We start from the raw sequence: 56,148 nt of genomic DNA, 5'->3' as shown, positions 1-56,148 counted from the left end.
ACGCCTTCGCTCCCCTACGTCACCTCACCGTCGGCGACTTTCGTAACTGGCTCTTATCCGATCACGCAACTAGTGACGTATTAACAGAAGTAAAAGCGGGAATTACCCCCGAAATGGCCGCCGCCGTCAGCAAGCTGATGCGCAATCAGGATTTGATTCTGGTGGCTAAAAAGTGCCGGGTCACCACCGCTTTTCGCAATACGATTGGCCTGCCGGGGCGGCTCTCGACACGCCTTCAGCCCAACCATCCCACCGATGATGTAACCGGTATTGCGGCCAGTATTTTAGATGGCCTGCTCTATGGCAGCGGCGATGCAGTCATTGGCATCAACCCCGCGACAGATAACGTCGCTCAGAGCGTCAAGCTGATGCGCTTGATGGATGAAGTGATCCAGAAGTATCAAATCCCCACCCAGTCCTGCGTGCTGACCCACATAACGAACACCTTGGAGGCGATCGAGCAGGGCGCCCCGGTGGATCTGGTCTTCCAGTCGATCGGCGGCACCGAAGCCACCAACCGCAGTTTTGGCTTTGACTTGAGTACTCTCGCCGAAGCCGAAGCAGCGGCGCAGTCGCTCAATCGCGGTACGGTGGGCCGCAACGTGATGTATTTCGAAACCGGCCAGGGCAGCTCGCTCTCCGCCGATGCCCACCACGGGCTCGACCAGCAAACCTGCGAAGCCCGCGCTTACGCGGTAGCGCGGAAGTTCAAGCCGCTGCTGGTCAATACCGTGGTGGGCTTTATCGGCCCCGAGTACCTGTTCGACGGCAAGGAAATCACCCGTGCGGGCCTTGAAGACCACTTCTGCGGCAAGCTGTTAGGCGTACCCATGGGCTGCGATGTCTGCTACACCAATCACGCCGAGGCGGATCAAAATGATATGGATAACCTGCTCACGCTGCTCGGCGTGGCAGGCTGCAATTTCATCATGGGCATTCCCGGTTCTGACGACATCATGCTCAATTATCAGACAACTTCGTTTCACGACGCGCTCTATGCGCGGCGGGTGCTGGGGCTAAAAGCGGCGCCCGAATTTGAACGCTGGCTCGAAGAGATGCAGATTTTCCAGGATGTCAGCACCCACCGGCTCAATGACCAGCTTCCGGCCGCCTTTGCCAACAGCCTGCGCCATCTGCCCAAGGAGCCGCGCCATGGCACATAAACCCTCATCCCCCATCGTAGTGGAAAACCCTTGGGAGCGGCTAAATGCCTTTACCGATGCGCGCATTGGTCTGGGGCGCGCTGGGGTTAGCCTGCCGACCAGCAAACTGCTGGCGTTTCAGTTAGCCCATGCCCAAGCCCAGGATGCGGTTCACTGTCCGCTGGATGTGGAAACGCTCTCCAACGAGCTGACCCAAGCCCTCAATTTGACTGAGGCGCCGCTTCGCCTACACAGCCACGCTCAAGACCGCGCCATGTATCTGCAACGACCCGACTATGGCCGTCGCCTTAACGACGAGACCCGAGAGCAGTTGCAGCAAGCGGCTACTTCTCAGCAACGCTATGACCTTGCGGTGGTTGTGGTCGATGGGCTTTCCGCGCTGGCCGTGCAGCAAAACAGCGCGCCCTTTCTTAGCACGCTTTATCAGATGTTGAGCAGTGACGCCGCCGATTGGCAGCTAGCGCCGTTAACGATTGTTGAGCAGGGGCGGGTGGCCATTGGCGATGAGATTGGAGGGCTGCTCAATGCTGACGCCGTGCTGGTGATGATCGGCGAACGACCAGGGCTAAGCTCGCCAGATAGCTTAGGGCTGTATATGACCTGGGCACCGGAACCGGGGCTTAAGGATGACCGGCGCAACTGCATTTCCAACGTGCGCCCGGCGGGTTTGCAAATAGAGGAGGCCGCTAGACGCTTTTTTCTACTCTTAAAAGAGGCCCGCCAGCTCAAATTGTCTGGCGTTAAGTTGAAAGACCGCAGCGAAGACAATGTGTTGGAAGGCGAATCAGCATCAGGCTCGACGCGTAACTTCCTGGTGGCGGATTAGCTTCGCCCCAAAAACGACACCTATAACAACGATCAAACAACAACAGTCACATAACAAAATGGAACAGCGTTAGTAAACAACAGCACGCCGCTGACGACGATTTCGTTCCACACTGAAAGGGCAAAACGATGACACAACCATCGATTGATCAGGCGTATTTGGCAAAACGCCAACTACGCAAAGGCACCGCTGGCTGGATACTGCTAGCAGGGCTTGGGGTTTCCTACGTCATTTCCGGTGACTTCGCCGGGTGGAACTTTGGCATCGCTGAAGCGGGCTGGGGTGGCTTTGCGATTGCCGCCTGTTTGATGGCGCTGATGTACTTGGCTTTGGTGCTGTCGCTCGCGGAAATGTCAGCGGCACTTCCCGCAGCAGGCGGTGGCTATAGCTTTGCCCGCCAGGCAATGGGGCCTGCCGGTGGTTACTTAACCGGGTTGGCGGTATTGATCGAGTACGCCTTGGCCCCAGCGGCGATTGTGATCTTTATCGGTGCCGCGGTAGAGGCGTTAATCGGTATTGACGGCCCGCTGGTGTACCTGATTTTCTACGCCGTGTTTATTGGCATTCATTTGGCAGGCGTGGGGGAAGCGCTCAAGGTCATGATGGTGATTAGTGGCCTAGCGGTGTTCGCCATTCTGGCGACCGCTGTCGCGCTGATAGGCAGTTTCGATGCTGCCAACCTGTTTGATATTGCGCCCACTGATGCGGCGGGCGCCAGCACCTTTATGCCGTTTGGCTGGTACGGCGTTTGGGCGGCGCTGCCGTTTGGTATGTGGCTGTTCCTGGCAGTGGAAGGTGTACCGCTGGCGGCGGAAGAGGCTAAAGACCCCGCCCGAGATATGCCCAAAGGCATTATCGCGGCGATGCTGTTTCTGCTCTTCACTGCACTGTTAGTCGTGGTGCTGCTGGCCGGTGCGGCGGGTGCCGAAATGATTGGCCAAAGCGGCGTGCCATTAGTAGATGCGTTGAACGAGGCGGGCAACCCGACCCTGGCCACGCTGGTTAACGTGCTGGGCTTGGCTGGGCTAATTGCCTCGTTCTTTTCGATTATTTACGGCTACAGCCGATTGGTATTTGCGCTCTCACGGGCGGGCTATTTGCCTAAGCGCTTATCGCTGACTAGCGGGCGTAAGGTGCCTTATTTGGCGTTGATCGTACCGGGCGTATTTGGCTTTTTAGTCTCACTCAGCGGTGAAGGCGACTTAATGCTGGGGATGGCCGTGGTCGGAGCAACCATTTCCTACGCACTGATGGCACTGAGCCACATTATGCTGCGTGTGCAGCAGCCTGATCTGCCTCGCCCGTATAAAACCCCTGGCGGTGTTGTCACATCAGGCATTGCGCTGGTGCTTTCCCTGGTCGCGCTCACCGGGGTATACGCCTTCGACCCACGTGCCTTTAACTACACCATTGTGCTGTTCATTGTTGGCGCAGCCTACTTCTTCCTCTATAGCAAGAATCATCTCGTTGCGAAAACCGCCGAGGAGGAGTTTGCGCTAGTGGTCGCATCACCTGAAGAGCTGGATAGCCAGGATTCAGAACCAGCGGTCACGACGGCGAAGCTATAATTTGCAAGGTTAATCACCTAGGCTGAACGAGCCTCTTTGCCCTGCGGCAAAGAGGCTTTTTTAGCTAATGAGAAGGAGTAATCATGGCGTTGACATTTGATAACCCAAACGAGCAGCAGCGCTGGTACGCGGTTGACGATGGCGTAATGGGCGGTGTTTCTCAGAGCACATTTAGCGTTACTGACAACGAAGGGCGCTTTCATGGCGAGGTGTCACTGGAAAACGGCGGGGGCTTTGCCTCGGTTCGCCGCGAGCCCAACGGTTTTGAACCAACCCTGGCGGATGCCTGGGGAATAGCGCTGACAGTGCGGGGCGATGGGCGTACCTATCAGTTGCGCCTGAAAAGCACCTCCCTTGGCAATGCCTCAGCGTACCGAGTGAAATTTACGCCTGCTCAGGATAGCTGGGAAACGCTGCACTTCCCCTGGAGCGTCTTTGAGGCGGTGCGGCGTGGCACGCTGCTCAACGATGCCCCCGCAGTCACGCCCAGCGAGATTCACCAGCTCGGCTTTTTAATTGCGGATCGAACGGCAGGGCCTTTCCGTTTGCAGGTCAGCCGCATTGAATCTGTTCGTTAACGGAGCACGGGTATCCACCAAGGTCGTCTCGCATGTAGTTTACCGTTAGGCAACGCTACTAGCGTAAATCCACAGGAGTACGGCCCGTGAAGCACGCACCTGCATACCGCTTAGCGACGACGATTTTGCATGGCTTCGATGAGTACCGTGCGCGTTTTAAAGAGATTACTGCCGATGCCAGCCGTCGTTTCCGTGACGCGGCGTGGCGCGAAACGCAGCAAGCCTCCGCGGAGCGGATCAATCTATATAAGGAGAAAATCGACGTTACCCTGGGGCGCTTAAAGCGCACTTTCGATCCCGAAGTGGTATCCCACTGCGAGTGCTGGCGAGAGGCGCGCAACCACTACGCTGAGCTGATCAGCCTCCGACTCGATTATGAACTCGCTGAAACCTTTTTTAACTCGCTGTTCTGTGCGATTTTCCATCATCGCCATATTCGCAACGACTGGATGTTTGTGTATAGCTCCCGGGAGGATGCCGCCCACCGCTCGGGAATTGACTTATGCCGTCGCAAACAGGTTAACGGCGACTGGCAAGCTGCGCTCAAATGGGCGCTTATCGATGCTCCCTTCGAAAATCGCTTTGCGGAGATAGACCAGGATACCCACCTCGGCGCCACCTTCTTACAGCAGCACTTACCCTCGGCGATGTTGGACGACGATGATACTGAAATCGAGCTGCTGAATAGCGTCTTTTATCGCAATAAAGGGGCTTATCTGGTGGGACGGATTATCGGCGGCGGTGAGCAGGTGCCACTGGTGCTACCGGTACTCCACGGCGAGGGTTTTGGTGAGCAGGCAGGAGGCGATGCCAGCCTGAGCCTGGATACGGTATTGATCGAAACTGACGAGGTGTCGATTATCTTCTCCTTCACCCGCGCTTACTTTCAGGTGGAGGTGGCGGTACCCAGGGAGTTTGTCGATTATCTTCAGCAGTTGATGCCGCATAAGCCAGAAGGTGAGCTCTATGCCTCAATCGGCTTCTTCAAACATGGTAAAACCGAACTTTTCCGGGCGCTGAATCGTCAGGTCGCCAAGCGGGAGGATCAGTTTATTATTGCCCCTGGCGTGCGTGGCATGGTGATGGCGGTGTTTGTGCTGCCCAGTTTTCGAACCGTGTTTAAGATCATTAAAGATAAATTCGACCCGGCCAAAGACGTGACCCACGCCGTGGTGCGCGAAAAGTATCGGCTAGTAAAGCGCCATGACCGAGTAGGGCGTATGGCCGATACGCAAGAGTTCTCCAATTTTATTGTCCGTCAGGATCATTTTGCGCCGGAGTGTCTGGAGCACTTACTGGAAGTGGCGCCCTCAACCGTTGTGTTGAAAGGCGATAAGGTGATTATCAAACATTGCTATACCGAGCGCATGATGACACCGCTGAACATCTATCTGGAGCAGTGCAGCGACCAAGAGAAGGAGATGGTGCTTAAGGATTACGGCAATGCCATTAAGCAAATGGCTGCGGCGAATATTTTTCCCGGCGATATGCTGCTGAAAAATTTTGGCGTGACACGCCATGGAAGGGTGATTTTCTACGACTACGATGAAGTCTGCTACCTCACCGAGTGTCGTTTTCGGCATATGCCCAAATCCCAGGGCAATGACTTCCAGGGGGGGGATACGTTGTCCATCGGTCCTAACGATATTTTTCCAGAGGAGTTTGGCCCTTTCATGTTCGCTAATAAGGCGCTGCGCGATATGTTCATGGCGCAGCACCCCGAGCTATTTGATCCGGAATACTGGCTGGAACTGCAGCAGGCCATCATCGATGGGCGCGTCATCGATGTTTATCCTTACCGTAACAAGCAGCGTTTTGCGGGCAGCATCGGGCAGCTAGTATATTAGTGTTTGACTTAAGAAAAAGTGGAACATAAACGACGAGGTAAACATGGCAGCAAGCCCGCATTTGGTGGTATTAACCGGCTCGGGGATTAGCGCCGAGAGCGGGATTAAAACCTTTCGCGCCAGCGACGGCCTGTGGGAAAACCACCCGGTCGAGGATGTGGCTACCCCCCAGGCGTGGCAGCGCAATCCGCAGCAGGTGTTGGATTTCTATAATCAGCGCCGCGAGCAGATCCGTCGTGCCAAGCCCAACGCCGCCCATAAAGCGCTGGCTGCTCTGGAGCAAGGCGGCTTTAGCGTCAGTATCATTACCCAGAATATCGATGACCTGCACGAGCGAGCAGGCTCCCGACACGTGCTGCACCTGCACGGTGAGATTTTAAAAGCACGCTCTTCCATCGATGAGCGTATGCGCTACCCGCTGCCCAAAGGGGGGATTGAGCTGGGGAATGTCTGCGATAAAGGCAGCCAGCTGCGTCCCGATGTGGTCTGGTTTGGAGAGTCGGTGCCGCTGTTTGAAGATGCCTGTGAACTTGTTAGCCAGGCTGATTTTCTGCTGGTCGTGGGCACGTCGCTGGCGGTCATGCCTGCCGCTTCGCTGCTCTCTTACATTGACTACGACACACCCTGCGCGCTGGTCGACCCTGAGGCGGATATGCTCAGCCCGCCGGGTGTGCTGGCAATCAATACCACCGCTGGAGAAGGCGTTCCGGCGTTGGTAAATCGCTGGAAGCAGCAGGGTAATTTGCTGTTGTCTTAAAAATTCGAGACCGGCTCGGCACAGCCTTCTGCGAGGGCGCTTCAATCAGGGCGGTGGCGCCGAGCACGCAAATATAAAGGGAAAAAAGCACGTGAAGAGCGCAATCTGTAGCATTGTTATCGTGATGGCTTGGACGGGCGGTGTTGCCGCGCAGGATATGACTTATTCGAACGAGGCAACGCAGTCCTGCCTTGCTGACGCATCGGGTGACGCTCGGCTGGCCTGCGTTGGTGAATCCGCTAATGCCTGCATGGCTGACACAGAGGGCGGTTCCACGACCGTCGTTATGGGGGGGTGTCTAGATCGGGAACGGCAGTTTTGGGACGACAGGTTAAACACCGCTTACAGCGACCTGATGGCGATGTACGCCTCAGCTGACGCTGAGGCAGAGGATGACAGTTGGAACACACCGGCACAGGCGCCAACGCTGAAGGCTATGCAACGGGCCTGGATCGGCTACCGCGATGCCCGCTGCGATTTCGAGCGGGCGAAATGGGGTGGCGGCACCGGCGGTAGCCCTGCAACCGCGCAATGTCTGATGCGGGTCACGGCAGAACAGACACTGGTGCTGATCGACGGTCAGGACGGACTGCAGTGATACGCGCCGCGAACGAGGCCCGCCGTGTGTGCTGGCAATCAATGCCACTGGCGGAGAAGACGTTCCGGCGCTAGTGAATCGTTGGAAGCAGCAGGGTAATTTGCTGCTTTCCTGAGCCATTACGACACAAGAAACCATGCTTTCATCACGCTGGTAATCTGAGTGATTTCCGCTTCCGAGGTGATGTAGGCGGGCATGGTGTAGAGCCAGCGGTCAATGGGGCGCAGCCATACGCCGCGCTCTCGGGCGAAGTCGCCTACGCCTTTTAGCGCCTCGGCGGAGTGCGCTTCGATCACGGCGGTGGCGCCAAGGACTCGAACGTCAGCCACGGCCGGATGTGCATTCAGCGCTTGGTCTTCAAGTAGCTCACGCTGCAACTGCTGGCTGATCTTGGCAATTTTGCCCAGGTAATTCTCTTCCTCGAAGACGCGCAGGCTTTCCAGCGCCACGCGGCAGGCCAGCGGGTTGCCCATAAAGGTAGGCCCGTGCATAAAGGCGTGCAGGGGAGTGTCGCCGATAAAGGCGTCGTGGACGCGATCTGTGGCTATGGTTGCAGCGTGGCCCAAATAACCGCCGGTCAAACCTTTGGAGAGCACCATAATATCCGGCGTGACGCCCGCATGGTCGGCGGCAAACAGTTTACCGGTGCGGCCAAAGCCGGTGGCGACTTCGTCAAAAATCAACAGCACCCCAAACTCATCGCACAGTTCCCTGGCGCCAGTGACATAGTCCGGCGAGGTCATATTAAGCCCGCCAGCAGCTTGTAAAAGCGGCTCCATTAGTAGGGCGGCGATCTCCTCATGGTGGCGCTCAAGTACGCTACGTAGGGCGCTAAGGTCGTGTTCGACCTGTTCCACGGTGGCGTCAAAAGGGGCCGTGGGCGCCGGGGCGAAATGGTGCTGGGGCAGTAGGCTGGCGAACAGACTGTGCATGCCTTCTTCTGGGTCGCACACCGCCATACAGCCGGTGGTGTCACCGTGGTACGCCTTCATCAGCGAGAGCATCTTTTGCTTGCCGGGGTGGCCAGTGAGTATCTGGTATTGGAGGGCCATTTTCATCGCCACTTCCATGCCCACCGAGCCGCTGTCCGAGTAGAAAACATGATTCAGCCCGTCTGGGGTAATGCGCACCAGCTCACGAGCTAATTGATTGGCGGGCTCATGTGTCAAGCCGCCAAGCATCACATGGCACAGCTCGCCAGCCTGCTCGCGAATGGCCGCTACAAGGCGTGGGTGCCCATAGCCGTGAATCATGCACCACCAGGAGCAGGTGGCATCCAGCAGGCGCTCGCCGCTCTCAAGCACGAAGTGAGCGCCATCACCGCCAACCACCTTGGGCGCGGGTGTCTGGGTTTTTAGGTGGGCATAGGGGTGCCAAACGGGCGTTTTCATAACGGCTCCAGGGAGAGATAGGGGGCGGCAGTCGCGGCGTCGGGGGCATCAAGATGGGGAATAATGCCTAAACAGGGGGCCGCGAGTTTGGCGTTTAGATGAGCAATATTGGCCCTAAAGCGGGCTGTGTCAGCCGCAAAGGCGGGGTCAACCACGCTGCCTGCCCACCCTGCCACTACCAAGCCGTCGGCGCGAATGGCTTCCGCTGTTAAGCGAGCATGATTCAAGCAGCCCAGCTTTAGGCCGACCACCAGAATCACCGGCAGCTCAAGCGCCATCGCCAGGTCGGCGAAATCTTCCTGTGCGTTTAACGGTACGCGCCAGCCACCGGCGCCTTCAATCAGGCTCACGTCTCTGGGCAATTGGCTAAGCGTTTCGCGCAGCAAGTTAGTAATAGCGCTAACCTCGAGTGGCTTGCCTGCCTCTAGCGCGGCGAGATGAGGCGCAATGGCGGGGGCAAAGGCGATAGGATTCACCGTGGCGTAGTCGACCGGCGGCACGCTTTGATGCTGAAGGGCGAGGGCATCGCTGTTTTGCAGGCCTTCAGGCGTCGTTTGGCTGCCTGAGGCGATGGGTTTTAAGCCCAGCGTGCTCAACTGCTGTTGGCGGGCGGCATATAGCAATCCGCTGGTCACCAGGGTTTTACCCGCATCGGTATCGGTGCCAGTCACAAACCAGACATTCATAGCGATTTTTCCAAGTGCAGCGTTAAGCAGTGGTAACTCACGGGTAGCCCTTCCGGCCGGCGGAGTTGTTCAAAGCGCGCTTGTGCGGCGGCGATGTCATTTCGGCTAAGGCTGGCTTGTGGCCGGGCAATCTGGGCGCCAACGCCTTTAATAGATGCCATCACCGCCTTCAAGTCAGGGTAATAAAAGCGCTCAACGGTGGCCGCCTGGCGGATGATGGTTAAGCCGCTTTCACCGATGGCCCTCTCGACTCTGGCGCGATCAGGCGTTTGCAGCAGCGCCTCGGGGCGCTGCCAGGCACAGGCGATCTCCTCCAGGGTGCCGGGTAGCAGCGTTGTGATATGCGCCTGCCCGCCGGGCGTGAGCACCCGGTAAAGCTCCTCCATCACCGCGCCAATATCGCGGCACCACTGGACCGCCAAGTTGGAAAACACTAGATCAATGGCATGCTTACCAAACGGCAGTGTCGCAGCGTCACCCGGTTGCCAGTGGATACTTTCACCATAACGCTGGCGGGCCTGTTCCAGCATGCCGGGGGCTAAATCTAACCCCGTTATACGAGCATTCGGGTAAAGTTCGGCCAACCGTTGCGTCCAGAAGCCGGTGCCGCAACCCATATCCAGCACGTTAAATGCGCGGGAAGGTAATGACCCCCACAGCATCTCGCCTATTTGGCGTTGTGCCGTGGCGAGCACATCATAGCGGGGGGCAGCCCGGGAGAAGGCGTGGGCGACCCGTGCTTGCCAGTTAACCTCGCTGTTCAGCGTTAGATCGCTCATAAAACCGCCGTGCTGACGTTAGCCATCTGGGTGGCATGACGGATAATCGACGCTGCGAGAGGCTGGGGCTGCGAGAGCATCGGGCAGTGGCCGACACCACTTAAGGTCTCGCTAATGCGGCGCTGGGCGGGGCTGATGAGTGGATCATGGTCGCCGACAAGACGTACAACCGGGCAAGGGGCAGCCGCTAAGCGCGGGCGATTATCAATCGACGCCAACCATTGCAGACCGGTAGCCAAGGTGGTGCTGTCGGCGGGCGGTGTATCGCCCAGCAACTCCTGCAGTTGCCGGTAAGCCTGCCGGGGGCTGGGCTCCCCTTGTGCCTGCCAGCACAAAAAGTGTTGCCATGCTGCGGTGGGGTCGCGCTTAAAAGCGCGCTGAAAAGCCTTTAGCTCGGCGGTGGTAACGCCATCATCGGCGCAGAAAGTGGCGCCTGCGCCTAATAATATAAGCCCCTTCGGGGCGGGGAGGTAGTCGAGCAGGGCGGTCGCCAGTAGGCCGCCCATGGACCAGCCTACCCACACTGTATCGTGGGACAATACAGTGGCCATCGACTCCGCTAACTGCGCCATGGTTGCATTAGCGGGTAGCGCGGGAGTATCGCGGTCACCGCCACTATAACCCGGCCAATCGAGAGGCAAAGCTTCAGTTTCATGCGGCCAGTAGGCTTCAAGTGACTGCCAAATACGGCAGTCAATGCCCCAGCCTGAGAGCAGCACTAGGCGTGGGTAAGGCACATGGCCTCCTCACGCTGACATGTAGTTAGCGCTGCTAATAACTGATCGATATGGTCACGGGTATGACCCGCATTGAGCGTAATACGCAAGCGTGCTTCACCGCTGGGTACCGTAGGTGGACGAATCGCGCCTACGTGTATGCCCCGCTGCTGCAGTTGTGCTGCCCAGCGTAGGGTGCGTACTTCATCACCCAAAATCAGTGGCTGAATGGGGGTGACCGAATCGCTGAGCGGGAGCCCCAAGAGAAGCGCTTCGCGGCGAAAGTAAGCAATATTGGCGTTGAGCTGGGCGCGGAGTTCCGGTTCACTCTGAACGATCTCCAGCGCTTTTAAAGTAGCGGCGGCAATCGCCGGTGGCTGGGCGGTGGTATAGATATAGCTGCGTGAAAACTGAATCAAGTGCTCGATTAGCTCGGCATCTCCGGCTACAAAAGCCCCGGCGGTACCTAATGCTTTGCCCAGGGTTCCGACTAAAATCGGCACTTCGGTGCTGCTCCAGGTGCTGGCCACGCAGCCGCTGCCATTGTCGCCAAGCACGCCCACCCCGTGGGCGTCGTCGATCATTAGCCAGGCGTTGTGCTGCTGACTGGCTTCGACAAGCGTGGCAATGTCGGCGATATCGCCATCCATACTGAAAACGCCATCGCTAACCACGAGCTTATGAGTGCACTCACTTCGCGCCAGCAGGCTTTCCAGATCAATGGCATCGCGGTGATGGAAACGCCGCGAGCGGGCATCGCTCAACGCAGCACCATCAATTAGCGACGCGTGGTTGAGGCGATCTTGGAAAATAGCAGTATGGCGATCTGCCAGCGCTTGCAGCACGCCGAGATTGGCCATATAGCCGGTAGAAAACAACAATGCACGTTCGCGGCCTGTCCAGCGCGCTAAGCCTTCTTCCAGGGCGTCGTGAACTGTCAGATGACCGCTGACCAAATGCGAAGCGCCTGCACCTGCGCCGTAACGGCGAGCGCCCGCTGCCTGGGCTTCACAAACGCGAGGGTCTTGGGCAAGACCCAGGTAGTCGTTACCGGCAAAGCCCAAAGTGCTATTTTCCACGCCCTGCCGAGTTCGCCAACGATTTGCCTGCTGGCGATCAGCGCGGGCGTCGGCCAGACGCTGTTGCCACGCTTTAGACACTGGCGTCTACCGCCAGCTCCGCAACCCGTTCGGCGTGCACCTGCTGCTGTGCCTGTTGGGCAAGGCGGGCCGCTTGGGTAGCTTCGCTTTCGCAGGTTTCGCGCTTTTCAGGGTGCAGGCCCAGCTTGGCAAATAGAGCTCGGTCGCGATCCACCTGAGGATTGCCAGTGGTCAGCAGTTTGTCGCCGTAGAAGATCGAATTAGCGCCGGCCAAAAACGCCAGCGCCTGGGTCGATTCGTTCATTTGCTCACGGCCAGCGGAGAGCCGCACGTGGCTTTGTGGCATCATGATGCGGGTGACCGCAATAGCGCGGATAAACTCAATGGGATCTAGATCTTCGACATTTTCCAGCGGCGTGCCGGGCACTTTCACCAGCATATTGATGGGTACGGATTCAGGGTGCGGGGTGAGCTTAGCCAGCTGTTGCAGCAGCGCGCTACGATCTTTGGCATCTTCGCCCATGCCCAGAATGCCGCCGGAGCACACTTTCATACCCGCATCGCGCACGTTGGAGAGGGTTTCAAGCCGGTCGCTGTAGGTGCGGGTGGTGATGATTTCACCGTAGAACTCCGGCGAGGTATCCAGGTTGTGGTTGTAGTAATCGAGCCCCGCCGTGGCCAGTCGGCTGGCCTGTTCGCCGTCGACCATCCCCAGCGTCATACAGGTTTCCAGACCTACCGCTTTCACTTGACGAACCATCTCTTCGACCAGCAGTAAATCCTTATCCCGCGGGCTGCGCCACGCCGCGCCCATGCAAAAACGGCTGGCGCCTGCCTCTTTCGCTGCCTTGGCTTGTTCGACCACTTTTTCAATTTCCAGCAGCTTCTCTTTCTCTAGCTGGGTGTTGTAGTGGCCGGACTGCGGACAGTATTTGCAGTCTTCCGGGCAGGCGCCGGTCTTGATCGACAGCAGGGTAGAGACCTGCACCGCGTTAGCATCAAAGTGGGCACGGTGAACCTGCTGCGCTTGAAACAGCAGATCATTGAACGGCAGCGCAAAAAGCGCGTTGATCTCGTCCAGCGTCCAGTCGTGGCGTTGTTCATGAAGGAAATGTTCATGAAGAAGCTGTTCGTGATGCACGGTCATGGTGTAAACCTTTTTAACTTTAATAGTTGACGAGACTTTAGCGGCGTTGCGCTTTGGGTGTCAACGTTGGTGGTTTTTTAGGTTTACGGTGGTGGTGGAAACATTCGTCAAAAGACGGCGTGCTCATTTATACTCGGCGCCCTTTTTCCACATTCTGGAGCGCGGATGTCTGATTTTGATAGCTCTGTTTTAGATGGCTTAGTTAATCATGATTCAGCCACCGAACATCCGCGTCCGCCGCGGCGCGAGTTTAAAGCGCGGGGCAGTTTTGTAACGCGCTGCGATAACTGTCAGTTACCCGTGCTGAACTGTCTGTGCCCCTATCAGGTGAAGGCAGAGAGTTATGCCCACGTGTGGTTGTTGACCCACCCGATAGAGCACTTTAAGCCGACCAATACCGGGCGCTTGATTCGCGATGTGATCACGACGACCCAGGTGTTTACTTGGTACCGCACGGCGCCGGATGCACAGTTGGCAGCGTTGTTGAAAGACCCGCGTTACGCGCCCTTTGTGATCTTTCCGGATGATCAGCCCGATTACGCGGATCGGGTGGTGGGTATCGAAGCGGTTCACTCGGCGAAAGAGCAGGCGCGCATTCCGGTGTTTATCATTCTGGATGGCACTTGGCGCCAGGCGCGGCGTATGTTCCGTAAAAGCGCCTATCTGGATGCGTTGCCTGTGCTGCCATTGCGAACCGAGCGCGAGACGCGCTACCGGCTGCGCAAACCGGCGTCAAAAGCACACCTTTGTACTGCGGAAGTGGCTATCGAGCTGCTGCGCCAGGGCGGGGATACGGTTGCTGCGGACGTGCTGGATGACTACTTTGAGGTGTTTAACGATAGTTACGCGGCGAGCCGATTGCATCATAAAATCGACCCGCCTACTGCAGCGATGCGGCGCCTAGCCGCCAAACAGAGCGCCGGCAATTCTGAACCCGGCCACCCAGGTACCCACCGCGGAGCCTAGCGTGGCGAGAATAAACACCAGCAGAGTGCGCGATACGCGATTTTGCCACCAGCCTTTCAACTGCGTGACATCGTGGCGTAGCGATGAAAAATCGCGCACTTTGGGTTTGCGCATATAGAGCTCAACCCCAGCGGCCACAAAGCCTGCGCCGATGGTGGGGTTCAGCGAGGTCAGCGGGGCGGCAAAGAAGGTGGCGATCACGGTCACCGGATGAGCCATGGCGATAATCGTTGCACCACCCGAGAGAATGCCGTTAATCAAGAACCACTCAAGCACCAGTTGCCAGCCAAGGTCTGTATTGCGTGAAAAACCAATCGCAAAGCCGGTAAGCACCAAGGCGGTAATCAGCCACGGCAGCGCTTTCCAAAGCTTGGATGGCGGCGGGGTGGCCTCAAGCAATTCGCGCTCTACCTTTGGTTCGGCGGGCAGAGGGGTTTCAAGGTGCTCACCGGTGCCTTTAAGGTGGCCTGCGCCGATGACTACTAGCACGTGCTTGTAACGTCCTGGCGGCGCCTCTTCTGCCAAGCGTAGCGCCATGTAGCGGTCGCGCTCGCGAATCAGCGGGGTGTACAGCGCTTCGGATTCGGCGGCAAACTCGCTGAAGGTGGCTTCCAGCATATCGCCTTCTTTGAGTTTTTCGATATCTTCTTTAGAGACATCCTGGCGGGAGAGCACGCTGCCGATAAGGCCTGAAAACAGTGAGAAACGCTGCCACCAGGGGACATTGCTGTAAATGCGTTTTAGCGTTATACCCACATCGCGGTCGACCAGCATCAGCGGTAGTTCTAATCGGCTGGCTTCTTCAACGGCGGCGCGCATTTCGGCCCCCGGCTGGATGCCAGACTGGTCGGCAATCCGCTGCTGAAAGGCACCCAGCGCCAGGCTTGCGGCAACCATGCCTGCCTTGCCTTCTCTGAATACTTGAAAAAGATCCTGCTCGCCCATGGCATCCGGGTTGGACATGCTGTGGTGGCGAGCGTCGCAGAGCTCAATCGCCACCGCATCAAAAGCTTCGCTAGCCAACAGCGCACGCACATCGTCAGCGCTTTCCGCCGACACATGAGCCGTGCCCAGCAGGGTGTAGCGGGTTTCGCCAACAGTGAACGTTTTTAACGGCCCACTGGTGGTCGGCAGAGAAGCCGGGATTTCTTCGTGAGATGTAGCTTCGTGGTTCATTAACAGCTCTCAAATCGGTCTATAAGGAGGCAGATGTGACGTGCTTAACGCCGCCAGAAAGCGGGGGTAAACAGCACCAGTACCGTAAAAATTTCCAGGCGACCAAGCAGCATGGCTATCACCAGTATCCATTTCGCCAAGCTGGGCATGTCGCCATAGTTAGTGCTGGCTTCTCCTAGCGCAGGGCCAAGGTTGTTGAGCGCAGATCCCACGGTCGACCAAGCGGTTACCTGATCAACCCCGGTGGCCATGACGCCCACCAGCATTAATAAGAACAGCATCACATAAACCGAAAAGAACCCCCATACCGCCTGGGCAATGCTGTCGGGAACGCTGACCTTGCCGACTTTGACTGCAATCACCGCATTGGGGTGGATCAGCCGCATGATTTCGCGCATGCCCTGTTTGATGATCAAAATAATCCGTATCACCTTCATACCGCCAGCGGTAGAGCCAGAGCAGCCGCCAACGAAGGCTGCTACAAACAGCAGAAAGGGCAGCGCGCCGGGCCACATGGAGAAGTCGGCGACACTAAAACCCGCGGTCGTGGCCACCGAAACGACTTGGAAGACCCCATGCCGTAGACCGCGCAGCGTGTCGTAGGTGTCGGTTAACCACAGGGAGAGCACGGTGATCACGGCCAGGGCGAGCAGAAATAGCATTAAAAAGCGCGCTTCGGGGTCGTGAAAGTAGTGCATCAGGCTTTTTTCACGCCAGGCGATAAAGTGCAGGCTAAAGCTGAACGCTGAAATCAACATAAAGCCTACGCATACCATCTCGATGGTGGCGCTATCGAAATAGCCGATGCTGGCGTCGTAAGTGGAGAAACCACCGATAGCGACAGTCGAAAAGCTATGGCTTAAGGCATCGAACCAGCTCATGCCCGCTAGCATATAGGCGATCATGCAGGCGAGGGTGAGCGTCGCATAGATGTACCACAGCGCTTTAGCGGTTTCGGTAATGCGAGGTGTGAGCTTGGAGTCTTTTAGTGGCCCAGGGATCTCGGTGCGATAGAGCGCCATACCACCCACGCCTAGGGTGGGCAAAATGGCAACGGCCAAAACAACAATACCCATGCCGCCCAGCCACTGGAGCTGCTGGCGGTAGTAAAGAATTGATTCGGGTAAAAAATCGATGCCGGTAATCACCGTGGCGCCGGTAGTGGTCAACCCGGAGAACGACTCGAATACCGCATCGGTAATGCCTAACGAACCTTCGCCAAATAGCATCAGCGGCAGCGAACCAAACAGCGCCAGCACCGTCCAGAACATCGCGGCGATAATAAAGCCGTCGCGGATACGCAGCTCTTTTTGCGAGTGCCGATTGGGCAAGTAAAGCAGTAATCCCGTCACCACCGAAATCGCAATGCCGCTAATAAAGGCACTCCACACGCCGTCGCGAAACCAGAGTGAGATTAGCGTTGGGGGGAGCATGGTAAGGCTGAAGAGCATCAGCAGCAGCCCCAAAATGCGCAAAATAACCCGCAGACTCATGGTTGTCGCATGCTCCTGTTTTTAGCAGCCAATGGCAAGGATTCGAAGGTTATCAAAAGAACGTTAAACCGACTTGGAACAGGCGCTCCACATCGCGAATGCGGCGCTTGTCGATCACGAATAGAATCACGTGGTCGCCGCTCTCCACCATCACCTCGCCGTGGGCGATGATGACTTCCTTGCCGCGCACAATCGCACCGATGGTGGTGCCGTCGGGCAGGTCAATCTCGCGGATCGTGCGGCCGACCACCTTAGACGACTGCTTATCGCCGTGGGCGATGGCTTCAATGGCCTCGGCGGCGCCCCGGCGCAGCGAGTGAACGTTGACAATATCGCCCCGGCGCACGTGGGTCAGCAGGCTGCCGATGGTCGCCTGCTGGGGGGAAATAGCGATATCGATTTCGCCGCCCTGCACTAAATCTACATAGGCGGCGTTGTTAATCAGCGTCAGCACCTTCTTGGCGCCCAAGCGCTTGGCGAGCAGCGACGACATGATATTGACCTCGTCGTCGTTGGTCAGCGCGCAGAAGATATCGCACTCTTCGATATTCTCCTCTTCCAGCAAGCGCTTGCTGGTGGCACTGCCGTGGAGCACCACGGTGCGATCCAGCCGCTCCGATAGCGTGGTGCAGCGCTCCAGGCTGTGCTCGATGATCTTGACCTGATGGCTGTGCTCCAAATGCTCCGCCAGCCGCTCACCGATATTGCCACCCCCGGCGATCACCACCCGGCGAAAATCCCGCTCGACCCGGCGCAGCTCGCTCATCACCGCGCGAATATCCCGGCGGGCAGCGAGGAAGAACACCTCGTCGTCAGCCTCGATGACCGTATCACCACGGGGAATAATCGGTCGGTTGCGGCGATAGATCGCCGCCACGCGGGTGTCCACGTTGGGCATATGGCGGCGCAGAAAAGCCAAATCCTGACCCACCAGCGGGCCACCGTAGAACGCTTTCACCGCGACCAGCTGTACCAGGCCACCGGCAAACTCAAGTACCTGCAGGGCACCGGGGTGCTCGATCAGGCGGCGCACATGGTCGGTGACCACCTGCTCGGGGCTGATCAGCACATCAATGGGGATCGCTTCATGGGCGAACAGGCCTTTGCGGGTTAAGTACGCCGTGGCGCGTACCCGGGCAATTTTGGTCGGGGTGCGAAACAGCGTATGGGCGACCTGGCAGGCGATCATATTGATCTCGTCGCTGTTGGTGACGGCGATCAACATATCGGCGTCTTCGCAGCCTGCCTGGCGCAGCACAATGGGGTAGGAGCCCGCCCCGGTGACGGTGCGGATATCGAGCTTGGTGTGCAGGTCGCGCAGTTTTTTGGCGTCGGTGTCCACAACCGTAATGTCGTTCTCCTCGCGGGCGAGGTGTTCAGCCAGTGTGCCGCCGACCTGGCCGGCGCCGAGAATGATGATTTTCATTGCTGAGCATCGGTTCCATTAAAAGCGCCAGCGCGCGATGTTGTTGAGACCATACCCTGAGACCGGGACGGTCTATCATGCGCTGCAATAAAGACGGCGGCCAGTGTAAACCAGCCGCCGTCGAAAAGCAGGTGAGGATTATTCTAGCGTAAAGCCGACTTTAACCGTGACCTGCCAGTGGGCCACTTGGCCGTCTTCAATGTGGCCACGGGTATCGATTACTTCCAGCCAGCGCATGTGCTTAATAGTCTCCGACGCCTTGGCCAGAGCGTTCTGTACCGCTTCCTCAATGCCCTTCTCGGAAGAGCCGGTCAGTTCCACGTGCTTATAGGTATGATGACTCATAATATCTCCTTCCTTGTCATGAAATCACTGCCCCCGGCGTCAGTGGGCGCCTAGGCAGTGCGCTTTTCTAGTCTGGCATAAAAAAAGCCATCGTGACTGCCCTGGGCCGGAAACAGCTGACGACCTGCTCCGCTGGCAATGCCCCAGGCAACGTCGTTAGGCGTGGTGACATGGGCGTCAGGGGTGCGGGCGAGAAACGCTTCAATCTGCTCGCTGTTCTCTTCCGGCAGTACGGAGCAAGTTGCGTAAAGCAGTGTGCCGCCTTCGCGTAGCATCGGCCAGAGGTTATCTAGCAGCTGGCGTTGAAGCTTGGCCAGCGGGCGAATATCGTCTTTACGGCGCAACTTTTTAATATCCGGGTGGCGGCGGATAACGCCGGTGCCAGAGCAAGGGGCATCGAGTAGAATGGCATCGAACGGCGTGCCGCTCCACCAGTCGCGCTCGGTCGCATCGGCGTGCTCAAGCACCGCCTCAACGCCGAGGCGGCTGAGGGTGTCCTCCACCCGCGCCAGGCGCTGGTTGTCGCTATCGATAGCCGTTAGCGCAATATCAAACTGCTCGAGCAAGTGGGCCGTTTTACCACCTGGGGCGCAGCAGGCATCAAGCACACGGGCACCTGGACGCGGTGCCAGCGCGGGGCCTAGTAGTGCGGCAGAAAGCTGGGCGGCCTCATCCTGAACGCTAACATGGCCTTCTTCAAAGCCGGGCAGCGCGGTGACATCACAGGGCGTTTCCAGGGTGATAGCGTCTGGGGCATGGGGGCATAAGTGGCCGTTCAACCCCTGTTCGGTGAGCATACCTAAATAGGCTTCACGGTCGTTGTAACGCTGATTCACCCTTAACGTCATAGGGCCAGCGTGATTGTTGGCTTCAACAATATCGCGCCACTGCTCTGGCCATGCCTGACGCAAGGCGTTAAGCAGCCAGGGCGGATGCTCCAGCGCTACGCTCTCATCCCGGTCTACCTGGGCCTGGAGCGCCTCGGATTCGCGCTGTAGGCGCCGCAAGCAACCATTTAAGACGCGGGTGGCCCACTCCTTATTCAGTAAGCGCGCAGCGCCTGCTGTTTCACCTACCGCCGCGTGGGCAGGAATGCGCATGTAGAGCAGTTGGTAAATACCCAGTAGCAGCAGCGCCTGAACATCGCTATCGCGTTTTTTAAAAGGCTGCTTAAGCAGCACGCCCGCTAAGGCTTCCAGACGCGGTAAACGGCGGCAGGTGCCAAAACAGAGCTCCTTGAGCAGCCCGCGGTCGCGAGCCACCACGCTGTGCTCATCCAGCCCCGCCAGTGAGCCTTGGTCGCTGAGCATCGGGGCCAGCGCGCGAGCCGCCGCAGCGCGGACTTCCTGGCCACTGCCGCCACTTTGAGGGGAGCGCTTTTGGCTCATGGTGTGTCTCCTTCGCTGGCCTGAGCCGCTGGTTTACCAAGACGAGTGTCAAGATGAGCGCCAAGCCGTGTGCCGGTAGCCAGACGCGCGTGTCGTGCATTCAGTAAGTCACGCACGGCCATGGCTTTTCCGCCGGGCAACTGCGCATTGGTCACGCACAGCACGTCGCGACCGCCGGTGCCGCAGGCAATGCGCAGGTGATCGTCGCCATGCTCAAGTAGCGTGCCGGGGGCGCAGGGAGGATGCTCGCCTTCCTCTACATTGGCCATTAGCAAACGTAGGCGATCATCGCCCAGCGCGCACCAGGCCACTGGCCAGGGGTTAAAGGCGCGAATCTTGCTGGCTAGCTGCTGCGCGGGCTGGTCAAAGTCGAGCTCGGCTTCCGCTTTGCTCAGCTTGGCGGCATAGGTCACGCCCTCTTCGGGCTGAGGCGTCGCATGCGCGGTGCCGCTGGCGAGAGCATCCAGCGTGTTGATCAGCGCATTGGCACCTTGAATGGCGAGACGGTCGTGCAAATCGCCGCCGGTGGTGCGTGTAGTAATCGGCGTGCGCACTTCTGTAAGCATTGCGCCGGTGTCCAGGCCAGCATCCATCTGCATGATGGTCACCCCCGATACGCTATCGCCCGCTTCGATCGCCCGCTGAATAGGGGCAGCGCCGCGCCAACGGGGCAGCAGCGAGGCGTGAACGTTAACGCAGCCTAAACGCGGTATATCCAATACGGCCTGGGGAAGCAGCAGCCCGTAGGCCACAACGACCATAATGTCGGCATTGAGCGCGGCCAGCTCTGCTTGAGCCTCGAGCTGTTTTAGCGTCTGGGGTTGATAGACAGCCAGGCTGTGTTCCAGAGCCAGCTGTTTGACCGGGCTGGGCGTTAGCTTACGGCCTCGACCAGCAGGGCGGTCGGGTTGGGTATACACCCCCACCACTTCGTGCTGGCTTTCCAGTAGCGCGGCAAGGCTAGAGGCGGCGAATTCAGGCGTGCCAGCAAAAACAACGCGCAATCGTGACATATAAAGAGGGCTACCTGGCTTGAATGAGAGAAGTGTTAGGCGTCCTGCATCTGCTTATGGCGTTTCTGCATTTTCTTGCGGATACGGTCACGTTTTAGCGGCGACAAGTAGTCAACAAACAGCACGCCCTCAAGGTGGTCGTACTCGTGCTGAATACAGTGTGCCAGCAGACCCTCTGCCTCTAACTCATAGGTCTCGCCATTACGATCCAGCGCGTTGAGTTGCACCTTGAGGTAGCGCGGCACTTCTGCGTAGTGCTCGGGAATCGACAGGCAGCCCTCCGAAAGCAGCTCTTTCTCGTCGCCAATGGGTGTATAGCGCGGGTTGATGAGCACCAGCGGCTGGGAGTTATCGTCGCTGACGTCCATGACGACTACGCGGCGATGGACATCGATCTGGGTCGCGGCTAGACCGATACCACGGGCGTCATACATGGTCTCCAGCATATCGTCGACGAGCTGGCGTACCTCATCGTCGACGGTTTCCACCGGAGCGGCCTTGGTGCGCAGGCGCTCATCGGGGAATTCAAGAATAGGAAGTTTGGCCATGGCGTTACAATCACCGTTATGCTGAGTCTAAATTAAGTCAAGCTAGGCAGTGACGGGCGTCTTCTAACCTAGGTACTTTATGATGGGTCACTATATCATGCTGTCAACGTTTCTGGGCATGGGCGCCTGATACGCGCAGGGTTTCAGCATCAACACAATCACTGCGTTTATGCAGCGTTTCGACATGGAACTAAGAGTGACGCATTTTATTGGGGAGAGCAGGATGGCGGCAAAACAACACCCCTATCGGGGGGCATTAAGTGGTTTGCTGCTGAGTGCAGTGATGCTGATGAGTATCGATGCCGACGCTTGGGAGCGTGATCAGGCAGTGATTAAACTATCGCCGCAGGTGCGTACATTGCCCCATCGTGAAGCGATCGAGCCCATCGCCCTGGAGGAAGCCCAGGCCTTTTTACGCGAACACCGCGTTGTCGATGATGCCGAGGCGTTGCAGGAACTGGCTTACGTAGTGGCGGGAGATGATCGCCGCTTGATCAGCGGCTCGGGTGACCGGCTATACGTGCGTGGTGATGTGCCACGCCATGGTCAGCTGGGCATCTATCGGCAGTCGGAACCCTACCTGGCGATGGATGGCACGCCGCTGGGCTTAGAGTTGATCAGCGTTGGCATCGCTCGCCACATCAGCAGTGAAGGCGAGATTGCGCAGCTCGAAGTCGTTAGCTCTCATCAGGAAGTGCGAGTTAACGATATTATTTTACCGCTGGAGGAGCGCGAGCTGAGCCGTGAGTTTATGCCCCGCGCGCCGCTCAATGCCGTCGCAGGTCATGTTATTGCTGTGCCAGGTGGCGTGCGCTTTATTGGCCGTTTTCAGATCGTTGCGCTGGATCTCGGCACCCTGGATGGTTTGCAGGCGGGTCATGTGCTGCGAGTCAATCAGCAGGGTGAGCTGATCAACGACCCACGTACCCAGGAGCTAGTACAACTACCCAGCACAGAGGCGGGGAGTGTGATGGTGTTCAAGCCCTATGATCGCGTCAGCTACGCCCTGGTAATGCAGGCATCGCGGGTGCTGGAAGTGGGCGATGAGGTTGCGTCAGCGACGAACTAACGGGCGGCACACAAAGACTTTAAAAGGAGGAAATATGGACGCCCAGGCGTGGTTGGTGGTCAATGCGTTGCCGGGTATGGGCGCGCTGCGAATCGCGCAATTAATCGCTCGTCAGCCGCAGTGGCCGGAAGGCTGGCTGGCAGCACTGCCGAGCCGTGCTGCCAGCGAGTTGCGCCTGTGGCTTGAGCACCCCACCCGCAGCCCGTTGCAAAAAGTAATCGATGAAACCGAGGCGTGGCAGCAAAGCGGCCCAAGTCGCCACGTGCTGCATCGCGACCACCCCGCCTGGCCTGCACTGTTAAATGAGTTGCCCGACCCGCCCGTGGTGCTCTGGGCCCAGGGTGATCTTGGCGCTCTGGAGGGCCCCAAGCTTGCCATGGTAGGCACTCGTCGCCCCACCGGCGAAGGCACCCATAACGCCCAAACCTTCGCGCGCGACCTAGCCCGTCGCGGCTGGTGCGTGGTCAGCGGCATGGCGTTAGGGGTTGACGGCGTTGCCCAACGCGCAGCGCTAAATGCCGGCGGACGCACGATCGCCGTACTCGGCTGTGGTGTAGATGTGATCTATCCCGCCTCCCACCGTGATCTCCACGAGCAGCTTAGCCGCCTGCCCGGCGGCCTGCTGCTATCAGAACATCCACCAGGTACGCTGGCCCGCCCGGCGTTTTTCCCGCGGCGCAACCGGATCGTTACCGGCCTCTCGCTCGGTACCCTAGTGGTCGAAGCCACCGAAAAAAGCGGTTCGCTGGTCAGTGCGCGGCTCACCTTAGAGCAAAATCGCGAACTGTTTGTACTGCCCGGTTCGCTACACAACGTACAGGCCCGCGGCTGCTTGGCACTACTGCGTCAGGGCAGTGCCCACCTTGCCCTTAGCGTCGACGATATCATCGCCGATCTTGGTCACTGGGCGGAGGCGTTTATCCTGTCCGAAGACACCGTGCAGCAAACTTTACCGGCGACGGCGGAGAAACCACCCGCGCAAGAGCTATTGCCCGATTCCTTATTAGCGTCTTTATCCGCTACGCCAACGCCCATTGATCTCTTGGTACACGCCACCGGTGTGACGGTCAGCGACTGCCAGCAGCGCCTACTGATGCTGGAGTTAGAAGGCTGGGTCGCCCAGCAGGCGGGAGGCTGGGTGCGGCTGCCGCGGCCATGATAGGATAAAACCCTTAAAGGCCTGTTAGCCGTGAGGAGAGAGCATGAGTTTGGCGACCGATCTAGCCCCTGCGATTAGCGCGCTGCGTAGTGGGGGAGTGATTGCCTGCCCCACAGAAGCGGTTTGGGGGCTTAGCTGTGACCCCGAAAACGACGCAGCCCTAGCCCATCTAATGCGCATGAAAGAGCGCGATCCTGCCAAGGGCGTCATCCTCGTTGCTGCCAACATTGGCCAGTTCCAACCCTGGCTGAGCCAGCTTCCGCTCGCGATGCACGCTCCCCTGGCGGCAAGCTGGCCGGGCCCCAATACCTGGCTAGTGCCCGACTATGGCCGCAGTCATGGGCTGGTGCGTGGTGCCCATGAGCGCGTGGCGCTGCGGGTGACCGACCACCCGGTGATGAAAGCCCTGTGCGAAGCCTTTGGTGGCCCGTTGGTATCAACCTCGGCCAACCGTTCGGGGGAACCGCCTGCAATGAGCGCCGCTGAGATCACGGGAATCTTTGCTGATGAAGTGGCCCATGTGGTGCAGGGCGAGCTAGGTGGCAATGCCAAGCCCAGTACTATTAGAGACCTAGCCACCGGTAAAATCATGCGTTCTTAACCGGCTCTACAACTACTTACTATTCTCTACTCACTATTCACCACCCAGGAGTCCCCGTGGCCCACGAGCACCTTGATGACGTTAAACGCTACCTTCTTGATCTGCAGGATCGGCTCTGCGCCGGATTGGCGAAAGCCGATGGGGCTGCCCAGTTCCAAGAAGATAGTTGGGAGCGTGCTGAGGGCGGCGGCGGCCGATCACGGGTAATGACCCATGGCGGGGTGTTTGAAAAGGGTGGCGTCAACTTCTCCCATGTTTATGGCACCCAACTGCCGCCTTCGGCCACCGCCGCACGCCCTGAACTGACCGGGCGCAGCTTCCACGCAGTGGGCGTTTCCTGGGTGCTGCACCCGGAAAACCCCCATGTACCCACCAGTCATGGCAACGTACGCTTCTTTATTGCTGAGAAAGTCGGCGAGCCGCCGGTTTGGTGGTTTGGCGGTGGCTTTGACTTAACGCCGTTTTATCCCGTAATGGAAGACGTGGTTCACTGGCACCAAGTGGCAAAAGCCGCCTGTGCTCCCTTTGGCGACGACGTTTATGACCGCTACAAAGCCTGGTGCGACGAGTATTTCTATCTCAAGCACCGCGATGAAACCCGCGGTGTCGGTGGGCTGTTTTTCGATGACCTGAACGAAGGTGAGTTTGCCGACTGTTTTGCCGTGCAACGGGCAGTGGGTGACAGCTTCCTAGAGGCTTATTTGCCCATCGTAGAGCGGCGTAAAAACGACGCCTGGGGGGAGCGCGAGCGCGACTTCCAGCTCTACCGCCGTGGCCGCTACGTGGAGTTCAACCTGGTGTGGGATCGCGGTACGCTGTTTGGCTTACAGAGCGGCGGGCGCACGGAATCAATTTTGATGTCTATGCCGCCGATGGCGCGCTGGGAGTACGCCTTTGAGCCGGAGCCCGGTAGCGCCGAGGCGCGCTTGCAGGATTTCTTACACCCCCGCGACTGGCTCGACGAATTCGCTGAGGATGCAGGTCAAACAAAAAGCGGAGAGCTCACATGACTGATCGCTACTGCGTGTTTGGTAATCCGGTCAAACACTCTAAATCACCGCAGATCCACGCTGAGTTTGCCCATCAAACCCATCAAGCGCTTGAGTACACCGCTGAAGAAGTGCCGCTGGATGGCTTTGCCGCTGCTTGGCGGGCGTTTATCGACGCGGGGGGGCGTGGCGCCAATGTTACCGTGCCGTTCAAGGGCGATGCCTTTGCGTTGTGCGATACCTTGAGCCACCGCGCCCGTCGTTCAGGGGCGGTGAATACGCTGATCCTGGGGGGCAATGGTCGTACCTATGGCGATACGACCGATGGTATTGGCCTAGTGCGCGATTTGGCCTATCACCGCGTAGCGTTAGCGGGAAAGCGTATTTTGGTGGTAGGCGCTGGCGGTGCCGTGCGCGGCATTCTGGAGCCCCTGCTTGCGGAGCAACCCAGCGAAATCGTCGTGGTCAATCGCACCGCCGCCAAGGCCGATCAGTTGGCCAACGATTTTGCTGATCTGGGGCCTATTACTGGCGGCGGTTTTGACACTATTGACGGTACCTTTGATGTGGTGATTAACGGCACCAGCGCTAGCCTTTCAGGTGACTTACCGCCGCTACCTGATACGTTGTTTAATACCAACGCCTGGGCCTACGATATGATGTACGGGCCCGAGCCGACGGTATTTTTACAGTGGGCAGGCCCGCGTGGTGCGAAGTTGCTTGATGGCTTAGGCATGCTGGTCGAGCAGGCTGCCGAGTCGTTCTTTCTATGGCGCAATGTGCGCCCCGAAACCGCACCCGTGCGCGAAATGCTGCGCCAGTCGCTCAATTATTCATAGCCGAATCCAACCAACACAACTTAAAAAGCGGGGGCGGATACAGTATCCGCCCCCGCTTTTATTGATGCCGCTCCGCTAATAGCGTTTCACTTAGCGCGTTTAACGTACAAGCCCACCATACTCATTACCAGTCCCGCCACTGAGACCAGCATGCCGCCATTGACTAACAGCGGCGAGCGCTGCAGCCAGGAGACGAACGGTTGCTGAGTGTCGGTACAGACACTCTCGATATAGTCCCAATGGCCGCCATTAAGCTGGCACGCGCGAACGTCGTTGAGCTCCCAGAAATAGACGCCCATTAGTACAAACAGCGGCAGCACTAGCAGCAGTAAACCTAACTTGATCATCTAAACCTCAAGAGCCGTTAAGGGCGTGGGCAGTTGGGGGTGCGGCCATTGCTGCGTGCTTGTTCGTAGCGTGCCAGGGCACGATCCATATTGGCTTGCAGGCCTTCAATGCGCTGGCCTTGGCCAGGGTGAGTCGACATCCACTCGGGGGGCGCACCGCCGCCTGTGGCCGCCTGCATATTTTCCCAAAGGGTCACGCTCTCACGGGGATTGAAACCTGCTTGGGCCATAAGATCCAGGCCAATCACGTCAGCTTCGCTCTCATGAGCCCGGGAAAAAGGCAGTACGATGCCATACTGTGCGCCCATGCCGAGCACGCCCATGAGTTGCTGGCCACCGGCAGACTGCATGCCCGAGGTGCTGGAAATTACCGACAGGCCTAACGAGGTAGCGCTCTCGGTTGAGGCACGCTCATTGGCATGGTTGGCCAGTACGTGACCAATTTCGTGGCCGATAACGGAAGCAAGCTGATCCTGATTTGTAGCAATATCCAGCATACCGGTATTCACGCCCATATAGCCGCCGGGAAGCGCGAAGGCGTTGGGCTGTTCGGACTCAAACACGCGGATTTGCCAATCTAGCTGTTGCTGCTGGGCGGGGAGCTCCGCCACGATGGCATCGGCAATACACTGGACATAGCGATGACTGGCTTGGCCGGCGGTAGGCAGTTTCTGCTGATATTGAGTGAACGCCTGGCGGCCCATCTCATTGAGTTCGCTATCGGAGAGCAACAGCAGTTGCGAGCGTCCGGTAGGCGAGGTGGAGCAAGCGGCGATGGAGGCGCATAGCGCGGTAATAGCAAGGGGGCGAAGCCAGCGCATGGGACGGTTTCCTTATAGACGAATGGGTTTCTTGGACACAAGATAACCGCTGATAGCAGTAAATCAATCCCCCATCATAACCCACCTAGAGGGTGAGTATGGATGCTGAATTAACCATCCTTCTCTGACCCAATGCTAGGCACCAGACGGTGGGCTGCAAGCTCCTAGAAATAAACCCTCAGCGCTGGGGTACTAACTGCCCATCCGCGCCTACATTGAGGCGAATGGTGGGCGTCAACAAACCGGCAGGTAACCGCATACCTAAACCGCGCAGATCCCCTGGCGTGATTGCCAGCTGGCTGCCGGGCGGAAGCTCGCCTTGGGACGCCAACTGGCTGGCAAGCTCGAGCATGGGGGCCATGCGTTGGGTGTCGGTGGCGAGGACATCAAAGGCTACCGGTAGGCGTAAATTGGCATCGTCACCGGAGGTCAGTGTGACATCCTGCTCATAGTTACCCTCTACAGGATCAACCCCAGGCATATCCAGCGCCCAGCGAAAGCCTGACATTTTCACTGGGGGCATACCCGCAGGTAAGCCCAGCCCCATGGCAATGGTGGCTTGTATAGGCAAGCTGCCGGCGCCAAGGCTGGAAGCAATCAGACTGGTTAGATCACTGGTGTCCAGCCCTGCATTAATGCTGTAAGGGCCAATGCGAACATCCTCGACCCCCAGAGAGGTCACCGCCAAACGAAACGCAAACAGGCCGGTTTGGGGAAGGGCGAGACAGCCCGTGAGTAGGCTGGCAACGCCTAATAGGGTAAGCCATCGCCAGTAGCGAGCAATACAAAGCATAAGACTCCCCTTAAGTAGGGCGTAAATAGTGGGGTAATGGCGTCAAGTGTAAGGTGCTGATGCAAACTTACTAGGTTCGGGCTAACAAGCGCGGCTATTTGAGGGCTGAAGCCATTTTCTGTCAAGACAATTTGCGTGTTCAGGCGCCTATTGAAGGCTAGAAGCAAAAACGCCCGCTTGTCGGTGCAAACGGGCGAATTCAAATAGCAGCTAATAAAGCGATTAGCGACGGCTTTTGCGCGCCTCTTTGGTGCGGTTAAGCTCGCGCTTTTTAGCCTTCTCTTTGTCGCTGGCGCCCGCCATTTCATCGAACGGGTTACTGCCCGAGCGAAACTCAAAGCGAATCGGCGTGCCGCGCACCTTGAGCACCTTGCGGAAGGTGTTGGTCAAATAGCGACGGTAGGCTTCGGGGAGCGACTCGGTTTGGTTGCCGTGGACGACGATAATCGGCGGATTGCTGCCGCCCTGGTGAGCCATACGCAGCTTGATACGTCGTCCATGTACCATCGGCGGTGGGTTTTGGCTGACCGCGTCCTGTAGCAGGGTGGTGAGGCGGTTGGTCGACCAGTGGGCGTTAGCGGCGTCAAAGGCGCGATCAATCGAGGGGTAGAGATCCCCCACCGCCGTGCCGTGCAGGGCAGAGATAAAGTGCAGTTCGGCATAATCCGCAAAGCCCAGGCGGCGCTTCACTTCAGTGCGCATTTTATCCTTGGCTTCGGTCTCCAGGCCGTCCCACTTATTCACCGCCAATACCAGCGCACGACCGGTGGTCAATACGTAGTCGAGCAGGTGCAAGTCCTGCTCCACCAGGCCGCTGGAGCCATCCAGTACCATGATTACCACATGGGACTCTTTGATCGCATCCAGGGTCTTGATGATGGAAAATTTCTCGGCGATTTCGCGCACGTTCTTGCGCCGCCGAATACCCGCGGTGTCAATCAGTACATAGGGCTTGCCGCGACGCTCGAAGGGGATCTCGATGGCATCGCGGGTGGTGCCCGCTTCATCAAACACGACGACCCGATCTTCGCCCAGCAGGCGATTGACCAGGGTCGATTTGCCCACGTTGGGGCGGCCTATCACGCCGATGCGAACGCCTTTGCTGCCGGTGTCGGCAGGAATGCTGGCGTCACGCTCCGGAAAGGGTTCGAGTACCACATCGATCAGGGTGGAAACGTTGCGCCCGTGGGCGGCAGCAATCGGCCAGGGATCGCCGAGGCCGAGCGACCAGAAGTCGCCCATGGCCGAATGCTCTTCCAGCCCATCGGTTTTATTCACCACCAGCCAGGTTTTTTTCTGATTGACCCGCAGGTGGTTGGCAATCGCCTGATCCGCGGCGATAAGGCCGGCGCGCGCGTCGACCATAAACAGCACAATATCGGCTTCATCAATGGCAGCAAGTGACTGCTCTGCCATGGCGGCATCGATGCCTTCTTCGTCACCGCTGATACCACCGGTATCAATCACGGTATAGACCTTATCGCCCAGCATGCCATTGCCGTACTTACGATCGCGGGTGAGGCCAGGAAAGTCGGCCACCAGTGCATCACGCGAGCGCGTTAGGCGGTTAAACAGCGTCGATTTGCCCACATTGGGGCGACCGACTAAAGCAATGACGGGTGTCATGGAGTTACTTCCAGGGTTTCCAGGCGACCATTGTTGGCCTGGACATGAATGGTGCTGCCTTCAGTGACCGGGCGAACGCTAATGCCCGAGCTGTGCACGCGAGTGCGTCCTACAATATTGCCTTCACGGGCGTCGATCAGGTGAACATATCCTTCAAAATCACCGAAGACCAAGCGGCCGCCGGCGAAGGCCGGGGCGGTCAGCCAACGATCTTCTAAGTCGTCATTGCGCCAAACTTCGCGGCCACTGTTAGAATCTAGCGCCACCACTTGGCTGTCATCGGTGACCACAAACAGGAAGTCACCGACTAGAATCGGCGTATGGCGGCTGGATAGATCCGCTTCCCAAAGCACATCGCCTTGGGTGGCTTCTAGAGCGACGACACGACCATTGTAGCTGGTCACGAACAGGCGGCCATCGGGGCTGATAATCGGTTGGCCGGAAAGGTCAACCAGGCGCTCTACTTCGCTACGACCACGTGGTGTGGCAATCTGCATGTCCCATAGCGGTTGGCCGCTGCGGTTATCCAGTGTGGCCAAGCGGCCGTTGGCCAAGCCAACGAAGCTCACCGGGTCGATGACCATCGGCGTGCCTGTTCCGCGCAGGGTGAGTGATGGCTGTGAGCTGGTGTATACCCAGCGCTCTGCACCAGTTGCGCGATCTAAGGCGGTGACCTGTCCATCAACGCTTTGCACGACCAGCAGTTGCTGGTTAGCTTGCGGAGCGGCAAGGACTTCGCTAGAGACCCGCGAACGCCAGCTTTCGCTGCCATCGCCTTGGTCCAGTGCGATCACTTCGCCGTTACCGGTCGCCAGATAAACTTGGCCGGCAATCGCGGTGAGGGCGCTAGAAATAGTGGTGTCGAGGTCAATTTCCCACTCAACCGCACCGCTATTGGCATTCATTGCCATGACCACGCCTTCAGCGTCTGCTGCAAAAACGCTGTCGCCTTCACGGTCCGGAGCAATGGGGTAACGCTGACGACCCAGGCCGCTACCAACGTTGCGGCGCCACTGGGTGTCTAGCGAAGAGGTCTCGTCGAAACTGCGCAACTCTTTGGGAGTGTAGGCTGGCTCACCTTTGCTGGCGCAACCGGCCAACAGTGCCAGCGTCAGTGCACCCACGCTTACCCGTACCAGCTGTTTGGAAATACCCCAATTAATTACAGTGCTAATAGTCATTGTGTCGCCTCCTCAGCGCCGAGATCGTCAAGCTTGAACTGTACGCCGTAAAGCGGCTGGTCTTGGGTTTGTGACACTTCCATCGCGGTCTCCCAGGCATCACGGGCCGCGTCAGTGTCGCCTTGAGCAGCAAAGGCATCGCCCCGCACGTTCGCTCGTTGGGCCGCCAGGGCGTCGCTGATCGGCTCGTCCAGCAATGCATGCGCCTGAGTGGGATTGCCGTCGGCAAGCTCAACCCGCGCTAGGCGCAGCCACGCCAGGCTCTGCACGTAGCGCCGCGATGATTCGGCAGCGCTTTCAAGCGCGGTACGCGCACCTTCCAGGTCGCCTTGCTGTACCGCCAGACGAGCATCAAGCAGCAGGGCGAGTTCAGCATAGAGCGTGTCGCCATGCTCGTCGGTCAGTTCGACGACCATTTCTCGCGCGCTTGCCAGTTGGTCGTCTTCAAGCTCGTTACCAGCGGTCATGTTGACCAACTGCTGGTAGCGCATGGAGGCGGCTTCTGACTGACCCTGCTGATAGTTCTGCCAAGCATTCCAGCCGAATACCCCCGCCGCCGCCAGGACAGCGCCTGCAATCAACGACATGCCGTTCTCTTTCCACCAGCGCTTAACAGCGTCTAGCTGCTCTTCTTCGCTTCTCAGCTCCACCACGGGCGGGCTCCTATTCTTCTAAATTCGTATGTTTAGACCGTCGCATGTGAGCAGGCGGCTAACCTATAGGGTGTATTATGCGTTAGCCGTTATAAGCTCGCGCAGCGTGCGGCCTAATACTGCTTGGGAGACACTTTGCTGTTCACGGTCATCGCGCAGAAACTTGACTGTCGCCGACTGCTTGGCGATTTCATCTTCGCCGAGCAGAATTGCCAATGAGGCATTGCTTTTATCGGCTTTTTTAATCCGGCTTTTGAAACTGCCGCCGCCACAGTGAAGCTGCAAACGCAGCTCCGGTAGCTCGCTACGTAGCTGCTCAGCCACGGTGATAGCCGCCGTGGTGGCGCTATCATCCATGGGTAGCAAATAGACATCGCAGCCGCCAAGTGCGTCTGCAGGAATCAATTCCAGGGTGTCGAGCAGCAGAATCAACCGCTCAATGCCCATGGCAAAGCCCACCGCCGGGGTAGGCTTGCCGCCCAGCTGCTCGACCAAGCCGTCGTAGCGGCCGCCTGCGCAAACAGTGCCTTGGCTGCCCAGTGCGGTAGTGGTCCACTCGAACACGGTGCGGCAGTAGTAGTCGAGCCCACGCACTAGGCGGGGGTTGATCACATAATCTATACCTGCCGCTTCAAGCATCTTGGTGAGCTGCTCGAAGTGTTCGCGGGATTCCACATCCAGGTGATCCATCAACTGCGGCGCGGCATCCAGCATCTCGACCATGGCCGGATTCTTGGAATCGAGAATACGCAGCGGGTTGCTGGTTAGGCGGCGTTTGGAGTCTTCATCAAGCACATCATGATGCTGCTCAAAATAAGCCACCAGCGTGTCGCGATAGGCCGCACGCGCCTCAGATGAGCCCAACGAATTAAGCTCAAGGGTAACGTGCTCCATTAGCCCCAGCTCTTTCCAAAGCCGCGCTGAAAGCAGAATCACCTCAGCGTCGATATCCGGGCCATCAAAACCGAAGGCCTCGACACCAATTTGATGAAACTGGCGGTAGCGGCCCTTTTGCGGGCGCTCGTAACGGAACATGGGGCCCTGATACCACAACCGCTGGGTTTGGTTGTACAGCAGGCCGTGTTCCATTGCCGCACGCACGCAGCTGGCGGTGCCCTCAGGGCGCAGCGTCAAACTTTCGCTGTTACGATCGTCGAAGGTGTACATCTCTTTTTCGACGATATCGGTCACTTCGCCAATAGAGCGGGCAAATAGCGCGGTTTGTTCAACAATCGGCGTGCGAATTTCGTTGAAGCCGTAGCGCAGCATGAGCTGGCGTACTTTGGCTTCAAAAAACTGCCAGCGCGGGCTGTCGCTGGGTAATAAGTCGTTCATACCACGGATGGCTTGAATCTTTTTAACGGCGGACTTGCTCAATGAAAACTCCTTATTCTGCCATTTAGCGCTGGTTGCCCAGGCTGGCAGCTAACCCCAGCGGTTAAACGCTGCGGGCAATCATAGCGTCTTGCTGCTGCTGTTTTTCGCGCACTTTCTCACGAATCAGCTGCTCCAGGTCGTCGACCAAGTGGTCGTTACGTAGCTTGCTGGCCGGTTTACCATCGATATAGACCAGGTTGGCGGGGCTGCCGCCGGTTAGGCCGATATCGGTCTCTTTGGCTTCGCCGGGGCCATTGACCACGCAGCCAATTACCGAGACGTTCAGCGGCGTCATCACGTCTTCTAACCGCTCTTCGAGCTGGTTCATAGTGCTGATGACGTCAAAGTTCTGGCGTGAGCAGCTGGGACAGGCAATAAAGTTAATCCCTTTAGAGCGCAGCTTGAGGCTTCGCAGCATATCGAAGCCGACTTTAATCTCTTCCACCGGATCAGCGGCCAGCGATACACGGATCGTGTCGCCGATACCGTCCATCAGCAGCATGCCCAGGCCAATCGATGATTTCACCGTGCCTGAACGCAGTCCACCGGCTTCGGTAATGCCCAGGTGCAGCGGCTGTTCAATGCGCTCGGCAAGATCGCGGTAGGCGGCGACTGCCATAAACACGTCTGAGGCTTTTACGCTGACCTTGAATTCTTGGAAATCGAGGCGATCAAGGTAGTCGATATGGCGCATGGCGGATTCCACCAGCGCGGCAGGCGTTGGCTCGCCGTACTTCTTTTGCAGGTCTTTTTCAAGCGAGCCGGCGTTGACGCCGATGCGAATCGGAATCCCATGGTCACGGGCCGCACTTACCACTGCGCGTACGCGGTCTTCGCGGCCGATATTGCCTGGGTTGATGCGCAGGCAGTCGACGCCTAGCTCGGCAACGCGCAGGGCAATTTTGTAATCAAAATGGATGTCGGCAACCAGCGGGACATTGACCAACTTTTTGATCTGGCCAAAGGTTTCGGCGGCGTCCATATCAGGTACGGAGACGCGCACGATATCTGCGCCGGCTTTTTCCAGCTGCTGAATTTGCGCTACGGTCGCGGCCACGTCCAGGGTGTTGGTGTTGGTCATGCTTTGTACGGCAATGGGCGCATCACCGCCCACGGCTACATTTCCAACCTGAATCTGACGGGAATGGCGGCGTTTTATCGGAGAAGGGGCGTGCATAGGACGGGTCACTCTCCCAAGGTGAATCGGGCAACATTGTTGGCGCCTGCGCGGGCGGGAAGGTCAACTACCTCGCCTTGGTAGCGCAGTTCAACGCCGGTGGCATTACCCACGGTTAAACGAAAAGGGGGTTCACCTTCGACGCTTGTCGAGGTGCCGGGCGTTTGTAGGCCAACGAAAACGCGCTGGTTGGTGGCATCAAAAATTTCAGTCCACGACTGCTCGTTAAACGTCAGCTCAAGCACATTGGCATTGGTGGCTGGCTCTGCAGCGGCGGTTTGCTCGCTGTCAGCGTTACTCTCTTGTTCGGTAGCGAGCTGTTCACTGTCATTCTGCTCAGCGCTGTTCGGTTCATCGCTTTCTGCGGCAGTGCTGGACGTGCCGCTATCGCTATCCAGGATTGAGTCGTTAAGACCCGCAACGGCGTCAGCGTCATCCTGCGCGCTGGGGGCTTGATCCTGGGTAACTGACGACGAAGGCGACACGTTGGTAGCATTGCTCGGCAGCGTCGCGCTCTCATCGCCACTGGTGAAGCTTGAGCCAGCTGTGGAGTTTTCTGCTTCAGCTGGCTCATTAGCTGGCTCCGCCGTGGCGTTGGCGGTTTCTTCCGTGGAGGTTGAGCCAAAGCCCGGCGGCTCGTTGCCGCCTCGGCTTTGCCACCACATCACGGTCACGGCGATAAGGCCGGCGATTACTAGTAAAGTAACCAGCTTAAATAGCCAGGCGCCAATGCGAGAGGGCGGTCTGGCGGTGGAGACCGGCGTCACTTTGTGTTCGGTGTCGGTAACGCCACTACGGGCTTGATACGCTTCAAGCACCAGCCGGTCATCCATTCCCAGGTATTTGGCGTAAGAGCGCAGATAGCCGCGCCGATAAGCGGCGACGGGGATTTCCTGGTAATCATCCTGCTCAAGCCCTTCCACGACTGCGGGGCGCAGATTCAGCGCCCGGGCCGCATCGGTGAGTGGAATGCCGAGCTGTTCGCGTTGGCGAGCAAGAAGTTCGCCAGGCGAGGCGCTACCAGTAGTGTGAGGACTATCGATAATGTTTTCTTGTGACTGTGTATCGCTCATGGCTGAGCATCCTTCATTAATAAGCGGTGATCAGGGCGTCAATCAGTCAGTCGTTGCCTAGCAAGCGCTGGTATTCGGCGGCAACATCATGCTCGCCGCGTGCGTGGGCGATATCAACCGCCATGCTTAGCGCTGCTTGGTCGGGCTCGGCGAGCTGTAAATAGGTTTGCAGCGGCGCCCAGGCCTGAGTGTAATGGCCCTGCGAATATTCGAGTTCAGCTAACATTAAATAGCCGCGTGAATTACGCGGATCAATACTCTGCGCGCGCTCCAATCGAGCGCGCGCCTTGTCAAATTCTTCCAGCGCCAGGTAACACTGCCCTAAATTAGTAAATAGCTGGGCACGGTTGGCGTACTGGGCATCCTGTGATGCGGTTTCTAACTGCTCACAGGCGGCATTGAACTGGCCCTGACCGTACAAGAATGCCGCATAGTTGTTACGGGCGCGGGTGAAGTCAGGTTCGGCGTTCACCGCCTGTTGAAAATAGTCGTTGGCAAGTGCGCTTTCACCCTGGCGCTGGTAAACCAGTGCCAATGCTTGCAGCGCTTCTGCATGGCGTGGGGCAATTTCAAGCGCCCGATCCAATGCGTTGAGAGCGCGGGGAAGATTATCGCGCTCTAAATAGGCGACGCCAAGCTGGGTATAGGCTTCTGCCGCCGCGGGGTTGGCTTGCGCTGTAAGGTTGTTGGACGAGGCACAGCCGGCTAGCCACAAACTCCCGATAAGCACGGTGAGCATGGGCACCCGTGATGGGTGTTGACGCCTGCGGTGAGCGATCATGTAAATCCTCTTGTTGTGAACGTCCAACTGCGAGTAAGGCAATACATACAAACAGCAGTGCTAATCTAAATAAAAACCGTGACCATCAAAGCGCCGTGCCAAGCGGAAGTCAAGATAAGCCCGGTTTTCTACACTCCACCCCTTAGTCCGCATCAAGCTGTACCGATTGAATATAGCGTTCGCTGCGTTTGGTACGGTCTTTCACGCGACCAACGAGTTGGCCACAGGCGGCGTCGATATCTTCACCGCGGGTCGTTCTGACCGTGGCGTTGTAATTCAAATCGTACAACCACTGCTGAAAACGCATGACTTGATTGCGCGATGGTTTTTCGTACCCTGAGTTGGGGAACGGATTAAACGGGATCAAATTGATCTTGCACGGCAGCTCTTTTAGCAGTGCCGCGAGCTGCTCGGCGTGTTCCTGCTGATCGTTGATGTCTTTGATCAGCGTATATTCGATCGTGACCTGACGATTGTCCGGGCACTTGGCAAGGTAGCGGTGGCACGCATCCAGCAGCGCACGAATATTATATTTGCGGTTGATGGGCACTAAGGTATTGCGCAACTCGTCAGTGGAGGCGTGCAGCGAAATCGCCAAGCTGACGTCCATTTCATCGCCAAGCTTGTCGATCATCGGCACCACACCCGAGGTCGACAGCGTCACGCGGCGCTTGGACAGGCCATAGCCGTTGTCATCCAGCATCAGCTTCATGGCGGGCACGACGTTATCAAAGTTGAGCAGGGGCTCGCCCATGCCCATCATTACCACATTGGTGACGGGGCGGTTGGCCGTATCGCGACGCGGGCCAACGCTACGCTGGGCGACCCACACCTGGCCGATAATTTCAGCGGCGGTTAAATTGCGCTGAAATCCCTGTTTGCCGGTCGAGCAAAAACTGCAATCCAGCGAACAGCCCACCTGGGAGGAGACACACAGCGTACGGCGTTTACCGTTTTCCGCCGGAATCAACACCGTTTCGACGTAGCTGCCATCTTCTACCTCAAGCACCCACTTACGCGTGCCATCGCTAGAGGTGCCTTCGTAGATCACCGCTGGGCCACGAATTTCAGCTACCCGCGCCAGTTTTTCACGCAGCGGCTTGGAGAGATTCGTCATGGCAGCAAAGTCATCACTGCCTTCCTGGTGAATCCACTTCATCAGCTGCGCAGCACGGAATTTCTTTTCGCCAATCGACAAAAAGAAGTCTTCCATCTGCTCGCGGGACATCCCGAGCAAATTGTGTCGCTCAGGCGTCGCTTTGGCAGCAGGCGTGCTGGCGGCGTCTGAACTATTGGCTTCAGTGCTGTCGGCACCTAGACGGGGGGCGGGCGTATGTTGGGCTACAGTGGTGGTCATGGCGGTCAGCGTTATAGAAAGGGGCGGGGGCGAGGCCCCCGCAAAATGGCCGGCAACTGACGTTGAGACGGCGGCGCTACCAGAAAGGCTTAGCGCGGGCAGATTTCGTCGTTGCCAAAGAAGTAACTAATTTCGCGCTCAGCGCTTTCTGCAGAATCAGAACCATGGACAGCGTTCGCATCGATTGTTTCCGCAAAATCGGCGCGAATCGTGCCGGGTGCCGCTTCTTTGGGGTTAGTTGCCCCCATCAGATCGCGGTTTTTGGCGATAGCGCCTTCGCCTTCAAGCACTTGCACAACGACCGGGCCAGACGTCATGAAACCGACCAGGTCTTTAAAGAAAGGACGCTCTTTATGCTCAGCGTAGAAACCGCCAGCCTTCTCTTCAGAGAGGTGAACCATCTTCGCGGCAACAACGTTCAGGCCGGCTTTTTCAAAGCGGGCGATGATTTCACCGATCGCATTTTTAGCAACGGCATCAGGCTTGATAATAGAAAGAGTGCGTTCAGTAGCCATATAAATGGTCTCCATAAATGGGGGCTAAGCAAAATTGCCGCCCCAGAAAGCCGGGGCGGCCCAGAAAACAATTCGGCTAAGAGCGTTAAGCAGCTAGCATTTTAACAAGCGTCGGGTGCTACCCGGCGCTTGATGGGGTATCTAGGGGCGCGATTATAACGCTTAAGCCAGAGGATGAATACCGGTGATGGCACCGGTCCTTAAATGGCTAAACCGTAAAGCTTTCGCCACAGCCGCACTCATCTTTGACGTTAGGGTTATTGAAGCGGAAAAAGCGGTTCAGGCCTTCGCTGACATAATCCACTTCGCTACCGTTGAGCATCTCGACCGCATCGGGCGCCACATAGACACTGGCGCCGTGCTCTTGAAAATGGACTTCTTCTTCGCTAACGGTGTCGGCGAAATCAAGTACGTAGCTGTAGCCGGAGCAACCGCTTGGCTTGACCGAAACGCGCAGGCCTAGGCCTTGTCCACGCTCATCAAGCACATGACGAATCTGTTGTGCGGCAGCCGGGGTAATGTTGAGTGTTGCCATGAGGCGTTCTCCTTAAAAATAGTCAGCCGCTTAACCGGGCGGTGTACGTAAACCGCTCACCGCGTGGCGTATGAGCGTTAGCGCATGATCGATTTCTGCTTCGGTAGTAAAACGCCCGAAGCTAAAGCGCAGCGACGAGAGCGCCAGCGAGCGGGGCGTGCCGATGCCAAGCAGTACATAAGAAGGGTCAACGCTTGCCGAGTTGCACGCGGAGCCAGTAGAGACCGCTACATCGCGCAGCGCCATCAGTAATGACTCACCGTCGACGCCTTCAAACGCCAGGTTGAGAATATTGGGAACCGCATTATCTAGTGGTGTGTTAGCAAAAACACCTTCAACGCCTTCAAGGCCGCGCAAAAAACGCTGCTGCAAACGGCTAATGTGAGCGTTGTCGTCATCGTACTGCTGCTGCATCAGCGCGAAAGCTTCGCCCATGCCAGCAATTTGGTGCGTCGGTAGCGTGCCGGAACGCATGCCGCGTTCGTGACCGCCGCCATGGATCAATGCCTCTACGCGAATGTCTGGGTGGCGCTTCACATATAGCGCGCCGACGCCTTTGGGGCCGTAGGTCTTGTGCCCGGAAAGCGACATCAGGTCAATCTGTTGGGCCACTACGTCTAAGGGGATGCGACCTGCCGCCTGGGCGGCATCGGTATGAAAGACCGCACCAAACTCATGAGCAACGGCCGCCAGGGCGGCAATATTGTTGATGCTGCCCAGCTCATTATTAACCGCCATGAGTGAGACCAGTGCAGTATCGTCGCGCATGGCTTCGCGCAGCTTTTCAGGCTGAATACAGCCATCCCGCCCTGGCGTGAGCCACGTCACCTCAAACCCCTCTTTCTCCAGCGCATGGGCCGTGTCTACGATGGCTTTATGCTCAATCGTCGAGGTCACCAAGTGTAGGCCACGCTCGCGGTTAGCGCGCATAAAGCCGATCAGCGCCAGGTTGTCCGCTTCGGTGGCACCGCTGGTCCAAACAATTTCTCGTGGGTCGGCGCCAATCGCGTCGGCCACTTGGCGGCGTGCCTGCTCAACCACCTGTTCTGCCTGCCAACCTAACATATGGCTGCGCGAAGCCGGGTTGGCGAATAGCTGGTCAACCGTTAGGTAGCGCTGCATAACCTCAACCACGCGGGCATCCGCCGGCGCGGTGGCGGCGTAATCCAGGTAAATGGGCAGCGTGGGTGTGGTCATCGTTATGTTCCAGCAGTTTGTCGGTCAGGGAGCGTTGGGTCAGGGTGAGGAGGCAAGAATACCCGCCTCGGCACGCTGTTTCTGTCGTGATGCAATACGTATGACATCAGGGCGCAGCATCAGTTGTGCCAGCGTCATCTCGTCAAAGAAATGGCGTATCTGAACGGAAAGCTCGCACCACAAATGGTGCGTCAGGCAGGTGTCGCCCTGTTGGCAATCGGAAAGCCCTTGGCAGCGGGTGGCATCAACGCTTTCATTCACTGCATCAATGACCTTGGAAACGCTAATCTCTTCCGCAGGTTGTGACAGCAGATACCCGCCGCCTGGGCCGCGTACGCTGTTGACCAAGCCTGCACGGCGCAGGCGAGCAAAAAGCTGCTCTAAATAGGAGAGCGATATCTCTTGGCGCTGGGAGATATCGCTTAGGCTGGTCGGGCCGTTGTGGGCATGCAAGGCTAAATCGAGCATGGCGGTAACGGCGTAACGGCCTTTGGTGGTCAAGCGCATGGCAAGCCCCTCGACGCTGAACGCTCAGCGCACTGACGGCAAATGTGTTGCCATTATGGGAAAACCTGAGTGCTTTGGTCAACCATTACGCGGCGGCAGCGTTTCTTGCTCGTTCGCTTGCTCCGCAGAGGAGTTCGCCACCGAGCGCTTGCCAACGCCTGGACAGCCGGTGTCTTGCTCATCGAGAATGCCGGCGAAATCTTCTTCGCGTAGCGCCGGGAGCTGGCCGTCACGGTAGTTGTCGTCTAGCTTGCGCAGGGTAGAACACATGCGCTCAATACGTTCATCCACGGCGTGCATATGATCCAGCATGGCCTGCATCGAGCGGGCTACCGGGTCGGGCATATCCTGGCTGACACCATAGGCATCAAAGCCAAATTTTTGGCAGATGGCTTCGCGACGGGCGGGATCGACATCCAGCGCCTCTTCCACATCAGGGTCGGTGCGTTTGACAATTTTGCCGGGAATACCGACTACTGTGGCGCCCGGCGGTACTTCTTTCGTGACCACCGCGTTAGAGCCAATTTTGGCGCCGGCACCCACGGTGAAGGGGCCCAATATCTTGGCGCCCGCGCCGACAATCACTCCATCGCCCAACGTTGGGTGGCGCTTGCCCTTGTTCCAACTGGTGCCGCCTAGCGTGACTCCCTGGTACAGCGTGACGTTATCGCCGACCTGGGCCGTTTCGCCAATCACCACGCCCATGCCGTGGTCGATGAAAAAGCGCCGTCCGATGGTGGCGCCCGGGTGTATCTCGATACCGGTCAGCCAGCGTGAAAACGTCGATAGCGTCCGCGCTAACCATTTGAGGTTTTTTTTCCACAGCCAGTGACCGCAGCGGTGCAGCAGTAGAGCGTGCAGGCCGGGGTAGTTGGTCAGCACCTCAAGAAAGTTACGTGCAGCTGGGTCGCGGTCAAATACGCTGTTGATGTCTTCACGTAGACGTTGAAACATGAGGTGATCCTTGGGCGGTAGATGTGCAGTCACTCAACTGAAAGTGCATCGCATGAAGATAACTAAACAGACCTTCAACGTGGGGGCGTTAGGTAGCGTCTTCAAGTCAGCATCTTCAAGCCTAATAAATTATCACTTGGTTTGCCTGGTGTTGGCAGCCTTCTCGGTGGCCGACAGTATTCCACGCAATATATTCATTTCCATCCGCTCTGGGCGGGCGCGCAGGTAGAGCCGGCGGAGTCTCGCCATCAGTTGGCGCGGCTGGTCGGGGTCGTGAAAATCAATGCCAATCAGCGTGCGCTCCAAGTGCTCGAAATAGCGTTCAAGTTCAGCGTGGGTAGCCAGCTCAGCGTCATCACTCGGCGCCGCTGAAGGCGCATCCGCCTGGCTTAGCCAAGCCATGCGACACTCATAGGCAAGCACCTGCACCGCCGCCGCCAAATTGAGCGAGCTGAAATCAGCATTAGTCGGAATATGCACGTGGGCGTGGCAGCGCTGTAGCTCAGCATTGGTCAGGCCGCTGTCCTCACGGCCAAACACTAGTGCCACGCGTGACTCAGCAGCTTGGCACTCGGCGGGCAGCCGGTCGGCTAATTCCCTGGGCGAGAGCATCGGCCAGGGCAGGGTGCGTGAGCGCGCACTGGCGCCCACGGTCAGGGTGCAATCAGCCACTGCTTCTTCAAGAGTAGCGTGCACACTGGCTTGATGAAGCAGGTGGTCAGCGCCGGAGGCGCGGGAAATACTGTCCTGGGTAATGACCTCGCAGCGGGGGGCAACAAGGGCTAAATCTGCCAAGCCCATATTATGCATGGCGCGTGCCACGCCGCCGATATTGCCAGGGTGGCTAGTGCCGATAAGAACAATGCGAATGCGCTCAAGCATGATAGGGCTCGGTAAATAGTCTTTGTTAATAAGATCCGGTTAATAAGATCCTGCTAATAAGGCCCTGTTAATAAAAACAAGGGATCATTAATGCGTAAAACGCGCAGTCTAGCATGAGTCGATGGCATGCCCGAGAGTGGTCTGCTAGAATTGCGCGCCAAAGGCGGCACCTGCGCCTACTTATGCTCTATTATTAGCATCACGTTCTTTAACATCACTGTCACAAGGCCCAACCATGAATCCGATGGTCCAATTTACGCTGCGCGCTGCGCGTGGCGCTGTTGAACACTTTCTGCGCGTACGCGAACGTATTGAAAACGCTCACGATGAATTTAACCTTGACCGCCTGCTCGATGAGACAGCGCGCAAGGCCGAAGCGACGATTGTTCAGCAGTTGGAGCGCGGTTACCCCCAGCACGGTGTGACCGGCCGCTTTACGCCACATCGCGCGGGTGAAGGCGAAGGCGCGGATACCGTCTGGAAAATTGAACCGATGCACGGCTACTCCAATTTAGCCGTTGCCGGTAAGGGCTTTGCACTCTCAGTGGTGTGTCTTATCAAAGGTCGTCCCGAGCACGCAGTGATTATCTGCCCGTTCGCCGACGACGAATATATCGCCAGCCGCGGTCGCGGTGCCCAGCACAATGACAAGCGCATGCGCGTTAGCAAGCCTACCGCCATCAGCGGTACGCGAATGGCCATGAGCCTGCCGGAAGTTTGGCTGCGCCCCCGTAATTTGCCTGCCTATCTAACCGTTTCACAGCAGCTTGCCCCCCAGGTAGAAAACCTGCTGGCAACAGGCTGTGGACTGCTGGATTTGTGTGAGTTAGCCACTGGGCGAGTGGACAGTGCTTTCGTGCTCGGCTTGGAAGAGCAGGACATGCTAGTAGGCACGCTGTTTCTGAAAGAGTCGGGCGCCTTGATGGGCACGCCCGACGGCCAGCCCACGGTGAAAGTGGAAGGGCAATTAATGGCTGCTGGGCCGCGTCTTTATAAAGCACTGATCAAGCAGCTAACGCCGCACTTTTAAGCAGCAATGCTAAGCTTTTAAAGATAAAAGCTGTAAAGATAAAAAAAGCCCCTGCTGGTAACCCAGCAGGGGCTTTTTTGTCGGCTAAAGAAGCCATCTAAATGGAGGCGCCGTTAAGGCAACTCCTCCTCTTCTTCATCAAGCTCTTTCTTGGTGGGAATCAAATCTTCCCGCGACAGCTTCAGCGGTAGCAGCAGCGCCGCGGCAATATAGATAGAAGAGAACGTACCCACGACGATGCCAACCAGCAGCGCAATGGCAAAGTTCTCAATCATATCCCCGCCCAGCAGCAGTAGCGCAAGCAGCACCAGAATGGTGGTGCCCGAGGTTGCCAGGGTGCGCGAGAGCGTGGCGTTAATCGCTTCGTTGAAGATCTGCGGCATATCGTCGATGCGCGAGGTGCGGATGGCTTCGCGCACACGGTCGTAAACCACGATGGTATCGTTCAGCGAGTAGCCGATAACCGCCAGGATCGCTGCGAGCACGGTGAGATCGAAATCGAGCTGAAATAGCGCAAAAATGCCCACGACGATAATTACGTCGTGTAGCAGTGCCAGCAGTGCGCCAATCGCAAACTTGTACTGAAAGCGGAAGGCCACGTAGAGCATTACCACGCCAAGGGCTACCAACAGGCCCAGGCCGCTTTGATCGCGCAGCTGGTCACCGACTTGGGAGCCAACGAACTCGGAGCGAACAAGGTCAACGCTATCGCCACTGGAGCGCAGAAGGTTAACGACCTCAGCGCCCACATCGGCATCAAACGCCTGCTGAAGGCGGATCAATACTTCGGTTGATGCCCCAAAGGTCTGCACGGAGACATCTTGGAAGCCGCTCTCTTCAAGCAGCACACGAATAGCATCAAGTGAGGGCGCAGCGCCATAACGCACCTCAACCAGCGTACCGCCGGTGAAATCCAGCCCCAGGTTGAGCTGCTGGAACAGAATAGCGCCAATCGACACGACCAAAAGCAAAGCAGAGACGACAAACGCGATATTGCGTCGTCCCATAAAGTCGATTTGCAGGTGTGATAGGGGTTTCATTACCACCTCTTAAGTTCTGGGCTAAGCACGTGGATTAGATCCACAGCTTTTTGACGGGTTTGCTGCCATAGAACAAGTTGACCATGGCGCGAGTCACCATCAGAGCGGTGAACAGCGAAGTCAAAATGCCGATAGAGAGCGTGACGGCAAACCCTTTCACCGGGCCGGAGCCAATCGAGAACAGGATAACGGCCACCAGCAGCGTGGTGATATTGGCGTCGACGATGGAGGTAAAGGCGCGCTCATAACCGGCTTGAATCGCCTGTTGCACCGACATGCCGTTGCGCAGCTCTTCGCGTATTCGCTCAAAGATCAGCACGTTGGCATCGACCGCCATGCCCAGCGTCAACACGATACCGGCAATACCCGGCAGCGTCAGCGTGGCGCCCAGCATTGACATCACCGCGACCAGCAGCGTTAAGTTCAGCGCCAGGGCGATGTTGGCAAACACACCAAACACCTTGTAACGCACCAGCATGAACAGCACGACCAGCAGCAGACCGATCTGCACCGAGAGCAAACCGCGCTCAATGTTTTCAGCGCCCAAGCTTGGCCCAATCGTGCGCTCTTGCACGAAGTAGATGGGAGCTGCAAGGGAGCCCGAACGCAGCAGTAGCGCCAGTTCAGCGGCTTCTGTCGGCGAGTCCAGGCCGGTGATCCGGAAGCTGTTACCCAGGGCGCTTTGAATCGTTGCCAGACTGATTAGGCCGCGCTCAACATAGGGCTCGCGCTCAATGGTTTCTTCACCCGTTTCCGGGTCGGTCACCACGGTATCTTCGCTCTTGTGCTCAATGAACAGCACCGCCATGTTGCGACCAATGTTGGTGCGCGTGGCACGGTTCATCAGCGTGCCGCCGGTGCCGTCCAGATCAATATTGACTTGCGGGCGACCGTTTTCATCGAAACTGTTGCTGGCACTGGAAACGCTGTCACCGGTAATGATCACATCGCGCATTAGCTCAGCGGTGCGCGCAGGCTCGTTACGAAACGTTAGGGTTTCTGTTTCGTTTTCCGGGGTGTCAGGGCGGGCTTCCAGGCGGAATTCCAGATTGGCCGTTGCGCCTACAATGCGTTTGGCGGCCACGGTGTCTTGAATGCCGGGAAGCTCGACCACGATTTGGTTAGGCCCCTGGCGCTGCACCATTGGCTCTGCCACGCCCAGTTCATTGACCCGGTTGCGTAGGGTGGTCAAGTTCTGGTTGATCGCGTAATCCTGAATTTCGCTGACCGACTGATCGCTAAGCGTCATGACCAGCGTTGAAGCGCGGCCATCGCCTTCGCTGCTGTATTCAAACTCAGGGAAGTCGCGGCTGATCAGGCTGCGGGCTGTGTCGCGGTCTTCGCTGCTGGCGAAATCGATCGAAAGCGAACGCTCTTCGACTTCAGTGTTGCGGTAGCGGATACGCTCACCACGCAGCAGCTCACGCATGGCACTGCCGTTGACTTCAAGGCGCTGGGTTAACGCGGCGTCCATATCCACTTCCAGCAGGAAGTGCACGCCACCGCGCAAATCAAGGCCTAACGTCATGGGGGAGGCAGAGAATGCCTGTAGCCACTCCGGCGTTGCTTCAGCAAGGTTCAGTGCTACCGTTGCCTCATCGCCCAATAAATCGGCGGCAATGTCGCGTGCGGGAAGTTGATCATCGTCATGGCGCAAACGAATGAGCCATTGTCCATTCTCTTCTTCGAACGCTTTTACTTCGATATCGTTTTCGCTAAGCGCGGCTTCAACACGCTCTATCTGTTGCTCATCCAGCGAGTCGCCTTGGGCGCTGCTGATTTGAATAGCGGGATCTTCGGGGAATAGATTGGGAAGCGAGTAGATAAGGCCAACCACCAGGACGACCAGTATCAGTAGATACTTCCACAGGGGGTAACGGTTGAGCATGCAAGCCCTGCCTTCAATTACAAACGGAATGCTGTGCACGGACACACCGCGCACAGCAAAGTTCACCATCATTTATACCATGTCACCCCTGCCGGGGTGGCTGGCACTGGCTCGGCAGGGGTATTACAAGGTTTAGATGGACTTGATGGTGCCTTTAGGCAGTACGGCGGCAACGGCGTTCTTCTGCACGTTAACTTCGGTGCCTTCAGAGATCTCGATGGTCAGGAACTCGTCGCTCACCTTAGTGATACGACCTACCAAACCGCCGCCAATGACGATCTCGTCGCCTTTGTCCAGGTTGCTGACCAGTTGCTTGTGCTGCTTAGCGCGTTTGGCTTGCGGACGCCACAACAGGAAGTAGAAAATCAGCACGAAACCGACCAGCATGACGATTTGCGCAATACCACCGCCACCGGCGGCTGATTGGGCATGGGCTGGTGAGATGAAGAAATCCAGCATTGTAGAGAGCTCCTGAGTTAGAAAAAGCTTAGGTTTTTAAAGGCTTAGTTGTAAAAGCTTGGTAGTTAAAAGCTTGGTTCAAAAAACATAGTCGAACAGTTTAAACCACGCGCCAAGGCGCGTGGCGATTAATTCGCTTTAAGTAGCAAGGGGAGGCACCGGCAGGCCGCGCCGTGCATAGAAGCCTTCCACAAAGGTCGTCAATGTACCCGCTTCAATTGCCGCGCGCAAATCAGCCATCACACGCTGGTAGTAACGTAAGTTGTGGATGGTGTTGAGCATTGAGCCGAGCATTTCATTACAGCGGTCCAAGTGGTGCAGGTAGCCCCGGGAGAAACGCTTGCAGGTATGGCAATCGCACTCTTCATCGAGTGGGCGAGTGTCGAAACGGTGCTTGGCATTACGAATCTTAACCGTGCCTTCCGAGGTGAACAGGTGGCCGTTACGCGCATTGCGGGTAGGCATCACGCAATCGAACATATCCACACCCCGCCGCACGCCTTCCACCAGGTCTTCGGGTTTGCCGACCCCCATTAAATAGCGCGGCTTTTCATCGGGCATCCAGGTGGGCAGGTAGTCGAGCACCTTGATCATCTCTTCTTTAGGCTCGCCCACTGAAAGGCCGCCAATCGCCAAACCATCAAAGCCGATTTCCAGCAGCCCTTTGAGCGAGCGTTCGCGCAGCTCAGGGTGCATGCCGCCTTGAATAATACCGAACAGCGCGGAAGGGGAGTCGCCGTGGGCATCCCGCGAGCGTTTGGCCCAGCGCAGCGACAGCTCCATGGATTTCTCGGCTTCGTCAAAGGTAGCCGGGTAGGGCGTGCACTCGTCAAAGATCATCACTACATCGGAGCCCAGCGAGCGCTGCACCGCCATAGACTCTTCCGGGCCCATAAAGACCTTGCTGCCATCCACCGGCGAGCGGAAGTGCACGCCCTGCTCGGTTATCTTGCGTGTCTCGCCCAGGGAAAATACCTGAAAACCGCCGGAGTCGGTCAGAATTGGTTTGTCCCACTGGGCAAAGTCGTGCAGGTCGCCGTGGGCTTCAATCACCTCGGTGCCAGGGCGTAGCCACAGGTGAAAGGTGTTGCCCAGGATGATTTCGGCACCGATCTCTTTGACAGAATCCGGCGTCATGCCTTTCACCGTGCCGTAGGTGCCCACCGGCATAAAGGCCGGCGTTTCCACCGTGCCACGGGGAAAGTGAAGGCGGCCACGGCGGGCGCGGCCATCGTCGGCCAAGCGCTCAAAGCGCATAAAGCATTCGTTTCGCATAAAGGTAACTCGTTAATCTCATTCGTTTGGCGCGACTGGAGCAGGGCAAGTGGGTCAACAATCGGCAGTCAGTAACTAGCGGGTTAACAACATGGCATCGCCGTAGCTAAAGAACGCATAGCGCTCGGCCACTGCCCGTTGATAGGCGTGCATGATGGTGTCGTAGCCCACAAAGGAGGAGACCAGCATCAGCAGGGTCGATTCAGGTAAATGGAAGTTGGTAATTAAAGCATCCACGCAGCGCCACTGGTAACCGGGATAAATGAAAATATCGGTATCGCCACTATAAGGCGCGATCTGCCCATCGCTACTTTTCATGCAGGCGCTTTCCAGGCAGCGCACGCTGGTGGTGCCTACTGCCACCACCCGCTTGCCAGCTGCCAGGGTATCGCGCACTTGCTGACAGGTGGCTTCCGTGACCTCAATCCACTCGCTGTGCATATGGTGTTCAAGGATGTTGTCCACCCGCACCGGCTGAAAAGTGCCCGCGCCCACGTGCAGCGTGACAAAGGCACGGTTAATGCCTTTGTCGGCAAGGGCATCCAGCAGCGGCTGATCAAAATGCAGCCCGGCGGTCGGTGCTGCTACTGCACCATCACGCCGGGCATACACGGTCTGGTAGCGCTCACGGTCACTGAGTTCGTCTTCGCGGGTGATATACGGCGGCAGCGGCATATGGCCGTGCTTTTCAAGCAGTGCAATCATCGGCGTATCGCCTAAAAAGCGCAGTTCGAACAGCGCATCACGGCGGCCTTCTACGATGGCGTGAACGTCACCCTCGAAAATCAGCTCCGTGCCGGGCTTTGGCGATTTACTTGACCGAATATGCGCCAAGCCGCGGTGGGCATCCAGCGGGCGCTCCAGCAGCATCTCCACCTTGCCGCCGCTGGCCTTATGGCCGTGCAGCCGCGCCGGAATCACGCGGGTGTCGTTAAACACCAACAGGTCGCCGGGCTCAAGAAGCTCAAGCAGATCAGGAAAGCGGCGATGTTCCAACGCGCCGCTCTGGCCATCCACGCACAGCAACCGGCAGTCGCTACGTTGTTCAGAAGGGTAGCGAGCAATTAATTCGTCGGGTAGCTCGTAATGAAAATCCGCGCGCTGCATGGCGTATAACTCTTAACGTTGATCAAACAGGCGGCATAGGATAGCGCTTTGGCTGCATAAAGTCAGTCAATGTGATTGACCTACCTCGAAATTTACGTATACTACGCACGCATTGCCGGTATGGCGGAATTGGTAGACGCAGCGGATTCAAAATCCGCCGCCTTTACGGGTGTGCCAGTTCGAGTCTGGCTACCGGCACCAAAGATATCAAGGGCTTAGCGTTCATCGCTAGGCCTTTTTTATTGGGCGCTATTCCGAAAGTGTCAACAAAGTGTCAACAGAGCTTTGGCGCGTATTTGATGGCATCGGCTAAATGGTCGGGTGACAGGTGTGCATAACGCATCGTCATTGCAATGGTTCTGTGTCCGAGAATTTTCTGCAGGGTTAGCACATCACCACCATTCATCATGAAGTGACTCGCAAACGTGTGACGGAGAACGTGGGTTCTCTGCCCCCTGGGGAGTCTTATGCCGGCTTCAATGATCGCCGCGGAGAACGCTTTATAAGCGTCGGTGCGGAAGACTCTACCGATCCTTGCCCCGTGTTGGGTGAGCGACTTATAAAGCTCTTCACTGAGCGGTATGGTGCGGTTGCGGCCGTTTTTAGTGCCGGTGAAGGTGACACGGCTATTTCTTAGCATTTCCGCTCTTAGGGTCTGGGCTTCGCTCCAGCGGGCTCCCGTGGCGAGACAAAGGCGTGTGATTAATTCAACGTCTGGGTTGTTGGCGTGTTCGAGTACGTTAAAAAGTTGACGTAACTCTTCATCGGTCAGGTAGGCGAGCTCTTTTTCGTCCAGGCGCAACGGCTGCATTTTGGCGAAGGGGTTAGGCTTATTCCATTCTCCAAGCCGTATGAGCTGGTTAAATACCGCTCTTAAGTGGGCATGGTCATGGTTGGCCGTGTTGGGTGTGATACCCGCTTCCAGGCGTTTCTGACGCAGTTCTGAAGCGTCCACGGGGGTGATCGTGGCGGCCGTTGGATTGCCCATGATATCGGCTAAATTATTAAGCTGTGAGTTGCGTCGTTTACCGTCTTTGAGAGAGCGGCCATGGTAGTCATACCAGAGCTTGATCAAGTCTTTTAGGGTGCGACGATCCCTTTTTGGGCTGACGTAACTTTCGCCAGTGGCAGCCTTGGCTAATACCTTGCCTTCAAAGCGTTTCGCTGCTGCCTGGGTAGGCAGTATTTTACGGACACGCTTTCCATATCGGCCTTCAGGCATGATGTCCACTTTCCAGCCGGTTTTGACTTTCTTAATGCTCATGACGCGGCTTTGCCTACTAATCGTCGCTCTATCAGCTTCTGTTCGACGATCTGCCGGAACTGGCTGGTGTTGACGCTTCGTCGCCGGTAGTACTGTTCTAGGTCTTCCCACATGCCGGAGCGCTTGAGATAGGTAATCGCTTGGTCGGTGCGGATGCCCTGGCGGGCGTAGATGCTAATCAGGTTGCCAAACGCCAGGGTGACGTTCTTTTCGTTGCCGAGCCCAGGCGCTTTCCGCGCTCGCTTGTACATGAAGCCGGGTTCGTGGCAGTAGAAACGGGCGTCATCCTGCATGACTTGCCATGCGGGGTCGATCAGGTTGCGGCGGGCGTCCAGGCGATAGGATTGCATGGCGGTACGCCAGAGGCCGGTGAGGTGCGGTACCACGTCGACGAAGCGGCTGAAGCCGTGGTTGTGATCGAGCACTTCACCGGTGTCGATGTTGCAGGGGATGCCTTGGGCGTATTCTCGGAGTACGGACTGGTGAAAACGTAATTCGATACGCCAGACGGTTTCTTCGGGGTTGTAGGTGCCGTTTAGGTCGTCATCGACGGCGTTTTGCCAGAGGCCTTCCCAGAAGTGCATTTTGTCGCGGTGCTTGGCTTCCAGGGTCTTGTTGTAGATACAGCATTGCAGGGCGCCTGCCGTGCCAAACATGTAGGTTTCACCGCGGCCATAGGTGGTGGCAATGTTGCCGTGGTCAAATTCCAGGGTGTCGATGCCGTCGATCCGCATGATCTTCTTGGAGCGGGTCACGAAGCGTTCCATGAAGTTTTTAGGCGGCTCCCAGCCTTGTACATCCAGGGCGAGGTGGATGGCTGCGCCTACGGGCTCTCCTTGAGTCAGCATGGAGGCGGCGATCATATCCATGAACTTTTGGCACTGCTGAGGGGAGCGCTCTTGGATGAAGTGTGGGCTTAGCTCGATTTTCAGATGGCTACCGGTATTCTCGGTCTTTACGTGCCGTGCCTGGAAGAAGACGATAGCACCTAGTTCATTGTTTTGGAGGCGGTAGCGGAAGCCTGAACCGGCTGCGCCGGCACCTACCGACCACTCTTGATCAAAGAGGCGCATGGTGGCCCCTTTGCCTTCGTTGTAGACGTTGATGATCTTATCGAATTGGGGAAGCTGTGGTTTGCCTTGGTAGAGCTGGCGTACTGTATCCACGCCCGCGTTCAATATGCGGAGATTGTGCATTTCTCGCTGTCCTAGCGAGCTGATAAGCAGCTTTCCAAACTGGTCTTGTTCGCCGCGCTGGAGCGACGCGATAGAGTACCGTTCCCAACGTTCCATAGCCTGAAATCCTCTATTTTTGAAAATGCTTCAATGTGCTGTAGTGAGCCAGTAGCTCATTTGGGCTATTTACTCTGCGAGACGTGTTACAGGGATGGTCTCGACCTCGTGACGCCAGCTTGTGGTTGTCAGCCCTGCTACGGTATTCGCGGCGTTTGGGCGTGCAACGGGCTGTTTTGCGTCATAGCGAGGGAGCACCGTGGCCTGTAACAGCACATGGAGGTTTGTACGTTGGCGGGAGTTGGATTCGTTCTGGAATAGACGACCGGCGAGGGGGACGCTTTGTAAGCCTGGCACTCCCATGACCTGTTGTTGGTCATTCTGGGAAGAGAGGCCACCTAGAAGCAGTGTTTGGCCGGAACGTATCTGAACGGTGGTGTTGATCTGCCGTTGATTCGTAATGATATCTGAGGCTAGCACAGAATCCGTAAGAGAGTCAGCCGATGTAGTGATATCCATGATCACGAGGCCGGAAGCGGTGACCACCGGTAGGACGTTTAAACGGATGCCCACATCGCGGCGTTCGATGGTCTGAAAGGGGCTGTTAACGTCCGCTGATTCGCCGGTGACGCGGCCCGTGACGAACGGGACATTCTGACCGATGGAGATGGTGCCACGCTTGCCCGAGAGGGTAAGAATTTGCGGTGTGGATAACACGTTAGAGCTTGAGTCGCGCTGTAAGGCATTGATCGCAAACGCGAGTATGTTCCCGTCGAAGATCCCGAAGGTGCCACCGGAGGAGGCGAGCGAGGTGCCTAGATTGGCGGTGTTGAAGCCACCCGCGACACCGCTACCCGTGGCCCGACCCAGTGAGACGCCGAGATCGAAGGTATCGCCGTCCGTGGTTTCAAAGATGACCGCTTGAATGAGTAATTGGGGGTGAGCGACGTCTACTTGGGGAATGAACTGTTGAAGCTGTTCAAGCTGCTTTTCGGGGCCCTTGGCCAAGATGGCGTTAGAGGCATGGAGTACCTGGACACGGGGCAAGGTGTTGCCTTCCTGGGCGTTCTGGGTCAGGAAGCTAGTGACCAATGGGGCAATGTCATCTGCGCGCACGTTATCGAAGGAGAACAGGTGAGTGGCCTGGGGTGCTGGGGGTGGTGTCAGCTTGGGGGCGTTGGCGATCGCGGCGGCGGGATCGTGTGCGCCTGGTGCAGACAAAACACCTGGTGTTGGTTGGCTGGGTGATTGGGTGGCTGATTGGCTGGCCGGGGCAACGGTCGGGGGGTTGCCTGGGAGGATGGTGTAGCCGTGGGAGCTCAACACGCCTTGAAAGAATTCTTCCAACTGGTGATCGGGTACATCGGGGGCGTAAACCGTGAGTGTGCCGGTCGCGGTGGGGTGAATGGCCAGCGGGGTGGCGGTTTGATCCACGTACCAGCGCACAAACTCACGAATGTCGGTGTCTTGCATATGAATAGGGCTGGCTTGGGCGCCGGTGGCGATGCAGGTGGCCAGGGCGAACGATACGGCGGTTTTAGCAGCGAATTTCAGCATGGGTGACTCCATTTTCTACGCGGACGAGACAGGCGCTCACGGGGACGATGCCGAAGCCTTGGCGGGCGAGGTCGTCGGTGGTGAGGGTCTGGCGGTCGCTATCAATGAGACGGTAGGTGGTGTGGTCGCCAAACTGGGTAAAGCTGGCGATACGGGTGGTGCTGAGGTCGGGCAGTGCTAGCGGTGCAGCGGGGGTGTCGTCTGGTGATCGTGCGTTGACGCGGTCGGCGACGAGTACCGACAGGGTGATAAAGCAGCCCAGCGCAAACGAGGCCAGGGAGAGAAACGGGCGGTTAAAGCGTTTCCAGTAGATACGGGTCATTTTCATGTAGAACCTCGCGTCACGCGGTACCCTGAGCCTGCCGTGGGTGAGCCAGGGCGGTAGCACGGAGTAAGTGCCGTGGGCGTAGTGGTCAGAGAAGGCTTGTTTGGTGTCGTACGCGGGGTAGAGCGCGCGGCCGGTGTAGGTCCAGCGTTCGACGACGATGGAGGTGGGGGAGTCGCCGTATTTGACGATGCCTAGGTGGACTTTTGGCATGGGCATCTTGCCACCGGCGAACATGGACCAGAGCGAGCCGATAATGGGGATCGAGATGCGGTCCAGGCGACGGCAGTAAACGACGTGTTCCGCGAGGGCGACGCGGGCTTGCTTGTCCATGATCGACAGGTCTTGAATCAAGAAAATGATATCCCAGCCGAGTTTTCGGGCATGGAGAAACCAATTGATAACGTCTTGGCGGCTTTTGTCGTTCCAGGAGCGGGCGTTGAACCAGGTGCCGCATTCGTCGAGCACTAATAGGCCGTTTTTATGTTCGTCGTAATCGTCGGTACCGGTGCCGATGGACTCCAGGTCAGCCAGGACGGGTTTATCAGGGATGCGGTAGCAGCGGGTCTGTTTGGCTTTTTCGCCAATCAGCTTATCCAGTTTTAAATCAAGGTTAGTGGCGACCTTGCAGCCGCGATTGAGCTTGTCCTTGATCTTGCCCACGGCGACGAGGGTTTTACCGGCGCCTAGTTTGCCGGTGACGACGTAAACGGCCATACCTTACCTCACACCGATGAAAGCACTCGGTCTTTTACCGAGAGCACAAAGAAGAAGAATTTGGTGCTTAAAATGGCAGTTATGCAGGCCGTAAAGTTGTTAGGTAAGACCCGAGCGATACCGTTTGATAGTTCCGTTGGGAGAGGCGCGGCAAAGGTAGTAAAAAGCAGTTCAACGGCTTGAATAATCTGCTCAAACAAATATAGAAAAATGGCAATTTTTACGGATAGCCACGTTATTTGAAATATTAAGCGTCGGAAGTAAACAAAGAGTTCGACAAAAAAGACCATGCGACTAAGCCGCCAAAATCTTTTTAGTGACACAATGCCGATCGCTTTACCTACTGCTTTTCCAGCAAGACCTATAACGCGGGCAACGGTGGTGAAGATAGGGAACGCCATAGTTAGTGTCCTTGGGCTTGACCGTTAGAGCGGTAAGAGAAAACGGTGCTCACGATGGTGTAAGCGGTAAAAACGTATAGCAGCCAGGCGAGCATGGCTTTAAGAAGGTTGAAGTATTCACAGTCGATGGTGAATGACCTTTCACCGCTGCCAAACACAATAGGGGTACAGGCTGAAGTGGGTACATCCGGAATCAGGCGAGTAATTAAGCTACGGTACGGTGCTAGTGCGGCATCGACGGTATCTAAAAGGGCACGTACACGTTCTTCGAGAATGCCCAGTTGTTCCGTTTCGTAAGTGTCGTAGAGTTCTTCTGCATAGGCTCGCTGGTCAAATTCATTAAATTCTTCATCTGAGGTGGCTTCTTCTAATCCTGTTGAAAATCCATCAGCCGCTTCATTAGCGCTATCGCCAAAGAAATTGGCTAATGCATCAATCAAACCGCCTTCTTCCTCGCCGTCCCCTTCACCTTCTCCATCACCCTCACCGTCAGAGCCACCGGAAGAACCGCCACCGCCGCCAGAGACACGGACGGTAATGTTTTTCATGCCATCGACGATGGCGGTTTGAAGGTCGCCGAGTTTGCTGGTGAGACTGCCTGTTTGATCGCCAATGGCATCAGTAACGTCAGTCGTTTGGTCGTCTAACGAATCGGTGAGGGCGTCCGTTTGGTTAGTCGTCGCGGTGGTAAGATCGGTGGTTTGATCTGTGAGGGAGTCGGTAAGGGTATTGGTTTGGCTACTGATCGCGCCGGTTACATCGTTGGAGAGCGAGTTGATGGCGTTTTGATTAGATTGACCAGCGGAGCCGATCGCTTCAATAACGCCGGATTCGTCAAACTCGAAATCTGGCACGGTGGAACCGTCGTCGGGGTCACCATCACCCGTATCGCCACCGCCATTGTCGCCGCCTGGGTCGGTGGGGTCGGTAGGATCGCCACCACCAGAGCCCGATTGAACATTACCGCTCGAATCAACATAGGAGAAGTAATCAGGAGCGGCTTCCCAATCGACTAAATAAGAGGTGTCGCCGATAGTGACGCAACTAGACGGGTCAGAGCAGGCACCTGGAAGAGGCTCTAAATAACTAGGAGTGGCAAAATCGTCAACAGGCAAAGAGCCATCAGACGATGACGCTAAACCCCCCCGTAATATTATTGCCATAAATTCCATAATCACCTGTTGAAACAGATTGTATAGGCACAGAACAATCTAAAGAATCACCAGAACCAGCACACGTTAAAACACCGCCACCCATAGAAACAGAACAAGCACCGCTATGCGTTTTAACAGAGCCACCAGATGATAAATAATTAGATACACTAGCGTCCTGAGTATTGTAAGAGTCTCCATTTTCAGATTGACACTCTTCATTCGTTTTAGTGGGTAACGCAAGAGGATTATTTTCTAAATAAGCAATATAATTAGCATTACCACAACCATGAACAACATTATCAGGACAACTAGAAGCACTTTCATGACGAATAGTGTTAGTAATATAGCCGTAAGTACCATGCCTATAGTACAAACAAGTAGCAGGAGAATAATAAGTTTCACTATGTAATTCAGAATCACTTTCAACATAATTACGACAAGAGGCAGCAGGACTTGATGCAAAAGACCCTGCCCTATTGGCAATATGATAATAATTATAGTTATCTGATAAAGCAAAATCAGAAAACACCATTAAAAAAGGTGCCGTTAATAGTAAAGCCGCTTTTTTAATCATGTTGCCCTCGCGATATAAAAAGGGGCGTTTCCGCCCCTTGGTGGTCCCTTGCTTGGCGGGACCTGAATTCAACTAATAAGTGCAGCACCTGCGGTTTCTAGCGCTCCTGAGTATTCACCTAAGAACACCTGGGCTGGGGTTCGGTATCCCAGCCGCTTTCTTGGTCTATCGTTTAGCTTAT

At 57.1% G+C, this 56,148-nt stretch carries 56 protein-coding genes, 1 tRNA gene and 1 pseudogene (1 of these 58 only partly in view); 15 read left to right on the top strand and 43 right to left on the bottom strand.

What is annotated here, in order from left to right:
- The 7 genes from HZS80_RS18505 to HZS80_RS23625 all read left to right on the top strand — a co-directional run.
- A protein-coding gene (locus tag HZS80_RS18505; RefSeq protein ID WP_179916906.1) for an ethanolamine ammonia-lyase subunit EutB crosses the window boundary here: on the top strand, nt 1-1,163 show its 3' portion. 253 nt of this gene lie to the left of the window's left edge; 1,163 of the gene's 1,416 nt are visible here — the last part of the coding sequence; the start codon falls outside the window, past its left edge; the stop codon is at nt 1,161-1,163.
- Nucleotides 1,153-1,989, top strand: coding sequence for an ethanolamine ammonia-lyase subunit EutC (gene eutC / locus HZS80_RS18500; RefSeq protein ID WP_179916905.1), 837 nt, complete (start codon nt 1,153-1,155; stop codon nt 1,987-1,989). The genes HZS80_RS18505 and eutC overlap by 11 nt, the downstream gene beginning before the upstream one ends.
- 128 nt (nt 1,990-2,117) lie before the next feature.
- Nucleotides 2,118-3,557 (top strand): ethanolamine permease, encoded by a 1,440-nt coding sequence (gene eat, locus HZS80_RS18495; protein ID WP_179916904.1) that lies wholly within the window; start codon nt 2,118-2,120, stop codon nt 3,555-3,557.
- An 83-nt stretch (nt 3,558-3,640) separates the two neighbouring features.
- Complete coding sequence (locus tag HZS80_RS18490; protein ID WP_101147336.1) at nt 3,641-4,135, top strand: CIA30 family protein; 495 nt, start codon at nt 3,641-3,643, stop codon at nt 4,133-4,135.
- A gap of 86 nt (nt 4,136-4,221) precedes the next feature.
- Nucleotides 4,222-5,982: a bifunctional isocitrate dehydrogenase kinase/phosphatase gene (gene aceK, locus HZS80_RS18485; RefSeq protein ID WP_179916903.1), complete on the top strand. Its 1,761-nt coding sequence runs from the start codon at nt 4,222-4,224 to the stop codon at nt 5,980-5,982.
- Nucleotides 5,983-6,025: 43 nt separating this feature from the next.
- Nucleotides 6,026-6,739 carry an SIR2 family NAD-dependent protein deacylase gene (locus tag HZS80_RS18480; protein ID WP_035564641.1) on the top strand — a complete coding sequence of 238 codons (714 nt, stop codon included), beginning with the start codon at nt 6,026-6,028 and terminating at the stop codon, nt 6,737-6,739.
- Nucleotides 6,740-6,830: 91 nt separating this feature from the next.
- Nucleotides 6,831-7,337, top strand: coding sequence for a lysozyme inhibitor LprI family protein (locus tag HZS80_RS23625; protein WP_200897108.1), 507 nt, complete (start codon nt 6,831-6,833; stop codon nt 7,335-7,337).
- 119 nt (nt 7,338-7,456) lie between these two features.
- Here HZS80_RS23625 and bioA read toward each other — a convergent pair whose 3' ends face one another.
- The 6 genes from bioA to bioB are packed head-to-tail and all read right to left on the bottom strand — an operon-like array spanning nt 7,457 to nt 13,156.
- Nucleotides 7,457-8,728 (bottom strand): adenosylmethionine--8-amino-7-oxononanoate transaminase, encoded by a 1,272-nt coding sequence (gene bioA, locus HZS80_RS18470; protein ID WP_179916902.1) that lies wholly within the window; start codon nt 8,726-8,728, stop codon nt 7,457-7,459.
- Nucleotides 8,725-9,414 (bottom strand): dethiobiotin synthase, encoded by a 690-nt coding sequence (gene bioD / locus HZS80_RS18465; protein WP_179916901.1) that lies wholly within the window; start codon nt 9,412-9,414, stop codon nt 8,725-8,727. Before bioD ends, bioA begins: the two co-directional genes overlap by 4 nt.
- On the bottom strand, nt 9,411-10,193 hold the full coding sequence (locus HZS80_RS18460) for a malonyl-ACP O-methyltransferase (protein WP_179916900.1): 783 nt from the start codon (nt 10,191-10,193) through the stop codon (nt 9,411-9,413). The genes bioD and HZS80_RS18460 overlap by 4 nt, the downstream gene beginning before the upstream one ends.
- Nucleotides 10,190-10,930: an alpha/beta fold hydrolase gene (locus HZS80_RS18455; RefSeq protein ID WP_179916899.1), complete on the bottom strand. Its 741-nt coding sequence runs from the start codon at nt 10,928-10,930 to the stop codon at nt 10,190-10,192. The genes HZS80_RS18460 and HZS80_RS18455 overlap by 4 nt, the downstream gene beginning before the upstream one ends.
- On the bottom strand, nt 10,912-12,069 hold the full coding sequence (bioF, locus tag HZS80_RS18450) for an 8-amino-7-oxononanoate synthase (protein WP_179916898.1): 1,158 nt from the start codon (nt 12,067-12,069) through the stop codon (nt 10,912-10,914). The genes HZS80_RS18455 and bioF overlap by 19 nt, the downstream gene beginning before the upstream one ends.
- Nucleotides 12,062-13,156 carry a biotin synthase BioB gene (bioB, locus tag HZS80_RS18445; RefSeq protein ID WP_179916897.1) on the bottom strand — a complete coding sequence of 365 codons (1,095 nt, stop codon included), beginning with the start codon at nt 13,154-13,156 and terminating at the stop codon, nt 12,062-12,064. Before bioB ends, bioF begins: the two co-directional genes overlap by 8 nt.
- A gap of 165 nt (nt 13,157-13,321) precedes the next feature.
- Here bioB and HZS80_RS18440 point away from each other — a divergent pair, with 165 nt between their 5' ends.
- The gene (locus HZS80_RS18440) at nt 13,322-14,122 is read left to right on the top strand and encodes a tRNA-uridine aminocarboxypropyltransferase (protein WP_179916896.1); all 801 of its coding nucleotides are present in this window, start codon (nt 13,322-13,324) and stop codon (nt 14,120-14,122) included.
- Here HZS80_RS18440 and HZS80_RS18435 read toward each other — a convergent pair.
- The 7 genes from HZS80_RS18435 to def all read right to left on the bottom strand — a co-directional run bounded on the left by HZS80_RS18435 (nt 14,057) and on the right by def (nt 21,511).
- Nucleotides 14,057-15,298, bottom strand: a complete 1,242-nt coding sequence (locus HZS80_RS18435; protein WP_179916895.1) for a TraB/GumN family protein — start codon at nt 15,296-15,298, stop codon at nt 14,057-14,059. The genes HZS80_RS18440 and HZS80_RS18435 overlap by 66 nt on opposite strands.
- 44 nt (nt 15,299-15,342) lie before the next feature.
- On the bottom strand, nt 15,343-16,791 hold the full coding sequence (locus HZS80_RS18430; protein ID WP_179916894.1) for a TrkH family potassium uptake protein: 1,449 nt from the start codon (nt 16,789-16,791) through the stop codon (nt 15,343-15,345).
- Nucleotides 16,792-16,843: 52 nt separating this feature from the next.
- Entirely contained in the window at nt 16,844-18,217 is a 1,374-nt protein-coding gene (gene trkA / locus HZS80_RS18425; RefSeq protein WP_179916893.1) for a Trk system potassium transporter TrkA, read from the bottom strand.
- Between the two features lie 138 nt (nt 18,218-18,355).
- A complete protein-coding gene (locus tag HZS80_RS18420) occupies nt 18,356-18,562 on the bottom strand; it encodes a dodecin (protein ID WP_179916892.1) in 207 nt (68 codons plus the stop codon).
- A 50-nt stretch (nt 18,563-18,612) separates the two neighbouring features.
- On the bottom strand, nt 18,613-19,950 hold the full coding sequence (rsmB, locus tag HZS80_RS18415) for a 16S rRNA (cytosine(967)-C(5))-methyltransferase RsmB (RefSeq protein WP_179916891.1): 1,338 nt from the start codon (nt 19,948-19,950) through the stop codon (nt 18,613-18,615).
- Nucleotides 19,947-20,963: a methionyl-tRNA formyltransferase gene (gene fmt / locus HZS80_RS18410; protein ID WP_179916890.1), complete on the bottom strand. Its 1,017-nt coding sequence runs from the start codon at nt 20,961-20,963 to the stop codon at nt 19,947-19,949. The genes rsmB and fmt overlap by 4 nt, the downstream gene beginning before the upstream one ends.
- A gap of 35 nt (nt 20,964-20,998) precedes the next feature.
- Complete coding sequence (gene def, locus HZS80_RS18405; RefSeq protein WP_179916889.1) at nt 20,999-21,511, bottom strand: peptide deformylase; 513 nt, start codon at nt 21,509-21,511, stop codon at nt 20,999-21,001.
- Between the two features lie 223 nt (nt 21,512-21,734).
- Between def and HZS80_RS18400 the strand changes: the two genes are divergently transcribed.
- From HZS80_RS18400 to aroE, 5 genes are read left to right on the top strand one after another with little or no spacing between them, the layout of a single operon-like run.
- On the top strand, nt 21,735-22,580 hold the full coding sequence (locus HZS80_RS18400; protein ID WP_179916888.1) for a peptidoglycan-binding protein: 846 nt from the start codon (nt 21,735-21,737) through the stop codon (nt 22,578-22,580).
- A gap of 34 nt (nt 22,581-22,614) precedes the next feature.
- Nucleotides 22,615-23,739 carry a DNA-processing protein DprA gene (gene dprA, locus HZS80_RS18395; protein WP_179916887.1) on the top strand — a complete coding sequence of 375 codons (1,125 nt, stop codon included), beginning with the start codon at nt 22,615-22,617 and terminating at the stop codon, nt 23,737-23,739.
- Nucleotides 23,740-23,782: 43 nt separating this feature from the next.
- Nucleotides 23,783-24,340 carry an L-threonylcarbamoyladenylate synthase type 1 TsaC gene (gene tsaC / locus HZS80_RS18390; RefSeq protein ID WP_179916886.1) on the top strand — a complete coding sequence of 186 codons (558 nt, stop codon included), beginning with the start codon at nt 23,783-23,785 and terminating at the stop codon, nt 24,338-24,340.
- Between the two features lie 56 nt (nt 24,341-24,396).
- Nucleotides 24,397-25,350, top strand: coding sequence for an oxygen-dependent coproporphyrinogen oxidase (gene hemF / locus HZS80_RS18385; protein WP_179916885.1), 954 nt, complete (start codon nt 24,397-24,399; stop codon nt 25,348-25,350).
- Nucleotides 25,347-26,168, top strand: a complete 822-nt coding sequence (aroE, locus tag HZS80_RS18380; RefSeq protein ID WP_179916884.1) for a shikimate dehydrogenase — start codon at nt 25,347-25,349, stop codon at nt 26,166-26,168. The genes hemF and aroE overlap by 4 nt, the downstream gene beginning before the upstream one ends.
- A gap of 86 nt (nt 26,169-26,254) precedes the next feature.
- Here aroE and HZS80_RS18375 read toward each other — a convergent pair whose 3' ends face one another.
- The 17 genes from HZS80_RS18375 to trmJ all read right to left on the bottom strand — a co-directional run bounded on the left by HZS80_RS18375 (nt 26,255) and on the right by trmJ (nt 41,944).
- Nucleotides 26,255-26,515: a hypothetical protein gene (locus HZS80_RS18375; RefSeq protein WP_179916883.1), complete on the bottom strand. Its 261-nt coding sequence runs from the start codon at nt 26,513-26,515 to the stop codon at nt 26,255-26,257.
- Nucleotides 26,516-26,532: 17 nt separating this feature from the next.
- Nucleotides 26,533-27,336 carry a M48 family metallopeptidase gene (locus HZS80_RS18370; protein ID WP_179916882.1) on the bottom strand — a complete coding sequence of 268 codons (804 nt, stop codon included), beginning with the start codon at nt 27,334-27,336 and terminating at the stop codon, nt 26,533-26,535.
- Nucleotides 27,337-27,514: 178 nt separating this feature from the next.
- On the bottom strand, nt 27,515-28,129 hold the full coding sequence (locus HZS80_RS18365) for a hypothetical protein (RefSeq protein ID WP_179916881.1): 615 nt from the start codon (nt 28,127-28,129) through the stop codon (nt 27,515-27,517).
- Between the two features lie 222 nt (nt 28,130-28,351).
- Nucleotides 28,352-29,755: a ribosome biogenesis GTPase Der gene (gene der / locus HZS80_RS18360; protein WP_179916880.1), complete on the bottom strand. Its 1,404-nt coding sequence runs from the start codon at nt 29,753-29,755 to the stop codon at nt 28,352-28,354.
- Nucleotides 29,752-30,936 carry an outer membrane protein assembly factor BamB gene (bamB, locus tag HZS80_RS18355; protein ID WP_179916879.1) on the bottom strand — a complete coding sequence of 395 codons (1,185 nt, stop codon included), beginning with the start codon at nt 30,934-30,936 and terminating at the stop codon, nt 29,752-29,754. Before bamB ends, der begins: the two co-directional genes overlap by 4 nt.
- Entirely contained in the window at nt 30,933-31,589 is a 657-nt protein-coding gene (locus HZS80_RS18350) for a YfgM family protein (protein WP_008959769.1), read from the bottom strand. Before HZS80_RS18350 ends, bamB begins: the two co-directional genes overlap by 4 nt.
- Before the next feature lie 75 nt (nt 31,590-31,664).
- Nucleotides 31,665-32,966 carry a histidine--tRNA ligase gene (gene hisS / locus HZS80_RS18345; protein ID WP_179916878.1) on the bottom strand — a complete coding sequence of 434 codons (1,302 nt, stop codon included), beginning with the start codon at nt 32,964-32,966 and terminating at the stop codon, nt 31,665-31,667.
- 61 nt (nt 32,967-33,027) lie between these two features.
- Nucleotides 33,028-34,143 (bottom strand): flavodoxin-dependent (E)-4-hydroxy-3-methylbut-2-enyl-diphosphate synthase, encoded by a 1,116-nt coding sequence (gene ispG, locus HZS80_RS18340; protein ID WP_035564589.1) that lies wholly within the window; start codon nt 34,141-34,143, stop codon nt 33,028-33,030.
- An 8-nt stretch (nt 34,144-34,151) separates the two neighbouring features.
- Nucleotides 34,152-35,216 (bottom strand): RodZ domain-containing protein, encoded by a 1,065-nt coding sequence (locus tag HZS80_RS18335; protein ID WP_179916877.1) that lies wholly within the window; start codon nt 35,214-35,216, stop codon nt 34,152-34,154.
- 46 nt (nt 35,217-35,262) lie between these two features.
- The gene (pilW, locus tag HZS80_RS18330) at nt 35,263-35,997 is read right to left on the bottom strand and encodes a type IV pilus biogenesis/stability protein PilW (RefSeq protein WP_035564585.1); all 735 of its coding nucleotides are present in this window, start codon (nt 35,995-35,997) and stop codon (nt 35,263-35,265) included.
- 142 nt (nt 35,998-36,139) lie between these two features.
- Nucleotides 36,140-37,354, bottom strand: a complete 1,215-nt coding sequence (rlmN, locus tag HZS80_RS18325; protein WP_179916876.1) for a dual-specificity RNA methyltransferase RlmN — start codon at nt 37,352-37,354, stop codon at nt 36,140-36,142.
- 89 nt (nt 37,355-37,443) lie between these two features.
- Nucleotides 37,444-37,869, bottom strand: a complete 426-nt coding sequence (gene ndk, locus HZS80_RS18320; protein ID WP_035564581.1) for a nucleoside-diphosphate kinase — start codon at nt 37,867-37,869, stop codon at nt 37,444-37,446.
- A 208-nt stretch (nt 37,870-38,077) separates the two neighbouring features.
- Nucleotides 38,078-38,404, bottom strand: a complete 327-nt coding sequence (locus HZS80_RS18315) for a HesB/IscA family protein (RefSeq protein ID WP_008959762.1) — start codon at nt 38,402-38,404, stop codon at nt 38,078-38,080.
- A 30-nt stretch (nt 38,405-38,434) separates the two neighbouring features.
- Nucleotides 38,435-39,601 (bottom strand): aminotransferase class V-fold PLP-dependent enzyme, encoded by a 1,167-nt coding sequence (locus HZS80_RS18310; RefSeq protein WP_035564579.1) that lies wholly within the window; start codon nt 39,599-39,601, stop codon nt 38,435-38,437.
- 39 nt (nt 39,602-39,640) lie between these two features.
- A complete protein-coding gene (gene iscR / locus HZS80_RS18305) occupies nt 39,641-40,108 on the bottom strand; it encodes a Fe-S cluster assembly transcriptional regulator IscR (RefSeq protein ID WP_035564577.1) in 468 nt (155 codons plus the stop codon).
- A gap of 78 nt (nt 40,109-40,186) precedes the next feature.
- Nucleotides 40,187-41,062, bottom strand: coding sequence for a serine O-acetyltransferase (cysE, locus tag HZS80_RS18300; RefSeq protein WP_035564575.1), 876 nt, complete (start codon nt 41,060-41,062; stop codon nt 40,187-40,189).
- 132 nt (nt 41,063-41,194) lie between these two features.
- Nucleotides 41,195-41,944: a tRNA (cytosine(32)/uridine(32)-2'-O)-methyltransferase TrmJ gene (gene trmJ, locus HZS80_RS18295; RefSeq protein ID WP_035564574.1), complete on the bottom strand. Its 750-nt coding sequence runs from the start codon at nt 41,942-41,944 to the stop codon at nt 41,195-41,197.
- Between the two features lie 235 nt (nt 41,945-42,179).
- On the opposite strand from trmJ, the gene HZS80_RS18290 reads away from it, so the two are divergent.
- Nucleotides 42,180-42,974, top strand: coding sequence for an inositol monophosphatase family protein (locus HZS80_RS18290; protein ID WP_035564573.1), 795 nt, complete (start codon nt 42,180-42,182; stop codon nt 42,972-42,974).
- A gap of 113 nt (nt 42,975-43,087) precedes the next feature.
- Here the strand turns inward: HZS80_RS18290 and secF are convergent, their stop codons facing one another.
- The 5 genes from secF to queA form a co-directional block, all read right to left on the bottom strand.
- Nucleotides 43,088-44,014, bottom strand: a complete 927-nt coding sequence (secF, locus tag HZS80_RS18285) for a protein translocase subunit SecF (RefSeq protein WP_035564572.1) — start codon at nt 44,012-44,014, stop codon at nt 43,088-43,090.
- Nucleotides 44,015-44,048: 34 nt separating this feature from the next.
- Complete coding sequence (secD, locus tag HZS80_RS18280; RefSeq protein WP_035564829.1) at nt 44,049-45,902, bottom strand: protein translocase subunit SecD; 1,854 nt, start codon at nt 45,900-45,902, stop codon at nt 44,049-44,051.
- A 132-nt stretch (nt 45,903-46,034) separates the two neighbouring features.
- Nucleotides 46,035-46,361 carry a preprotein translocase subunit YajC gene (gene yajC, locus HZS80_RS18275; protein WP_035564570.1) on the bottom strand — a complete coding sequence of 109 codons (327 nt, stop codon included), beginning with the start codon at nt 46,359-46,361 and terminating at the stop codon, nt 46,035-46,037.
- A 138-nt stretch (nt 46,362-46,499) separates the two neighbouring features.
- Nucleotides 46,500-47,618, bottom strand: a complete 1,119-nt coding sequence (gene tgt, locus HZS80_RS18270) for a tRNA guanosine(34) transglycosylase Tgt (protein ID WP_479694280.1) — start codon at nt 47,616-47,618, stop codon at nt 46,500-46,502.
- Between the two features lie 93 nt (nt 47,619-47,711).
- Nucleotides 47,712-48,743: a tRNA preQ1(34) S-adenosylmethionine ribosyltransferase-isomerase QueA gene (gene queA / locus HZS80_RS18265; RefSeq protein ID WP_035564567.1), complete on the bottom strand. Its 1,032-nt coding sequence runs from the start codon at nt 48,741-48,743 to the stop codon at nt 47,712-47,714.
- Nucleotides 48,744-48,857: 114 nt separating this feature from the next.
- On the opposite strand from queA, the gene HZS80_RS18260 reads away from it, so the two are divergent.
- Nucleotides 48,858-48,944: transfer RNA gene (locus HZS80_RS18260), tRNA-Leu, on the top strand.
- Nucleotides 48,945-49,017: 73 nt separating this feature from the next.
- On the opposite strand, the gene HZS80_RS18255 is transcribed toward HZS80_RS18260, so the two are convergent.
- The 8 genes and pseudogenes from HZS80_RS18255 to HZS80_RS23620 all read right to left on the bottom strand — a co-directional run.
- Nucleotides 49,018-50,007: a phage integrase gene (locus HZS80_RS18255; protein ID WP_179916874.1), complete on the bottom strand. Its 990-nt coding sequence runs from the start codon at nt 50,005-50,007 to the stop codon at nt 49,018-49,020.
- Nucleotides 50,004-51,299 (bottom strand): hypothetical protein, encoded by a 1,296-nt coding sequence (locus HZS80_RS18250; protein WP_179916873.1) that lies wholly within the window; start codon nt 51,297-51,299, stop codon nt 50,004-50,006. The genes HZS80_RS18255 and HZS80_RS18250 overlap by 4 nt, the downstream gene beginning before the upstream one ends.
- A gap of 69 nt (nt 51,300-51,368) precedes the next feature.
- Nucleotides 51,369-52,796: a secretin N-terminal domain-containing protein gene (locus tag HZS80_RS18245; RefSeq protein WP_179916872.1), complete on the bottom strand. Its 1,428-nt coding sequence runs from the start codon at nt 52,794-52,796 to the stop codon at nt 51,369-51,371.
- On the bottom strand, nt 52,777-53,838 hold the full coding sequence (locus HZS80_RS18240) for a zonular occludens toxin domain-containing protein (protein ID WP_179916871.1): 1,062 nt from the start codon (nt 53,836-53,838) through the stop codon (nt 52,777-52,779). Before HZS80_RS18240 ends, HZS80_RS18245 begins: the two co-directional genes overlap by 20 nt.
- A gap of 8 nt (nt 53,839-53,846) precedes the next feature.
- A complete protein-coding gene (locus HZS80_RS18235) occupies nt 53,847-54,239 on the bottom strand; it encodes a DUF5455 family protein (RefSeq protein WP_179916870.1) in 393 nt (130 codons plus the stop codon).
- Between the two features lie 2 nt (nt 54,240-54,241).
- Nucleotides 54,242-55,402, bottom strand: coding sequence for a hypothetical protein (locus tag HZS80_RS18230; RefSeq protein WP_179916869.1), 1,161 nt, complete (start codon nt 55,400-55,402; stop codon nt 54,242-54,244).
- Complete coding sequence (locus tag HZS80_RS18225) at nt 55,362-55,967, bottom strand: hypothetical protein (protein ID WP_179916868.1); 606 nt, start codon at nt 55,965-55,967, stop codon at nt 55,362-55,364. The genes HZS80_RS18230 and HZS80_RS18225 overlap by 41 nt, the downstream gene beginning before the upstream one ends.
- Nucleotides 55,968-56,035: 68 nt before the next feature.
- Nucleotides 56,036-56,148, bottom strand: a pseudogene (locus tag HZS80_RS23620) (IS30 family transposase); the annotation flags it as partial.

Source organism: Vreelandella glaciei (assembly GCF_013415125.1).
GTDB lineage: Bacteria > Pseudomonadota > Gammaproteobacteria > Pseudomonadales > Halomonadaceae > Vreelandella > Vreelandella glaciei.
This window is presented reverse-complemented; position numbering and strand designations above follow the sequence as displayed.

Excerpts from the sequence above, each read along its gene's own strand:
- eat (WP_179916904.1), top strand. The coding sequence starts at position 2,118 with ATGACACAACCATCGATTGATCAGGCGTATTTGGCAAAACGCCAACTA.
- HZS80_RS18240 (WP_179916871.1), bottom strand. The coding sequence starts at position 53,838 with ATGGCCGTTTACGTCGTCACCGGCAAACTAGGCGCCGGTAAAACCCTC.
- pilW (WP_035564585.1), bottom strand. The coding sequence starts at position 35,997 with ATGATCGCTCACCGCAGGCGTCAACACCCATCACGGGTGCCCATGCTC.
- der (WP_179916880.1), bottom strand. The coding sequence starts at position 29,755 with ATGACACCCGTCATTGCTTTAGTCGGTCGCCCCAATGTGGGCAAATCG.
- HZS80_RS18370 (WP_179916882.1), bottom strand. The coding sequence starts at position 27,336 with ATGCGCTGGCTTCGCCCCCTTGCTATTACCGCGCTATGCGCCTCCATC.
- HZS80_RS18365 (WP_179916881.1), bottom strand. The coding sequence starts at position 28,129 with ATGCTTTGTATTGCTCGCTACTGGCGATGGCTTACCCTATTAGGCGTT.
- HZS80_RS18245 (WP_179916872.1), bottom strand. The coding sequence starts at position 52,796 with ATGCTGAAATTCGCTGCTAAAACCGCCGTATCGTTCGCCCTGGCCACC.
- cysE (WP_035564575.1), bottom strand. The coding sequence starts at position 41,062 with ATGTTTCAACGTCTACGTGAAGACATCAACAGCGTATTTGACCGCGAC.
- queA (WP_035564567.1), bottom strand. The coding sequence starts at position 48,743 with ATGCAGCGCGCGGATTTTCATTACGAGCTACCCGACGAATTAATTGCT.
- tsaC (WP_179916886.1), top strand. The coding sequence starts at position 23,783 with ATGAGTTTGGCGACCGATCTAGCCCCTGCGATTAGCGCGCTGCGTAGT.
- HZS80_RS18290 (WP_035564573.1), top strand. The coding sequence starts at position 42,180 with ATGAATCCGATGGTCCAATTTACGCTGCGCGCTGCGCGTGGCGCTGTT.
- HZS80_RS18250 (WP_179916873.1), bottom strand. The coding sequence starts at position 51,299 with ATGGAACGTTGGGAACGGTACTCTATCGCGTCGCTCCAGCGCGGCGAA.
- HZS80_RS18375 (WP_179916883.1), bottom strand. The coding sequence starts at position 26,515 with ATGATCAAGTTAGGTTTACTGCTGCTAGTGCTGCCGCTGTTTGTACTA.
- def (WP_179916889.1), bottom strand. The coding sequence starts at position 21,511 with ATGGCCAAACTTCCTATTCTTGAATTCCCCGATGAGCGCCTGCGCACC.
- secF (WP_035564572.1), bottom strand. The coding sequence starts at position 44,014 with ATGAAACCCCTATCACACCTGCAAATCGACTTTATGGGACGACGCAAT.
- trmJ (WP_035564574.1), bottom strand. The coding sequence starts at position 41,944 with ATGCTTGAGCGCATTCGCATTGTTCTTATCGGCACTAGCCACCCTGGC.
- bioB (WP_179916897.1), bottom strand. The coding sequence starts at position 13,156 with ATGACCGTGCATCACGAACAGCTTCTTCATGAACATTTCCTTCATGAA.
- HZS80_RS18480 (WP_035564641.1), top strand. The coding sequence starts at position 6,026 with ATGGCAGCAAGCCCGCATTTGGTGGTATTAACCGGCTCGGGGATTAGC.
- aroE (WP_179916884.1), top strand. The coding sequence starts at position 25,347 with ATGACTGATCGCTACTGCGTGTTTGGTAATCCGGTCAAACACTCTAAA.
- HZS80_RS18440 (WP_179916896.1), top strand. The coding sequence starts at position 13,322 with ATGTCTGATTTTGATAGCTCTGTTTTAGATGGCTTAGTTAATCATGAT.
- bioA (WP_179916902.1), bottom strand. The coding sequence starts at position 8,728 with ATGAAAACGCCCGTTTGGCACCCCTATGCCCACCTAAAAACCCAGACA.
- HZS80_RS18235 (WP_179916870.1), bottom strand. The coding sequence starts at position 54,239 with ATGGCGTTCCCTATCTTCACCACCGTTGCCCGCGTTATAGGTCTTGCT.
- HZS80_RS18400 (WP_179916888.1), top strand. The coding sequence starts at position 21,735 with ATGGCGGCAAAACAACACCCCTATCGGGGGGCATTAAGTGGTTTGCTG.
- HZS80_RS18255 (WP_179916874.1), bottom strand. The coding sequence starts at position 50,007 with ATGAGCATTAAGAAAGTCAAAACCGGCTGGAAAGTGGACATCATGCCT.
- HZS80_RS18230 (WP_179916869.1), bottom strand. The coding sequence starts at position 55,402 with ATGGCAATAATATTACGGGGGGGTTTAGCGTCATCGTCTGATGGCTCT.
- HZS80_RS18315 (WP_008959762.1), bottom strand. The coding sequence starts at position 38,404 with ATGGCAACACTCAACATTACCCCGGCTGCCGCACAACAGATTCGTCAT.
- HZS80_RS18310 (WP_035564579.1), bottom strand. The coding sequence starts at position 39,601 with ATGACCACACCCACGCTGCCCATTTACCTGGATTACGCCGCCACCGCG.
- yajC (WP_035564570.1), bottom strand. The coding sequence starts at position 46,361 with ATGCTGGATTTCTTCATCTCACCAGCCCATGCCCAATCAGCCGCCGGT.
- fmt (WP_179916890.1), bottom strand. The coding sequence starts at position 20,963 with ATGTCACGATTGCGCGTTGTTTTTGCTGGCACGCCTGAATTCGCCGCC.
- ndk (WP_035564581.1), bottom strand. The coding sequence starts at position 37,869 with ATGGCTACTGAACGCACTCTTTCTATTATCAAGCCTGATGCCGTTGCT.
- HZS80_RS18490 (WP_101147336.1), top strand. The coding sequence starts at position 3,641 with ATGGCGTTGACATTTGATAACCCAAACGAGCAGCAGCGCTGGTACGCG.
- bioD (WP_179916901.1), bottom strand. The coding sequence starts at position 9,414 with ATGAATGTCTGGTTTGTGACTGGCACCGATACCGATGCGGGTAAAACC.
- HZS80_RS18430 (WP_179916894.1), bottom strand. The coding sequence starts at position 16,791 with ATGAGTCTGCGGGTTATTTTGCGCATTTTGGGGCTGCTGCTGATGCTC.
- HZS80_RS18460 (WP_179916900.1), bottom strand. The coding sequence starts at position 10,193 with ATGAGCGATCTAACGCTGAACAGCGAGGTTAACTGGCAAGCACGGGTC.
- HZS80_RS18225 (WP_179916868.1), bottom strand. The coding sequence starts at position 55,967 with ATGATTAAAAAAGCGGCTTTACTATTAACGGCACCTTTTTTAATGGTG.
- rsmB (WP_179916891.1), bottom strand. The coding sequence starts at position 19,950 with ATGAGCCAAAAGCGCTCCCCTCAAAGTGGCGGCAGTGGCCAGGAAGTC.
- ispG (WP_035564589.1), bottom strand. The coding sequence starts at position 34,143 with ATGCACGCCCCTTCTCCGATAAAACGCCGCCATTCCCGTCAGATTCAG.
- bamB (WP_179916879.1), bottom strand. The coding sequence starts at position 30,936 with ATGACTATTAGCACTGTAATTAATTGGGGTATTTCCAAACAGCTGGTA.
- HZS80_RS18335 (WP_179916877.1), bottom strand. The coding sequence starts at position 35,216 with ATGAGCGATACACAGTCACAAGAAAACATTATCGATAGTCCTCACACT.
- dprA (WP_179916887.1), top strand. The coding sequence starts at position 22,615 with ATGGACGCCCAGGCGTGGTTGGTGGTCAATGCGTTGCCGGGTATGGGC.
- iscR (WP_035564577.1), bottom strand. The coding sequence starts at position 40,108 with ATGCGCTTGACCACCAAAGGCCGTTACGCCGTTACCGCCATGCTCGAT.
- rlmN (WP_179916876.1), bottom strand. The coding sequence starts at position 37,354 with ATGACCACCACTGTAGCCCAACATACGCCCGCCCCCCGTCTAGGTGCC.
- eutC (WP_179916905.1), top strand. The coding sequence starts at position 1,153 with ATGGCACATAAACCCTCATCCCCCATCGTAGTGGAAAACCCTTGGGAG.
- HZS80_RS18435 (WP_179916895.1), bottom strand. The coding sequence starts at position 15,298 with ATGAACCACGAAGCTACATCTCACGAAGAAATCCCGGCTTCTCTGCCG.
- tgt (WP_479694280.1), bottom strand. The coding sequence starts at position 47,618 with ATGCGCTTTGAGCGCTTGGCCGACGATGGCCGCGCCCGCCGTGGCCGC.
- HZS80_RS18420 (WP_179916892.1), bottom strand. The coding sequence starts at position 18,562 with ATGAGTCATCATACCTATAAGCACGTGGAACTGACCGGCTCTTCCGAG.
- trkA (WP_179916893.1), bottom strand. The coding sequence starts at position 18,217 with ATGAAAATCATCATTCTCGGCGCCGGCCAGGTCGGCGGCACACTGGCT.
- secD (WP_035564829.1), bottom strand. The coding sequence starts at position 45,902 with ATGCTCAACCGTTACCCCCTGTGGAAGTATCTACTGATACTGGTCGTC.